Below are 57259 nucleotides of genomic sequence, written 5' to 3' on the forward strand. Positions count from 1 at the left end.
ATGGTACTGCAGGGGGGACCCTGTGGGAGAGTAGGACGCCGCCGAACTCCTTTTAATAGAAGCCCCGTTACGAACCTGGTTCGTGACGGGGCTTCTATGCGTTGTGGGGGGGGCTTGGTAGGGAGAATTCTCTGCCAAGCCCCCCTTTTTTGTGTTGCGTGCCTGCCAACGCCGGCCGATGGGGGCGCGGTCGTCGGGCTGGCAGCATGTCGCCGGGTGCCGCGATTTGTCGGTGTTGACTGGGCGGCGATGAAGGGTGGTCGCGTGTACCCCTGTGCACGAGGGCGCTCTGCATGCGGGTAAAGTCGGGACGCATCATTGGCACGTTCCACAGGAGGCCCCCGGGTGGAGGTCCAGGAGACGCGCGTTCAAACCGACCGCGTACTCACCATCCCGAACATCCTCAGCATGGCACGCCTCGCCGGCGTGCCCGTGTTCCTGTGGCTCATTCTGTTGCCCGAGTTCGGCGGCCCCAAAGCCGACGGATGGGCACTGCTGGTGCTGATGTTCAGCGGGATCAGCGACTACCTCGACGGGAAACTCGCTCGCCGGTGGAACCAGATCAGTAGCCTCGGTCGACTTCTCGACCCGGCCGCCGACCGGCTCTATATCCTCTCCACCATCGTCGGTCTGACCTGGCGGGAGATTCTGCCACTCTGGTTGACCATCGCGCTTCTCGCGCGCGATCTGCTGCTCCTCGTGATGGTCGGCGTCCTGCGCCGCCACGGCTATCCGCCGCCCCAGGTGAACTTCCTCGGCAAGGCGGCGACCTTCAACCTCATGTACGCATTCCCGCTCCTCCTTCTGAGCGATGGGAGTGGCTGGCTGCCGACGCTCGCTGCTATTTTCGGATGGGCGTTCGCAGGATGGGGTACAACGCTCTACTGGTGGGCAGGGATCCTCTACGTGGTTCAGGTCCGTCGGCTCGTCAAGGCGGACGCCACGGCCGGCTGAGCTCGCTGATGCGCCAGCCCTAGAGGGGCCGAAGCTGCCCCACCTGAACTCCAGTGCGTCATCTGGATGGGCGAAGTCGGCATGACCGTCGTCTCTTCAAGGAGGACGCTTCCGACATGAAGGCCGTCGTAATGGCCGGTGGCGAGGGAACTCGCCTCCGGCCGATGACTTCGAGCATGCCCAAGCCATTGCTGCCGGTAGCCAATCGGCCAATCATGGAGCATGTACTGCGCCTGCTCAAGCGGCACGGTCTTAATGAGACCGTGGTGACCGTGCAGTTCCTCGCCTCACTGGTACGGAACTACTTCGGAGATGGCGAAGAGCTCGGGATGGAGCTCACGTACGCCAACGAGGAGAAACCACTCGGTACCGCGGGAAGCGTCAAGAACGCCGAGGAAGCGCTGAAGGACGATGCGTTTCTCGTTATTTCCGGCGATGCGCTCACCGACTTCGATCTGACCGAGCTGATCAACTTCCACAAGGAAAAGGGCGCGCTCGTCACGGTCTGTCTGACCCGGGTGCCCAACCCGCTGGAATTCGGCATCACCATTGTCGACGAGGGCGGTCGGGTCGAGCGGTTCCTGGAAAAGCCCACCTGGGGACAGGTCTTCTCCGACACCGTGAACACCGGCATCTACGTCATGGAGCCCGAGGTCTTCGACTACGTCGAAGCCGACACCTCCGTCGACTGGTCGGGTGACGTCTTCCCGCAGCTCATGAAGGAAGGCAAGCCCATCTACGGCTATGTCGCCGAGGGCTACTGGGAGGACGTCGGCACCCACGAGAGCTATGTGAAGGCGCAGGCTGACGTCCTGGAGGGCAAGGTCGACGTCGAGATCGACGGCTTCGAGATCTCGCCGGGGGTCTGGGTCGCCGAAGGCGCGGACGTTCACCCTGATGCCGTACTGCGCGGCCCGCTCTACATCGGCGACTACGCCAAGGTGGAGGCGGGCACCGAGATCAGGGAACACACCGTCGTCGGCTCCAACGTGGTGGTCAAGAGCGGGGCCTTCCTGCACAAGACCGTCGTGCACGACAACGTGTACGTGGGGCAGCAGTGCAATCTGCGTGGTTGTGTCATTGGCAAGAACACCGACATCATGCGCGCCGCCCGGATCGAAGACGGCGCGGTCATCGGCGACGAATGCCTGATCGGTGAGGAATCGATCGTCCAGGGCAATGTCCGCGTCTATCCCTTCAAGACCATCGAGGCCGGCGCGTTCGTCAACACCTCGGTGATCTGGGAATCGCGAGGACAGGCCCACCTCTTCGGCGCACGCGGCGTCACCGGCATCCTCAACGTCGAGATCACGCCGGAACTCGCCGTCCGTCTGGCGGGGGCGTACGCGACGACCCTGAAGAAGGGTGCGACCGTCACCACGGCACGTGACCACTCCCGCGGTGCCCGGGCGCTCAAGCGCGCCGTCATCTCCGCGCTCCAGGCCAGTGCCATCGACGTACGTGACCTGGAGAACGTGCCGCTGCCCGTGGCGCGCCAGCAGACCGCCCGCGGTAGCGCCGGCGGGATCATGATCCGTACGACGCCCGGCGTACCCGACTCGGTCGACATCATGTTCATCGACGAGCGGGGCGCTGACCTCTCGCAGGGCGCCCAGCGCAAGCTGGACCGGGTGTACGCGCGTCAGGAGTACCGCCGCGCGTTCCCCGGCGAGATCGGTGACCTGCGGTTCCCCGCCAGCGTCTTCGACTCGTACACCGGTTCCCTGCTCCGTGCGGTGGACACCACCGGGGTGGCCGAGGCGGGGCTGAAGGTCGTGGTCGACGCCTCCAATGGGAGTGCGGGGCTGGTGCTGCCGAGCCTGCTCGGTCGGCTCGGCGTGGATGCGCTCACCATCAACCCCGGGTTGGACGAAGCGCGCCCGACCGAGACGGCCGAGGCCAGGCGGGCGGGGCTGGTGCGCCTCGGCGAGATCGTCGCCTCCGCGCGCGCGGCCTTCGGCGTCCGTTTCGACCCCGTGGGCGAGCGGCTCTCGCTCGTGGACGAGCAGGGGCGGATCGTCGAGGACGACCGTGCACTGCTGGTCATGCTCGACCTGGTGGCCGCCGAGCGGCGCAGCGGCCGGGTCGCCATGCCGGTCACGACGACCCGCATCGCGGAACAGGTCGCCGCCTACCACGGCACCCAGGTCGACTGGACGACCACCTCGCCCGACGACCTGACTCGGGTGGGCCGCGCGGACACCACGATCTTCGGCGGGGACGGGCGCGGCGGGTACATCATCCCCGAGTTCAGCAGCGTCTTCGACGGCACCGCCGCCTTCGTACGACTGATCGGCCTGGTGGCGCGTACCCAGTTGACGCTGAGCCAGATCGATGCGCGCATCCCGCGCGCCCATGTGCTCCGGCGTGATCTGGCCACTCCCTGGGCGGTCAAGGGCCTGGTGATGCGCAAGGTCGTGGAGGCGGCGGGGGAGCGGTCGGTTGACACCACCGACGGCGTACGGGTCGTGGAGGCCGACGGCCGCTGGGTGATGGTGCTGCCCGACCCCGCGGAGGCCGTGACCCACCTGTGGGCGGAGGGCCCGGACGACGCCTCCGCGGGGGCCCTGCTCGACGAGTGGGCGCACGTCGTGGACAGCGCGGGCAACTGATCCACCGCCGGGTCCGCGCCGGGCCCGCAGCGACTGAACGGCGCCGTACCGCCGGGGTGTACGACCCGCGGACGGCTTGATCGAGTCGAGGGCGTCGCCGCCCCCGGCCCCGCTCCGGCACGCCGGTGGGGCCATTCGGTGGCGGCGCCCCCGACGTGCGACGATGTGCGGCATGCCGCAGCCGCCCCCCATTCGGAGCACCGCGTCGCAGCGCCCGCGTCCCGACGCGTCCATGTCGCTGCTGACCAATGTGATGGACCACAGCCTCGATGACGGCTATGCCGAGGCGGCGGCCCGGCGGGAGGCCGAGGGCAAGCAGGGGCTGCCGCGTACGGTCAGTGCCAAGCTCTGGCTCGCGGTCGGTCTCGTCCTCACCACGGTGGTGGTGACCATCGGAGCGGCCGAGACGCGGATAGCGGCGCCCACCGTGGCCAAGGAGCGTCAGGAGCTCATCGACCGGATCGAGTCGGAGACCGCCGCCGCTGACGAACTGGAGGACAACGTCGACGCGCTGCGCGACGAGGTCGACGACCGGCAGCGCAAGGCACTGCCGAAGCAGAGCGGCGGCAAGGGGGAACTGGTAGCCCTGCTCGCCGGCGCAACCGAGGTGCAGGGCCCGGGAATCAAGCTGGTCGTGGACGACGCCGAGGACGCCGGTGGTGGTGGCGGTGGCGGGCCGCGCGAGAGCAACGGATTCTCGAACACCGGGCGGGTACGGGACCGCGACATGCAGCGCGTCATCAACGGCCTGTGGCAGTCGGGGGCGGAGGCCATAGCGATCAACGGCCAGCGGCTGACGGCCCTTTCGGCGATCAGGGCCGCGGGAGACGCCATACTGGTCGACAACAGGCCACTGGTGCCGCCGTATACGGTGCTCGCAGTGGGCGATGGACCACGTCTGCGCGCGACCTTCGAGTCCAGCGCGGACGGCCAGTACCTCAAGGTGCTGCAAGAGAATTACGACATTCGCGTGCGGACTTCCCTCCAGGACGAGATGCGGCTCCCGGTCGCGCCGAGCCTGATCGTACGCAGCGCGGAGCCATATGCCGGTGCCGCGGACAAGAACGACACCGACACAGGAAAGGGCACATCTTGATCGCCGTACTGGGCCTCGTCGTGGGAGTCGTGGTCGGACTCGTGGTCCGCCCCGTCGTACCGAACGCCGTCGAGCCCTACCTGCCGATCGCCGTCGTGGCCGCACTCGACGCGGTCTTCGGCGGCTTCCGCGCGATGCTCGACGGGATCTTCGACGACAAGGTCTTCGTCGTCTCCTTCCTGTCCAACGTCGTGGTGGCCGCCCTCATCGTCTTCCTCGGCGACAAGCTGGGCGTCGGCGCGCAGCTCTCCACCGGCGTCGTGGTGGTGCTCGGCATCCGCATCTTCTCCAACGCAGCCGCGATCCGACGGCACATCTTCAGGGCGTGAGGCCGATGTCCGACGACGAGACCCCCAAGCCGCCCGAGCAGCCGGCGGGCCAGGGCCCGGACGACGGGCCGCCGACCGAGGACGGCAGCGGACCGGGCACCGAGCCCGACCAGTCCGACCAGCCTGCCCAGGCTGACCAGTCCGAGCAGGCCGACCAGACCCGGCGGCCCGCTCAGCCCGGCAGGCCCCAGCGGCCCCAGCGGCCTGCGCAGCCTGGCCGTCCCTGGCCGCCCGCCCGGCCCACTCGACTCGAGCGGCCTGCCCAGCCCGCCCGATCCGGACAGCTCGCCCGGCCCGACCGACCTGTTCGGCCCGCCCGAGCTGAGCGGCCCGACCAGCCCGAGGCGTCCGAGCAGGCCGCCAGGCCGGAACAGCCGGCCAAGGCCCAGCCGCCGGCGCAGCCGGGCCAGCCAGCCCGCCCGGGGCACGCCAAGGAGCACGGGCACCGGTTCGCCGGGCTGCGCCGGGAGCTGCCGGCAGAGCGGCCCGCACCGCGCATCAGGCAGCCGCTGCCCGAACCGCCGGAGCCCGACCGGTCCATGACGGGACGTCAACGGCTGCTGGCGAGCGTCTGGCCGCCCCGGGTGACCCGGCCGCAGCTCACCGTGGCCCTGCTGCTGTGCGTGCTCGGGCTCGGGCTCGCGATCCAGGTGCGGTCGACCAACGAGAACAGCGTGCTGCGCGGGGCCCGGCAGGAAGACCTGGTGCGCATCCTGGACGAGCTGGACGACCGCACCCAGCGCCTCGAAGACGAGAAGCAGCGCCTGGTCGGCCAGCGCACCGAGTTGGAGAACAGCTCGGACCAGGCCGAAGAGGCCCGTAAACAGACCAAGGCCAAAGAGCAGCAACTGGGTGTGCTCGCGGGTACGGTTGCGGCGCAGGGGCCCGGCATCACGTTGCGCATAACGGACACGCACGGTGCGGTCGAGGCCGACATGCTGCTCGACGCGATCCAGGAGTTGCGGGCGGCGGGCGCCGAGGCCATCCAGATCAATGACGTACGGGTCGTAGCCGACACGTACTTCACCGATGCGGGCAGCGGCGTCGAGATCGACGGCCGTCGGGTGTCACAGCCGTACACGTTCACCGTGATCGGCAAGCCCGAGGATCTTGAGCCCGCGCTCAATATTCCTGGTGGAGTGGTGCAGACTCTGGAGAAGGAGCGCGCGAACGTGTCAGTGAAGCGGCACGAGAAGATCGTCGTGGACGCCTTGCGGTCGGCGAAGCGGCCTGACTACGCTCGGTCGTCATCGTGATGAGCGGGGGACGCATGAGGCGCCCGGGGCGCGGGTGCCGCGTAGCGGGGGGTCGGCGCACCAGATACCTGGTGCGTAAGGGAAACTGTCTGATGGTCACGGACGTTGTGAGGGTGACCGGGTCAGCCGGTGTGTGCATCGAGGGTTTGTCCTGCCCCACGGGCGGGTCTGTTTCAGTCAAGGGGAATCGCCCGTGAAGTTGTTTGCGAAGTTGTTCGGCAAGAGCGCACGCCAGGAGGGCGGCACCGCCCGCCATCGGGGGCGCGATGCCGAAGGAGGCGGGGCTCACGAGGAGCGCCCGCTGTTCCGGGACCAGGTCGGTGACCTGCCCGGTGGCCACGGCGCGTCGTCTGTTGACCCCGCCGGAGCCGGAACCATAGGTTTCGGTCAATCATCAGCCTCAAGTACGGGTGGAGGGTCTGGGTTGCCTGTGTGTCCCAGGTGTGGGCATCAGACCGGCGCTACGAGCAAGTTCTGCTCCAACTGCGGCACGCCGCTGCGCCCGGGTGCCACGCCCGAGCGGGCCTCGGAGACGACATCCACCATTTCGATCTCCGGCCTTGAGGCGTACGACTCCGAGACGACCGGGCAGACCCAGCTCCCGTCGCTGACGCCGGAGGCGCAGGCCGCGGTGGACGCGCTGCCGGTGGGCTCGGCGCTCCTGGTGGTCAGGCGCGGCCCCAACTCGGGCAGCCGGTTCCTGCTGGACAGCGAGCTGACGACGGCCGGCCGTCACCCGAACAGTGACATCTTCCTGGACGACGTCACCGTCTCGCGTCGGCACGTGGAATTCCGCCGCGGCCAGGACGGTAGGTTCTCCGTCGCCGACGTCGGCAGCCTCAACGGCACGTACGTCAACCGTGAGCGGATCGACTCCGTGCTGCTCAACAACGGCGACGAGGTGCAGATCGGCAAGTACCGACTGGTCTTCTACGCCAGCCAGCGAGGGTTCGGCATCTGAGTCACCTCGGCGCCAGGGAAGGTTCATGCGTCACTCACCGACGGGCGGTGCCGGGCACGGCGCCGCCCCTGCGGACGGCCGTCTGCTCAGCATCGGCGCCGTACTGAACCTCCTGCGCGACGAGTTCCCCGAGGTCACGATCTCAAAGATCCGTTTCCTTGAGGCAGAGGGACTGGTCGAGCCGCAGCGCACCCCCTCCGGGTACCGGAAGTTCTCCCGGGCGGACGTGGAGCGGCTCGGCCACGTGCTGCGCATGCAGCGCGATCACTACCTTCCGTTGAAGGTCATCAGGGAGCACCTCGACGCCCTGGAGCGGGGCGAGCAGGTGCCCCTGCCGGCCCCCGCCCAGCCGCGCGACCTGCTCGACGGGGAGCCGGCAGCGGCACCCGAGCCGACCGCGGCCAGGCTCGGCCGTGCGGAGCTGCTGGCCGCCGCTGAGGTGGACGAGGGCGAGCTGGCCGAGTGGGAGTCCTACGGGCTGCTCAGCGCCGCTCCTGACGGCGGCTACGACGCCGGGGCGGTCACGGTGGCCAAGCTGATCGCCGATCTGGGCCGGGCGGGTCTTGAGCCGCGTCATCTGCGGGCCATCAAGGCGGCGGCGGAGCGGGAGGCCGGGCTGGTCGAACAGCTCGTTGCACCCCTTCGGCGGCATCGCAATCCGCAGACCAGAGCCCACGCGGAGGCCACCGCGCGGGAGCTCGCCGGACTGTCCGTACGGCTGCACGCGGCCCTCGTGGAAGCTGCCCTGCGGGTCAGGTTGCACTGAGTACGGGGGTGCCCGACTACCCAAACCGGCCGGGCAGGTCCTAGGGTTGCTGTGTGAATGAGCTCGACGTCGTGGGTGTCCGGGTGGAAATGCCTTCCAACCAGCCGATCGTGCTTCTCCGTGAAGTGGGAGGCGACCGGTACCTGCCCATTTGGATTGGGCCGGGAGAGGCGACTGCCATCGCCTTCGCGCAGCAGGGCATGGCCCCTGCGCGACCGCTGACGCATGACCTTTTCAAGGACGTGCTGGAGGCGGTGGGCCAGGAGCTCACCGAAGTCCGGATCACGGACCTGCGGGAGGGCGTGTTCTACGCGGAGCTGGTCTTCGCCAGCGGCGTGGAGGTCAGCGCCCGGCCGTCGGACGCCATAGCGCTGGCGCTGCGCACCGGCACGCCCATCTACGGCAGCGACGGCGTGCTGGACGATGCGGGCATCGCCATTCCTGACGAGCAGGAGGACGAGGTCGAGAAGTTCCGCGAGTTCCTCGACCAGATCTCGCCGGAAGACTTCGACACCAACAGCCAGTGAGTCGCTGGCGGTAGCGGCGTCGGGACATTCGGGGAGCCGTTCCCCGGAACGCGTCACGGTAAACCACTCCCAGGGTGATTATCACTCGGCGTGCCGAGTGTGGCGATCGTTGACGCACCCCGGGTGACTGCCTACCGTCGACAGGGCAGGTCAAGGACGGAGGTCGGCGTGAGAAGCACCGGCGACGGCACGGCGGCGGGCGGTCCGTATCCGCTGTACGGGGGCGGGGCCGCAGCGGCGCCCGGGCAGCCGACCGCGGCGCGAGCCGCAACACCCGACGAGCCCGCGTCCGACGACGTCGGCTACCGCGGCCCCACCGCCTGCGCGGCGGCGGGCATCACCTACCGGCAGCTCGACTACTGGGCGCGCACCGGCCTCGTCGAGCCGAGCGTCCGGCCCGCGTACAGTTCCGGCAACCAGCGGCTGTACAGCTTCCGCGACGTGGTCGTCCTCAAGATCGTCAAGCGACTCCTGGACACCGGGGTGTCGCTCCAGAACATCCGCACCGCGGTGCAGCACCTGCGCCAGCGCGAGGTCGCCGACCTCGCGCAGATGACGCTGATGAGCGATGGCGCGATGGTGTACGAGTGCACGTCGCCGGACGAGGTCGTGAACCTCCTCCAGGGCGGTCAGGGCGTCTTCGGTATCGCCGTCGGGGTGGTGTGGCGGGACGTGGAGTCCGCGCTGGCCCAACTGCACGGCGAGCGCGTGGACACCGGCGAGACCCTCACCCGGCACCACCCGGCCGACGAGCTCGCCAGGCGGCGCAACCGCGCGGTCTAGGCCGATTGTCAGAGGCGTACGGCACCATCGTGGGTGTGAGGGGTGCGCCGACGATTCTGCATCTGGACATGGACGCCTTCTTCGCTGCGGCGGAGCAGGCGGCCAAGCCGAGCCTGCGCGGCAAGCCGGTGATCGTCGGCGGTCTCGGGCCGCGTGGTGTGGTGTCCACCGCCTCGTACGAGGCGCGCGTCTTCGGTGTGCACTCCGCCATGGCGATGGCGCAGGCCCGGCGGCTGTGCCCGAACGCCGCCTACCTCACCCCACGCTTCGCCTTGTACCGCCAGGTCAGCGAGGTCGTGATGAGCCTGCTCGCGGCGCTGTCGCCGCTGGTCGAACCGCTCAGCTTGGACGAGGCGTTCGTGGATCTGGAGGCCGGCGGGGTGGAGCCGCGGACGCAGGCAGCCCGGGCGGTGGGGGAGCGGCTGCGCAGGGACATCGCCGCGGCGACGGGGCTCTCCGGGTCGGTGGGCCTGGCCGGCTCGAAGATGCTCGCGAAGATCGCCTCCGAGCAGGCCAAGCCCGACGGCCTGGTGGTGATCGAACCGGGCACGGAGCTCGCGCTGCTGGGGCCGATGTCGGTGCGGGCCATTCCGGGGGTGGGGCCGGCGACGGCCGAGGCGCTGCGCAGGGCCGGTATCCACACCGTGGGCGAGACGGCCGAGGCGGGTGAGGCCGAGTTGGTGAGGTTGCTCGGCAGGGCGCACGGGACCTCGCTGTTCGCGTTGGCCAGCGGGCGGGACGAGCGCCCCGTGGTGGCCGAGCGGGACACCAAGTCGGTCTCCGTCGAGGACACCTTCGACGAGGACCTGACGGACCGCTCCCGGGTGCAGGTCGAGGTGGACCGGCTCGCCGTCCGGTGCGTCGAGCGGCTGCGGGCGGCCGGCAGGTCGGGTCGTACGGTCGTGTTGAAGGTGCGGCGCTACGACTTCTCGACGCTCACCCGCTCCGAGACGCTGCGCGGCCCGACGGACGACCCGGCGGTCGTGCGGGAGGCGGCCAGACGGCTGATCGACGCGGTGGAGACGGCCGAGGGCGTGCGGCTGCTCGGCGTCGGCGTCACAGGCCTGGCCGATTACACCCAGGAGGACCTGTTCGCCCAGGCGGCCACCGAGCGCGAGGCGCTGGCGGGCGAGCAGCAGGGGCGGGGCGGGCCGGCCGGGGCCGGGGGCCCCCGGGGGGCCGCAGCGGCCGAGAGCGGCGCCCCCGGCGCGCCTGCCGGCCCTGCCGAGCCCGAGCGGCCCGAGGCGCCACGGCGCTGGCTGCCGGGGCTGGACGTCGTGCACGCCGAGTACGGCGCCGGCTGGGTGCAGGGCAGCGGCGTCGGCCGGGTGACCGTGCGGTTCGAGGAGCCCTGGTCGGCCCCGGGCCGGGTGCGGACCTTCGCCGTCGACGACCCGGACCTCGCGCAGGGCGAGCCGCTGCCGCTGGTCCGTCCCGAGATACGCCCCGCCGCACCGGCTCCCGGTGCGCCGTGCGACGCGGGGGAGCCTGGGACGCCCGGGCCGGTGCCTCAGCCGCTCGAAGCCGCCCCCGGTCCCTCGTCCGAACCAGCGATATGCCCGAAGCCGGTGTCCGGCGGCGGGGTGGGGGCGCTGCGCCGCGAGGTGTCGAGCCCGTAGTGCCGGTAGAGCTGGACCTCCTGCTCGGGTGAGAGGTGCCGGCCGACACCGAGGTCGGGCGCGCCCTTGATGAGCGCGCGGTCGAAGGGCACGCGCAGGACCTCGTCGACCACCTCGCTCGGCTCCAGCGGTACGAAGACGTCCCGCCCGAACAGTCCGGTGCGCACCGCCGCCCACTCGGGTGCGCCGGTCGCGTCGTCGAGGTAGACCTCGTCCACGGTGCCGATCTTCGTGCCGTGGCGATCGAACGCCTTGCGGCCTATCAAGTGCCTCGGATCGGTGTCCGTCTGCACCGTCCATCACCTCCAGCAAGGTCGTGACTGCCCTATGACACCTACGTAAGGGCACATCATGCCCACCGGCCACTTGAGGAAGCAGGTGGAAACGTCGCTGGTAGGCTGGTCCGTGGCTGTCGACCCCGTGCGGGAGAGCCCTCCGACGCAGGTAGGCGGGGGCGCCGAAGGAGCAAATCCTCCCCGGAATCTCTCAGGCACACGTACCGTACGGACGAGGTCACTCTGGAAAGCAGGGCGGGTCACGGACTGGCATCAGCCCGGAACCCGTCCTCACCGACGGTGAAAGCCGGGTCGCGGGTGCGGGCCGGTGAAGCTCTCAGGTCGCGATGACAGAGGGGGAGGCCGTTCGGGCACCAGCGCCATGGTGCCCCCGAAGGTCGTATGACCAGGAGGCCTCCGCAGATGACCGCACACCGCACCTCCCTGACCGAGTTGGAGCGCGGCACGCCCTTCGACGAGCGTCACATCGGGCCCGACCGCGAGGCACAGGCCAAGATGCTGGCCCAGGTCGGCTTCGGCTCGCTGGACGAGCTGACCGCGGCTGCCGTGCCCGATGTGATCAAGAGCGCCGAGGCGCTGCGCCTGCCCGACGCCAGGACCGAGCCGGAGGTGCTCGCCGAACTGCGTGCGCTGGCCGACCGCAACCAGGTCGTCACGCCCATGATCGGCCTCGGCTACCACGGCACCTTCACGCCGCCGGTGATCCTGCGCAACGTGATGGAGAACCCGGCCTGGTACACCGCGTACACCCCGTACCAGCCGGAGATCTCGCAGGGGCGCCTGGAGGCGCTGCTCAACTTCCAGACCATGGTCGCGGACCTGACCGGGCTGCCCACCTCCGGCGCCTCGCTGCTCGACGAGGGCACCGCGGCGGCCGAGGCCATGGCGCTCTCGCGGCGTGTGGGCAAGGTCAAGAACGGCGTCTTCCTGATCGACGCGGACTGTCTGCCGCAGACCATCGCCGTGATCCAGACCCGCGCCGAGCCCACCGGTGTGGAGATCGTGGTCGCCGACCTGTCCGACGGCATCCCGGACGAGGTCGCCGAGCGCGGCGTCTTCGGCGTCCTCCTCCAGTACCCGGGCGCCTCCGGCGCGGTGCGCGACCCGCGGGCGGTCATCGAGCGGGCGCACGAGCTCGGCGCGGTCGTCACGGTCGCCGCCGACCTGCTCGCCCTCACCCTGCTCACCTCGCCCGGTGAGCTGGGCGCCGACATCGCCGTCGGCAGCACGCAGCGGTTCGGCGTGCCGATCGGCTTCGGCGGCCCGCACGCCGGCTTCATGGCCGTCGGCGAGAAGTTCGCCCGCAGCCTGCCCGGCCGACTCGTCGGCGTCTCCGTCGACGCGGACGGCGACAAGGCGTACCGGCTGGCGCTCCAGACCCGCGAGCAGCACATCCGCCGCGAGAAGGCCACCAGCAACATCTGCACCGCCCAGGTGCTGCTCGCCGTGATGGCGGGCATGTACGCGGTCTACCACGGCCCGGACGGCCTGGCCGCCATCGCCCGCCGTACCCACCGCTACGCCACGGTGCTCGCCGCCGGGCTGCGGGCCGGCGGCGTCGAGGTCGTGCACGGCGCCTACTTCGACACGCTCACCGCGCGGGTGCCGGGGCGGGCGGCCGAGGTCGTCGCCGCGGCCCGCGAGGCCGGCGTCAACCTGCGGCTGGTCGACGCCGACCAGGTCGGCATCGCCTGCGACGAGACCACCGGTCGTGCGGAGCTGGCCGCCGTGTGGGGCGCCTTCGGCGTGCAGGCCGACGTGGCGGAGCTGGACGCGGCCGTGGCCGACGCGCTGCCGCAGTCGCTGCTGCGTACCGATGCGTACCTCACTCACCCGGTCTTCCACCAGCACCGTTCCGAGACGGCGATGCTGCGCTACCTGCGCAAGCTGGCGGACCGTGACTACGCGCTGGACCGCGGCATGATCCCGCTCGGTTCCTGCACCATGAAGCTGAACGCGACCACCGAGATGGAGCCGGTTACCTGGCCGGAGTTCGGTGCGCTGCACCCGTTCGCGCCGATCGAGCAGGCGCAGGGTTACCTGACCCTGATCAAGGAGCTGGAGGACCGGCTCGCCGAGGTCACCGGCTACCACAAGGTCTCCATCCAGCCGAACGCCGGTTCGCAGGGCGAACTCGCCGGGCTGCTGGCGGTGCGCGCCTACCACCGGGCCAACGGCGACGAGCAGCGCACGGTCTGCCTGATCCCCTCGTCGGCGCACGGCACCAACGCCGCCAGCGCCGTGATGGCCGGCATGAAGGTCGTCGTCGTCAAGACCGGCGACGACGGCGAGGTGGACACCGCCGACCTGCACGCCAAGATCGAGAAGCACGCCGACGAACTGGCCGTGCTGATGGTCACCTACCCCTCCACCCACGGGGTGTTCGAGGAGCACATCAGTGACATCTGCGCCGCCGTGCACGACGCGGGCGGCCAGGTGTACGTGGACGGCGCCAACCTCAACGCGCTGGTCGGGCTGGCGAAGCCGGGCCGGTTCGGCGGCGACGTCTCGCACCTGAACCTGCACAAGACCTTCTGCATCCCGCACGGCGGTGGCGGCCCCGGCGTCGGCCCGGTGGGCGTGCGCGAGCACCTGGCGCCCTACCTGCCCAACCACCCGCTCCAGCCCGCGGCCGGCCCCGAGACCGGCGTTGGCCCGGTGTCAGCGGCGCCGTGGGGATCGGCCGGCATCCTGCCCATCTCCTGGGCGTACGTGCGGCTGATGGGCGCCGAGGGGCTGCGCCGGGCCACCCAGGTCGCGGTGCTCAGCGCCAACTACATCGCCAAGCGCCTTGAGCCGCACTACCCGGTGCTCTACACGGGGCCGGCGGGTCTGGTGGCGCACGAGTGCATCATCGACCTGCGGACGCTGACCAAGGAGACCGGCGTCAGCGTGGACGACGTGGCCAAGCGCCTGATCGACTACGGCTTCCACGCGCCGACGATGTCCTTCCCGGTTGCCGGGACGCTCATGATCGAGCCGACGGAGAGCGAGGACCTGGCCGAGCTCGACCGGTTCTGCGAGGCGATGATCGCCATTCGTGCGGAGATCGCCAAGGTGGGTGCGGGCGAGTGGGCGGCCGACGACAACCCGCTGCGGAACGCCCCGCACACGGCGGCGATGGTCGGCGGTGCCTGGGACCACGCGTACAGCCGTGAGGACGCCGTGTTCCCGGCCGGTGTGGTGGCCGCGGACAAGTACTGGCCCCCGGTCCGCCGCGTAGACGGCGCGTTCGGTGACCGTAACCTGGTCTGCTCCTGCCCGCCGGTGGACGAGTACGACGGCTGACTGAGGCCGTCTGGTGCGGGGTGACCCGCGCCTGAGCATGCGATGGGGCCGGTTCGGCGTTTGCCGGGCCGGCCCCTCATGGTGGTGCCGCGCGTGGTGCGCGCGTCGTAGCGAAAGGCGTCGTCGTACGGGCGGGAGCCTGCTGGCGGCCCGTCGCGGTGCGACGCCGTGGTGACCGGCGCCGGTGCGCCGATCCGAGTGGTGCCCTTTACGCGGCCGTCATCACGTGCTCGGTGCCCAGCGGCCGGTGCGGGGCGATGACCTGCCCGTCCGGCAGCAGTTCGCCGGTGTCCTCGAAGAGCAGGACCCCGTTGCACAACAGGCTCCAGCCCTGCTCGGGATGGTGGGCCACGAGATGGGCCGCCTCCCGGTCGGCGGACTCTGCTGTCGGGCACGGCGGTTGGTGCTGGCACATGGTGGAGGTCTTTCGCTGCGATGTGGTGGCTGTCCTGCGGCTCGGTGCGGTATCCATTGCCGCCCCCCGTAACTGTCGGTTGGTCTCAGTCTTGCCCTGCGAGCGTCATTTCGCAGGCATTTAGCGGCAGCGCTTCTTCTCGTAGGGAAGACGCGTCACCCATCGGGATGGTTGTCGCGGCGCGGGTCATCCCAGCGGGTGGTTCGTGGTAGTCGACTCGCACTAGTCCATTCGATGGAGCAGCGCGGATCGTGACGAAGCGAGTGCGCCCCGCGACTCAGGAGTCGCGGGGCGCACGAGGTGCGAGGTGCTGGCGGTGCCGTCCACGTGAAGCATCGCGGGAGCAGGCGGCGCGTGGGTGGAGGCACGCGCCGTGGGCCTGGCGCGGAGTGGTGCTGCTTGCGGGCGGGGCGGGGCGGGCTCCGCTCAGGCGGGCGTCCCCAGCAGCGGCTCCGGGGTGAGGCGGAGCGTCAGCATCGGAAGCAGGTCCGCCACCTGGTGCGGGCGGTTGGCGGCGATGCCCGGCGGCGCCGGCGCGAGCGGCACCAGCAGATCGGCCGGGGCCGGTGGGCCGCCGGCCGGTTCGTCCGCCGTCTCGCGGTGCAGCCACAGGGTCAGCATGTACAGCTCGGGCACCGAGAGCAGCCGGGGCTGGTACGCGGTGGGCAGGGCGTCCGCGCGGCGCAGGGCCTGCTCGGTTGAGGTCACGTACGGGCCCTCACAGAAGTGGGAAAATGCCCAGCCGCCCGGTGTGAGCAGGGCTTCGGCTGCGGCCACGGCGTGTTCCGCGCCGACGATCAGGAAGCGCCAGCCGATGAGTCGGGTGATCGGCGCCGCTGCTTGCCCGGCACGGGGTGTCACGTGGTCCAGGACGTGCAGGGGGAGCGGATGCGCGACGGCCAACGAACCCGGTTCGACGCGCAGGGCGGGGGTACGCGCCTCATGGACGGCGGCGGGGGAACCGAGGGCCGTGAGGACGCTGCGCAACGCGGGCGCTGGGGCTGGGGAGACATGCAGCGGCATAGTCGCCTCTCACTTCAAGACAGGTGCAACGGGGGATGCGGACGGCACTGTCTGTGCACGGGTCAGATGAGGGCCGGTCTGATTGCCGGGTCGTCCTCTCTCTGCCTCGATTGGCGAGCTTATACGACAGGTGTTCCCTTTACCTTTCGCGGTACCTGTGCGGTCAACTCGGCAAGGGCCTATCAGGCCCTTGCGTTGTGGTGATTGATCCGTTTCTGTGCCACTTATTTTGAAGGTGCACGCGGCTGACCGTGGCTTTTATCGTTCCGTTGGAAGGCTGAAACTTGCCTGTCTTTTCTGCCGCGAAAAGTGGGGCGAGCTGGTAGGTCGTCATATGCCCAAGAAGGCCCCGCCGCGTTCGGTAACTGGAGCTTAGTCGTCCCACTGCGTGGACGCGGCGTTATCGATCACACCGCCTGGGCATCATCGACCGTGACTTCCCCCGGCTCCCTTCCTGAGCCGGGTTCCAGACGGCTGGCGCGGCCGTGACGCGGTCTAGGAGGGACGCTTCTATGGGTGAGAAGATCGTGGCAGGTGGGTTTGCCCTGTCCGATCGGCAGCGGCACCGTGAAAAGCTGCGGCAATGCCTTGACGCTTTCGCCCGACTGTTGAAAGAGAAGCGATTCGAGCGTCCCAAGAACCTCATGGGCCTGGAGATCGAGCTGAATCTCGCGGGGCCCGACGGCATGCCACGGATGTTGAATGACCAGGTCCTCGAACGCATCGCGAGCGGGGATTTCCAGACGGAACTCGGTCAGTGCAACCTCGAAGTGAACATCGTGCCGCACCGCATGCACGGCCGGGTCCTCGACCAGCTATCCGAGGAGTTGCGTACCGGACTCGCATACGCCGACAGAAAGGCCGGAGAGGTTGCCGCCGGCATCGTGATGATCGGCATCCTGCCGACCCTGGCCGCCGATGACCTGGTGCCCGCCAATCTCTCCAGGGCCGACCGGTACCGGCTGCTCAACGACGAGCTGCTGGCCGCCAGGGGCGAGGACTTCACCATCGACATCGCCGGCGTCGAGCGGCTGACCTGCACGTCCGCCTCGATAGCGCCGGAGGCGGCGTGTACGTCGGTGCAGTTGCACCTCCAGGTGACGCCGCGCCGCTTCGCTGATGTGTGGAACGCCGCGCAGGCGGTGGCCGCGGTGCAGATCGCCGTCGGGGCGAACTCGCCCTTCCTCTTCGGGCGGGAGTTGTGGCGCGAGTCGCGCCCGCCGCTGTTCGTGCAGTCCACCGACACCAGGTCGCCGGAGCTCAGCGCGCAGGGCGTACGCCCGCGCACCTGGTTCGGAGAGCGCTGGATCGATTCTGCACAGGACTTGTTCGAGGAGAACCTCCGCTACTTCCCCCCGCTGCTGCCGATCAGCAGCGATGAGGACCCGATGAAGGTGCTCGATGACGGCGGTGCCCCGCACCTCTCGGAACTGGCGCTGCACAACGGCACCATCTACCGCTGGAACAGACCGGTGTACGCGGTCTCCGACGGGGTGCCGCACCTGCGCGTGGAGAACCGGGTGCTGCCAGCGGGGCCCACCGTCGCCGACGTCATCGCCAATACGGCCTTCTACTACGGCCTGGTCAGGGCGTTGTGCGAGCAGCCGCGCCCGGTGTGGACCCGGCTGCCGTTCGCGATGGCGGCGGAGAACTTCGACGTCGCCTGTCGGGACGGCATCGAGGCACGACTGCACTGGCCGCGCCCGGGCCGCGGACCGTCGGTGGCGCGCACCCCGGCCGTACGACTGGTCCTGGAGGAGCTGTTGCCGCTGGCCGCGGCGGGCCTCGACGCCTGGGGCGTGGAGCGAACCGACCGGGACCGCTACCTCGGGGTGATCGCCGAACGCTGTCGCCGGCGGATCAACGGCGCCTCCTGGCAGTCCGACACCTACCACCACACGCTCGCCACCGGCCTGGCCAGGGAAGACGCCCTCGCGGCCATGACGCGCCGCTACTGCACCCTGATGCGTACCGGAGAGCCGGTGCACACCTGGCCGGTGGGGGCGGCGGGCTGAGCGCACGCCGGAGCGCTGCCGGGCCGACCGTACGCCGGGGTGGCGCCGCCACAGGACTTGGCGCCACTGCCGGGCGCGGCTGACCACCGTCGAACCGGGTCGGGCGGCACGGAGTGCCATGGGCCCCTGTGTCGTCCGGGCCGGTGACGTCAGGCAAGCTAAGACCTCCCGAAGGGGACCAGGTGGGAAGGGGCGCCGCCGGCGCGCCCCCTCGTACCCGCTTCAGCAGGTGGAGATCTTGGAGGCTAGACGGTGGTGCGCTCGCAGGCCCGCGAGGTGGTCGACCCCGCGTCGGGGGGCGGCCTGTCGCGGCGCACCCTCGGCTTCGAAACGGTGCTGGTGCTCGCGCTGTCGCTGGGCGCCAGCGGGGTGTCCGCGCTGATCGACTTCATCGGCTCGGCCACCGAACCCGGCGGGCTCAGCAACCAGACCGCCAACCTCAACTCCTCCGCCGCGCCCGGCCGGCCCTGGCTCGACCTGGCCTGGCAGCTCTTCGGCATCTCCACCGCCCTGGTCCCGGTCGCCCTCGTCGCCCATCTGCTGCTGCGCGAGGGTTCTGGCCTGCGCGCCATCGGCTTCGACCTGCGGGCACCCCGCTCCGACCTGGGCTGGGGAGCCCTGGTCGCGGCGGGCATCGGCGGCTCCGGCCTCCTCCTCTACATCGGTGCCCGCGCCGCCGGGGCCAACCTGACCGTGGTGCCCGAGTCGCTGCCGGACGTGTGGTGGAAGTATCCGGTGCTCATCGCCTCCGCCGTGCAGAACGCGGTGGTCGAAGAGGTGATCGTGGTGGGCTATCTGCTGCGGCGGCTCGGCCAGTTGGAGTGGGGCCCGCTGGCTGCCCTCGCCGCCAGCGCCGTACTGCGCGGCTCGTACCACCTCTACCAGGGCATCGGCGGGTTCTTCGGCAACCTGGTGATGGGCGTGATCTTCGTGTGGCTCTATCGACGCTGGGGCCGGGTCGGGCCGCTGGTGGCCGCGCACGCCCTGATCGACATCGTGGCCTTCGGCGGTTACGGGCTCCTGGAGGGCGAGGTCAGTTGGCTGCCGGAGCAGTGACCGCGGTGGCGTGGAGTTCCCCGTCGATCACGGTGACGGCCGTGCCTTCGAGGAGCGTACGGGCCCCGCGCAGCAGGGTCCGTACCCGGCCGGTGCGGGCCGAGACCTGGAGCCCCGTCAGTTCGGTGCGGCCCAGCCGCGGTGACCACAGCGGGGCCAGGGCGGTGTGGGCGCTGCCCGTCACCGGATCCTCGTCGATGCCGGAGGCGGGACCGAAGAAGCGCGAGACGAAGTCGTAGTCGGCGTCGGCGCGTTCGGCCGCCGCGGTCACGATCACCCCGCGCACCGGGAGCCCCGCGATGGCGCGCAGGTCGGGGGCGAGTGTGCGCACGGCGGCTTCGGTGGCGAGTTCCACCAGCAGGTCACCGACGTTCGGCCCGGTGTCGTAGCAGGCCAGCACGGGTGCGCCGAGCGCGGCCGACAGGTTGGGCGGGGGAGTGGCGGCGGTCAGCGGGGCGGTCGGGAAGTCCAGCGTGATGGTGCCGGCGGGGGCGGCAGCGGCGGTCGCGGTGGCCGGGCCCGGGGCCTGTGCCGTGTCGACGGGCAGCGCTGCGGTGAGCACCCCGCTGCGGGTGGCGAACCTGACGGTGCCGCTGGCCGTCCCGGTGGTGTGCAGCACGTGTGCGGTGGCCAGCGTGGCGTGACCGCACATCGCCACCTCGGTAGTGGGTGTGAACCAGCGCAGTGCCCAGTCGGCTTCCGGGTCGTCGGGCAGCGGATGGGCGAAGGCGGTCTCCGACAGGTTGACCTCCGCGGCGACCTGCGCCAGCCAGGCGTCGTCGGGGAAGGGCCCGGCGGGCAGCAGGACCACCGCCGCGGGGTTGCCGGCGAAGGGGCGGTCGGTGAAGGCGTCGACGGTTCGTATGCGCATGGGCCGACTCTAAGCCGCCCCCGGACGGTCGCGTACGTCGTGCACCGCGGTCGGCGCGGTGCGGGTGGGCCGGGTGTGCCGCCCCGAAGGGTCCGTACCGCCGGCGCCTGGTACTGACCCGATCGGGGCGGCCGTCCGCCCGCCGGTCACCGCCGTCGACACCGGCCGGGCCACCGCTTGTCAGTGGTGACCCGGCCTCGCCCACGGCGGGTCACTGGCCTGCCGGCCCGCACCTCAGCGGCCTCACACCCCAGGTGCTGGCTCTCCACCGGAGGTGCCGGTCAGCCGCTTCAGGTGCCGACTGACACTTCAGGACATGCTGAGCGGCTCGGGCTGTGGGAGCAGGGGCCGGGGCCCTGACGATGGAGCTGGGACGGGCATGAGGAGGGGAGGCGATCCTCCTGGAGCGAGTCGTTCGTCCGTACGTACGTCGCTGACTTGCAAGGGTTGGAGCGGGTACGGGAGGCGGGCTTGCTTCGTCATCGGTGCGAGGTGGCGGTGGTTGGGTTGGCGGGAGCGGCTTAAGGATCTCCTCGGCACCGGCAATGACCGCCCAGGGTGTGCTGGCCCGGGTGAACCCGACGACGGACGACCGGGCAGCGCAGCACGGGGCCCAGTGACGTCTACCGACCGCCCACCTGCCTGGTCACCGCGTCGAGCGTCGGCCAGGGTGGTCCCCCTCGCAGCAGGCGAAGGAGTTCCTCCCCGAATCGCCTGCCGTTCGGAAAGCGGTCGTCACGGTCCCAACGCCACGCTGCGACCATTGCGAGGACGAGTTGTCGGCACTCGTCCAGCAGGTCCCGGTCGACGTCCGGGTAGTGCTCGCAGACCGCCTCCGCAACATGGGCGAGGTCGAACTCGACCGGCCCGCGGCAACACGTCTCAAGGTCGATGAACAACGGGCCGTCCGCCGTGCTGAGCACGTTGCCCGGATGCGGCTCGCCGTGAAGCAGTTGCTCCGCTGCGCCGCGGTCCTCGATCCGCCGGCGCACACCTTCCAGTGTGCTGCTGAGGAACACGCGGTCCGCTCCGGCGAGTTCGGGCGAGCGGTCGGGGTCGGCGATGACTTCTTGCGCCTCCGCGATCCGGTCGGTGAACCGTGGGCTCACCACGGCGACCTCGCGCATACCGGTGTGCAGTCGCCCCAGCGCCTTGGCGTAATCGGCTGGTGGGACGTGGGTCGTGACGGGTTCGTAGTAGGTCCACAACGTCACTGCGAAGCCGTCGCGGGGGTACGCACGTGGACCCACGCGGGGCGCAACGGTGCCCACCGGGCAGCCGGCCTCGGCCAGCCGTTGGGCGAGGTCTACTTCGAACTGCGCGGCCTGCCCTCCTGGGGCTACCCGGGCGAGGACGTCACACGGCGTCAACCGCAGTGTGAGCCTGTTTGAGTCGTGGAGTATGACTGCGTCGTCGGCTGGCAGGTCGAGCGAGGCGGCGACGGATGTCGCAGCCGCGATCGCACGTGTGAGGTCGGCTGTGTCCACCGGCGAAGTCTGGCACGGGTGGGTGAGGGCGGTGCCGGGCCGGCGTGGTCAGGCGCCGGCTACTGGGTCTCGGTACGAGCCGTGCTGCACCCTTTCGTTCTCGGCGAGCGAGGAAAGCCCTGGTGTCCCGTCTCACGAGATCTTGCCGGCGCGGGCGAACCCAGGTCGTCACGGGTTCACCGCGTCGAAGGGTTCGTCGTGCCAGCGTCCGCTGTGCTCGTTGCCTTGTGGCCGGCCGCCTCGCCCGGCCGAACGTGTTGTCGGCGGAGGGGAGCGTTCATGCGTCGGGAGTGGTCGCCTAGGAACCAAACCCCGCCCGGGGAGCCTCGCGCTCGGGTTTCGACTCCCCGATACCAGCGCCGGGGGCGCCTGCTGTCTCCCGGAGGGCCTTCCGCACCGGCGTTGCCCGCCAGGGAGAGGACTCCGGGGTAGACGAGATCGGTCCGCGCGGCGACGCAGCGCAGCAGTTGGCCGCAGCCAGGAACCGAGCTGCTGCACTGCACGTCTCCCGCACCATGATCTCAAGCGAGGGCCCCAAGCACGTCATTTCCACCAAGCTGGTCTCGCCGTCCGCCGTGAGTACGGATCCGTCGAAGACCAACGACTACAACAGCTTCGCCGAGGCGTACACGGCCGCAAACGAAACCAACCTGGTCAATGCCTACTACGAGCGGCCCGCGATGCTGGCCCTCGCCGGAGACGTGGCCAGCCGGCGGATCCTCGATGCCGGCTGCGGATCGGGGGCCCTGTTTGCCGCGCTGCGCGAACGTGGCGCCATGGTCAGTGGCTTCGACACGAGTGCCGAGATGCTGGAGCTGGCTCGGCAGCGGCTCGGAGACGATGCGGACCTACAGGTGGCGGACCTGGGCAGCCCGCTTCCTTACGCTGATGACACGTTCGACGACGTAGCGGCGTCCCTCGTGCTGCACTACCTGGAGGACTGGGGGCCGGCGCTGGCCGAGCTGCGACGCGTACTCAGGCCCGGCGGTCGGCTGATCGCGTCTGTCGACCATCCCTTTGCCGTCAACCTCATACACCGCGAGGCCGGTCGCGAGGCCGAGTGCAACTACTTCGACACCACCAAATGGACCGTGGAGTGGACCGTGGGCGGCCATACCGCCCTGGTGAGCAGATGGAACAGGCCGCTGCACGCGATGATCGAGGCTTTCACCGGGGCCGGTTTCCGGATATCAGTCATTAGCGAGCCAGATCCTGACCCCGCTGCTCGCGAGGTGTTCCCCGAGGCCATCGCGGCCAAGCCGCGCTTCCTGTGCTTCCTCTTCTTCGTCCTGCAAGCCGAGTAGCAACCAGAACGGACGCGCCCGGGGCGGCCAGCAGGGTGTGGTCCGTACGTCCTCGCCCGCATCCCGGACGGCCGATGGGCACATCTTGATCGGCCGCGCCCGCTACGCGGTCACCAGCTTGTCCAAGCAGCTCGCAAACACCCCGCCCGCCGGAGCGAGCGGGCGCCCCCGGCCCGCCCGGTGGGCCGATACCCAGATGACACACATCCGCGCGGTGTCGGCCGCACGGCCCTGATCGGCCGGCTGCGGTCGGCGTCCAGTCTTCGAGGTGTGCGCGGGACCTTCGTGCACGTCGAACTGGGAGAGGCGGTCGCCGGTGCGCGCTCGTTGGATACGCGTTGCTCGTACGGGAGCAGCGGGGTGGGGTCGGTGTCGGGCGGCGGGAACTTCGGCCGCGTTGATCGTGACGGTCGGTGTCGGCGTCGGTGGTTGGGTGGGGTTCGCCGGCGCCGGTGAGCAGGGCGGTGGCGATGTGCGGGCCGGCGGTCGAGCCTTGGTCGGCTCGGCGTCTCCGGCCCCGTCCGGCGCGCTCCGGCTGGACCTGCCGTGGCCCGCGGAAGGCCAGGCGAGCGTCGAGGTCGCGGGCCTCGGCAGCCTGGGCAGCAGCGGGCAACAGCAGCCGGTGCCCATCGCGAGCCTTGCCAAGGTGATGACGGCGTACGTGATCCTCAAGGAGCATCCGCTGCGGGCCGACGAGGCAGGGCCCCGGATCACCGTCGATGCGACAGCCGAGGCCGAGTCGCACTCGCTCAGCGAATCCACCGCCCCGGTCCGCGCCGGGCAGCGGCTCACCCAGCGCACACTGCTGGAGCTGTTGCTGATCCCCTCGGGCAACAACGTCGCCCGGCTGCTGGCACGGTGGGACGCCGGCAGCCAGCAGGCGTTCGTGGCGAAGATGAACCGCGCGGCGGCCGACCTCGGAATGCGCCGGACCACGTACACCGGGGCCAGCGGCATCGAGCCGACCACCCGCAGCACCGCCGATGACCAGCTCAAACTGGCCCGCCAGGCCATGCAGCACCCGGTACTGCGCACGGTGGTGGGCCTGCGCGAGACGACCGTCCCCGACACGCCCGGCGTCATCGCCAACACCAACCGGCTGCTGGCCAAGCCCGGCGTGGTCGGGCTGAAGACCGGATCGAGCACGCCCGCCGGGGGCAACCTGCTGTGGGCTGCCGAGGTGGGGTCGGGCCGGGCGCGGCACCTGGTGCTCGGGGCGGTGCTGGGGCAGCGTGCCCACACCACGCCGGCCGAGGGCATGGCGGCTGCGCTGACGCACAGCGGTGAGTTGATCGATGCCGTCCGCCAGGGCCTGCCCGCGGCCCTGATCGGCAGCGGTGCCCGGCAGCCGGTGCGCTCGTGAGCGCGCTGGTCGACCGCCTGGTGCGCCGCTCCCGGGCCACCGAGCCCGCCGACCGGCCGGCGGTGGCAGGAGCCGCCGCGGGGGACGGGGGGAGGTGGCGGCGCGGTCGGTGGGTGGCTGCCGCCGCGGGGCTGTGCGCACTGGTCATGGCGGCGCACGCGGCGGTGCCGAACGGGTTCGGCAACCTGGGCAGCCTGCTGGAGACGTTCCTGCCCTGGCTGGGTGTGAGCGTGCCCGTACTGCTGGTTCTGGCAGCGGTGCGGCGTTCCGCGGTTGCCGCGGTCGCCGTGCTGCTGCCGGCCCTCGTGTGGTGGTCCCTGTTCGGCGACGTACTGGTGGACAAGCGAGCCGCCGGTGGCGACCTGACCGTGGTGAGCCACAACGTGAACGACGCGAACCCGGACCCGGCCGGCACCGCCCGCCAACTCGCCGCCAGCGGTGCGCAGGTGCTGGCCCTGGAGGAACTGTCGCCCGACACGACGCCGACGTACGAGCGCGCGCTGGCCGACTCCTACCCCTACCACGCCGTACGGGGCACCGTCGGGCTGTGGAGCAGGTACCCCCTGCACGCCGTGGCACCGGTCGAGATCATGCCGTGGCCCCGCGCCCTGCGGGGCACCGTCGCCACGGCCAAGGGCCCCATCGTCGTGTACGTCGCCCACCTCGCGTCGGTGCGGGTGCGCCCGGACGCGGGCTTCGCCACGACGAGCCGGAACGCGGCGGCCGAACGGCTTGCCGCTGCCGTACGGGCCGAACCGGCGACCCGCGTCCTGGTGGTGGGTGACTTCAACGGCACGCCCAACGACCGTGCCCTGGCGCCGGTGTTCGCCCCGTTGCGGTCGGCGCAGGAGGAGGCCGGCGCCGGGTTCGGCTTCAGTTGGCCCGCTGCGCTGCCGGTGGCCCGGATCGACCAGATCCTGCTGCGGGGCATCGCCCCGGCCTCGTCGTGGACCCTGCCGAGAACGGGCAGCGACCACCTGCCGGTCGCGGCCACCCTGCGACTGTGACCGACTGCCACGGCCGCCCCGCCCGCAGGGACACCCACCGGGCCAGCCGCCCGGTCACCACCAGCGCGCCCGCCCCGGCAACCGCCCCGCCGACAGTCGTACTGGCAGGGTGTCCCCTGGACCCGGAGCGCCCCGCCCACGGGCCCGTACCCACGCAGCCGGACCCCCGGCTCGGCTCGACCTTCAGGTGATGTGATGCAACAAGAGCGTGATCCCAGTGCGCCAGCGGACGCGGCCGTGCCGAGCCGCCCCGCCGCCGACCTGCCGCCGGCCGTACACGTGCTCCTGGTCGAGGACGACGAGGCGATCCGCAGGTCCGTGGGGATGGCACTGGAGCGCTACGGCTACCGGGTGTCCCTGGCGCCCGACGGCCTGACCGGCCTGGAGATGTTCCGGGCAGCGCAGCACGACCTGCTGCTCCTCGACATCATGCTGCCGCACCTGGACGGCATCGGGCTGTGCCACCGGATTCGCGAAACCAGCCAGACGCCCATCCTGATGATGTCGGCCCGTAGCGACGCCCTGGACGTGGTGGCGGGGTTGGAGGCGGGAGCCGACGACTACGTCGTCAAGCCCGTCGACACCAACGTCCTGGTGGCACGCATCCGCACCCTGCTCCGCCGGGCCACCTTCACCGCCCCGCCCGCGACCGACGACCGGCCGGGCGACGCCGATGGCCTGCTCACCTTCCGCAACCTGAGCATCGACACCCGTGGCCTGGAGGTCCGCGTCGACGGCCAGCCGCTCGCCCTCGCCCCGACCGAACTGCGGCTGCTCCTGGAGTTCGCCGCCGCGCCGGGCATCGCCCTGCAACGGCAGACGCTGTTGCGCAAGGTGTGGGACTACGGGTGGGACGGCGACATCCGGGTGGTCGACCTGGCGGTGCAGCGGCTACGCAAGAAGATCGGCGCCGAGCACATCGAGACCATCCGTGGCTTCGGCTACAAGTTCCGGCGCTGAGATGCCACGCAGCAAGCCACCCACATCCCCTGCCCGCGCCACATCCGCCGCCCGCACCACACCCGACGAGGGCCCCGGACACACCCTGCGGCGCCTGGTCAACTGGCGGTCCCTGCGGTGGAAGGTCGCCGCCGGGGGAGCGGCAGCGGCCTGTGCCATGGCCCTCGGCATCGGGCTCCTGGTCCACCGGACCACCGAGGAGCGGGACATGAACATCGGCCGCGGCCGTGCGATCGAGGCACTGGCGAAGGCCGAAGCCGTATTCCGCGGCGAGCAACCCGTACCCTCCTCGCCCGCGGAGCGCCCCGTCTACCTGACCGGCGACGACGTGCCGGACCCGCTGCTGGAGCGCATCGGCTCGCGCCCCACGTCCCGCCCCGTGACCTGGTACGACATCCGAAAGCCGCTGCAAGGACCGCAGATGTGGGCGGCGGGCCGGGTGGACGGCACGGCCCTGGCCGTCCACGTGGACGTGTCCAGCGACTGGCGCAGCCGACAGGCGCTGGACCGGCACATGCGGTACGCGGCCCTGGCCACGCTCGCCGTCGTCGTCCCCCTCACGGTCCTCGCTGCCGAACTCGTACTGCGGCGGTTGCGCCGCGTCGCCGGGACGGCCCGGCGGATCAAGCACGGCGATCTCGACGCCAGGACCAAGAGCCGCGGCCACGACGAGATCAGCGACATCTCCGGTGCGGTCGACCTGATGGCCGACGCGCTCCAGGACAGGCTGCGCACCGAACAGCGCTTCACCGCGGACGTCGCCCACGAACTCCGCACCCCGCTCACCGGCCTCGTCACCGCCACCTCCCTGCTGCCCGAGAGCGAGGCCACCGACCTGGTACGCGACCGGGTGCGGGTGCTGCGATCCCTGGTGGACGACCTGCTGGAGATCTCCCGCCTGGACGCGGGAGCCGAAGAAGCCGACGCCCAACCGGTGCCGCTCGGCGAGTTGGTGGCGGAATCCGTACAGCGCACGGGCCTGGAGACGGACCTTTCGGTGATCGGTCACCCGGTCGTCGAAACCGACCCCCGCCGGCTCGACCGCATCGTCACCAACCTGATCCTCAACGCCCACCGCCACGGCACGGCGCCCGTTGCGGTCCTGGTCGAGGGCGCGACCATCGTCGTGCGCGACCACGGCCCCGGTTTCCCACACGAGGTCCTCGACCACGGCCCGCAACGCTTTCGCACCGGAGCCGCCGAACGCGGCCAAGGCCACGGCCTCGGCCTCACCATCGCCCTCGGGCAGGCCCACGTCATCGGCGCCCGCCTCACCCTGACGAACGCCGACGCGCCGCCCGGCGCCGTCGCCACGCTCGAACTGCCCCGCTGAGTTGCCCGACACCGCCACGGCCGGGTTGGCCGCCGGGTCTCGCTGCCGTGCGCGGACCGGTCGGGGCCGCCGCGCGTCCCCGGGCCCGGCTCACCCCCCTCCGCGCCGGCGCGGGTGGGCGGCCGGCCCGGACGGGGGAGGCACGGCCGCCGGGCGGAGCATCTGTCCGGCCGCCAGCTCGCGGTAGGTGGGGCTGCGGGTGAGCAGATCCTCGTGCCGCCCGCAGTCGGCAACGCGGCCGTCGTCCAGCACGACGATCTGGTCGGCGTGCTGGACGGTGGAGAGGCGGTGGGCGATCACCAGCACGGTGCATTCCCGGGCGATGTCGGTCATGACCGTCGTCAGGGCGGTTTCGTTGACCGCGTCGAGGTGGGAGGTGGGTTCGTCGAGCAGGAGGAGGCCGGGGCGGGCGAGCAGGGCGCGCGCCAGGGCCACCCGCTGGCGCTCGCCCGCCGACAGGGTGCCCCCGCGCTCGCCGAGCATCCCGTGCAGACCACCTGGTAGTCGTCGTACGACCCCTTCCAACTGGGCCAGTTCGATGACGCCGCGCACCTCGGACTCGGTGGCGCCGGGCGCGGCGTAGGCGAGGTTGTCCCACAGCGTGCCGTGGACCACGTAGGTGTTCTGGTCGACGACGGCGATGCGCTCCCGACAAGCGGCGCGGCTCAGTGCGGTGGCGGGCCTCCCGTCGAACACCAACTGCCCGGAGTCCGGCTCGTAGAACCTGGCGACCAGGGCGAAGACCGTGCTCTTGCCGGCTCCCGACCGGCCGACCAAGGCCGTCTGGCGCAGGCGGGGAACGCTGAAGGTCACACCCTTCAGCACCGGCCGGTCCGGGTCGTAACCGAAGCTGAGGTCCCGCAGCGCGAGGGCGGGTTGCTCGTACGAGGGGGCCGGCCGGGCCCGATCGCGGGCGTGGGCCGCTGGCGTGGGCCGGCGTGGCGGCGGCTCTGCCGGCAGCCCGAGCGCGTACTCGATGCGCTGGTAGGCGCCCATGCCGCGCTGGATGAGGCCGACCGCGCGGAAGACCGACGACAGGGGCAGCACCAGGTACGAGGCGTACAGCAGGAAGGCGACCAGGTCCCCGAGGGTGTGGGCGTCTCCATTCACCCGCAGGCCGCCGATGACCAGGACGATCAGGAAGGAACCCTGGACGGCGAGTTCGACCGCCGGGCTCATGAAGGACGCGAGCTTCGCCGTCCGTACGCCCGCGCCGTACGCCGCTTCGACGCGCTCCCCGATGCGCGCCGCCTCCCGTGCCTCCGCGCGGTGGACCCGCACCATGGGCAGCGCGCCGAGGGCGCGCTCCAGGTCGGCGGCGATCGCGCCGACGGAGGTTTGCATCCGCTCGGACGCGGCGCGAATGCCCCTGAGCAGCGAGGCGACGACGACGGCGGCGATCACCACGGTCAGGGCCACCAGGAGCAGCAGCAGCGGATCGATCCACAGCATCAGAGCGACCGCGCCGAGCGCCACGAGCGTCCCGGTCACGAGGTCGACCAGGGCCTGGGAGACGACCTCCCGCAGCAGGGTGGTGTCAGCGGTGACCCGGGAGATCAGGTCGCCGCTGCGATGCCGGTCGTACTCCGCCATCTCCAGCCGCAACAGCCGCGCCACCAGGCTGTGTCGCAGCGCCCGCACAACGCCTTCGCCCATCCGCTCCAGCACGAACCGGCCCACCGCGCCCGTCACCGCCTCGGCGACGAACAGCACGGCCAGCACGAGCAGCAGCGGCCACACGGGCTGGCCACGGCCGCTGGCATCCACGGTGTGCTTGGCGACGAGCGGCTGCGCCAGGCCGAGTGCGGAGCCGGCCAGCGCAAGGGCGCAGGCGACGACGACGGCGGCCCGGTGGCCGCTGGTCAGCCGGTATATCGTGGCCACCGCGGCCCGGGTGGAGCGGTCCCGCTCGGCAGCGGGCTGCGCCCGGTCCGCGGTGCCGGTCATCGTGCCGGTCGATCCACGGGGGCCACGGTCATCAGCCGGGTGAAGTAGTCATCGGGCACACCCTCGCCCACCGGGCTCCCCGCCACCTCGATCCAGGCGTGCGCCGTGAACGGTGGCACCACCCGCACCCCCGTGCACCAGGTCGGCCAGGTCCCCGAGAGGCGACACAGCAACGCGGCCCCCAAGGAGCGCGGCAGACAACCCTTCGGCCCGGCGCACCGCAGGCTCACCGCGCACATCGCGTCCCGGGCGCTCTGGGCCTGCGCGCCGGTGGCGGGCCGGGCCCCGCGTCGGACGAGGCCGAGCGCGCTGCGGAGCCGACGGGGCGGCAGCAGGGCCAGCAGGCGCGCGGGGACCAGGACCAGACGGGCGGCCAACCGCCGGCCGAAGGGCACGTCGGCGGGGCGCTCCAACGCGCTGGGCGTCGTCACGGGGCCAGCCCCGACGCGCGCAACTCCTGGACGAGGGCGGCGACGTCCTGTTCCGCCCGGTCGGGGTCGATGTCGAACTCGGCGGTGACCGCGGCAACCGCGTCCGCTTCGTCGCCGCCCGCCACCAACGACTTGACCACCAGGGCGCCGGTCGGGTTCAACTCCCAGTACGTGCCGGCCCGTTCGTCCAGGAGGACCGTGCCGTACTCGGTCTCCGCGAGGGAGACGTCGGGCCCGAACTTCCATGCCATGCCTGTGACCCTTTCTGCCGTGCACTGCTGTGCTTGCCGTGCTTGCCGTGCACCGATGTCAAGCGGAGGCGGGTGTCGTGGCCTTGGCGGCCCGGCCGAGGCCGCGCAGCCACACTTCGGCGGCGATGGTCGAATAGAGGACGGCGTCGTGCAGTTCGGGGGTGGCCGGGCGCTCGGCGAGCCGCCGCAGCACGGCACCGTCGACCAGCCCCAACTGCTCCAGCCGCGAGTCCTCCCACAGCGCCAGCAGGTCCGCGCGGTGCTCGCGCAGTCCGTTGACGGCGTCCATCGAGGCCGCGGCCTTGTTGGTGCGCCGCAGGCACGCGGCGGGCACGACGCCGTTCATGGCGGCGGTCAGGACGGGCTTGTACGCCCAGGGTGTGACGCGCTCGCTCGGGCGGACCGCCAGGCACGCCTCGATGACGCGGTCGTCGAGGAACGGCGAGGCCATCGGCACGCCAGCCCCCGCCGCCATCCGGTCCCACTGGCGGATGATCCGCGTGCAGGAGCGGATCTGCTCCAGGTCGGCGTGGAGGCCGCGGTCCCGGTGGTGCGGGACGGCGCTGGCGGCGGCCTCCCGCAGCGCCCGCCGCGCCGCCCGCTCGGCGTCGGGGGAGACCCAGTCGAAGAGGCGAGGGGGCATGCCCCAGCCGAGGCTGGTGCTGACGGTGGCGGGCAGCGGACCACGCAGCCGACCGCCGCAGTCGGCCAGCCACTTCCCGTACGACCGGGAGTCCGCCAGCGCGCGCACCGTGCCGCCCAGCGGCCACTGCCACAGGGCCCGGAAGCCGCGCACCTGGCGAACGGCGAACAGCGGCCGGGTGCGCAGCAGCCGGTGGTAGTACGCCTCGGAGCACCAAGCCACGTGGTCGCCGCCGATCCCCGTCAGGTGCAGCCGGCTGCCGCGCTCGGCCAGGCCAGGCAGGTGGTGCAGGACCCGGGAACGGTCCATGACCCCGATGGACGGCTCGTCCAACAGGTCGTCGATGCCCAGCAGATCGGTGTAGACCAGCGGGGAGGCATCGGCGTCCCAGACGACGTGCTCGACCTCAGGCAGCAGGTGGGCGGCCTGCTCGGCCCAGTGCAGATCGGTGTCCGCGGGATCGCGCCCGGGCCAGGTGCTGGCCACCACCCGGGCGGGGGAGCGCGCGGCCAAGAAGGTGATCGACGTGGAATCCAGCCCGCCGGACAGGTCACAACTGACCACGCCGCCCTGTCGGGTGCGGGCGTCGACCGCGGTGGTCAGCGCTTCGCGGACGAGCGGTGCGGAGTCGGCGAGCGTGCGCACCGGTTCGGGCGGGCTCCACCAGCGAGAGTGGCGGGCCGTACGGCCGTCCGGCGCGAGGACGAGCGCGTCCTGCGGCGACACGGAACTGACGCTGCGCCACATCGACGCCTCGGCGAGCGGATGGGGGACCGGCCACAGCAGCCGCACGGCGACCTGTTCCTCGTCCGGGTCGTGGCCCAGCGCGGTGGCGAGCATGTCGGCGCGGGTGGCGGCGACCGTGACGCCACCGATGTCGGCGTGGAAGACGAGCCGGAGCCCGGATGCCGTGCCCTGCACCCGGAGCCGCCCGTCGAGCGTGGCGACGAGGTGGAAGCTGCCGGGCAGGGTACGAGCCAGGGCGTCGAGTTCGGCGAGGTCACGTAGCCGCCCGGCACGGCGCTCCAGGTCCGCGGCGTCGATCGGGCAGCAGCCGATCACGGCGATGGCGACCCGCCCGGCGCGGGCCGCGACCAGGTCCCGGGCGTTCCACTGCCCCACGAGCCAGGGCCGGCCCGAGGCGTGCCGCAGGATGCGCGTCCAGGCACGCGAGAAGGGGCGGGCCACGGCGGCTGCATCCGCCCGGTCGGAGAAGACCGCGAAGTGTGCGTCGCCGGGGCCCGCCCCCGCACTCTCGTGCAATCCAGTCATGACGTCAGGTCAGTACTGGTGGTGATCAGTTCTTGCTCAGCAGGAAGCGGTCGTTACCGGACCTCTGGAGAAAGCCGGTCTTCTTCCGGAACGTTCCGAGCCGAACCAACGTCGGCGCCTCGTAAGCCTTCTTCATGGCTACTCCTCGGTGTGGGGGTCGTACGCCGCCTCGCTGTCCGGCCGGAAACCGGAAATCCGGCCCCCCGCCATCCCGCGCGAGTCCGTCGAGGACCCGCAACGACGAAGCGGTCGCACTGAAATACCTACCTGCACGTGGGAATAGGCGGCAAGGCCGAAAAGGAAAGTCGTATTTTATGCGAGTTAGGGAACGTGGAGATCGCCATGGAGGCTCGGCGGTTGATCGAGAGCGAAACGTCCGGTGTTTATCTCCGCGAATTCCGAAAAAGCACTGCTCCCTGCGCGGAAAGATATCCAAACCACGAATCGAAGGACGGCCATCCCATTGCCTCTACGGAGCCGCCGGGGCGCACGTGCGCAGGCCGTTCGTGCTTCTTCCGGCGGGAGCCCGTGCCTGTACCGGACCGCCTCGGGTGCGGCCTGTTCTGTTCCCCGGGCCACTCACCCACCGACCCGCCGAGCGGTGCCGAGGCGCCGGCTCCGCGGGAAACGGGGGGCGGGGGAAATCCATCAGCATCGCGTGATCACGCTCAAGCCGCGACTCACGACGGTGAACGCGGTCCGCATCAACCTACTCGACCTCGAAAACGCCGCGCCTTACACGGTGAACGCCTCGACAGTCATTCGGTCCCCTCGGCAGAGCGAACGCGCAAGCCCTCATTGCGAGAGAGCCAAACAGTCCGCCAGTAGCGAATCAGCGCCCGAACCGCCCCTGGGAGCGAAAACGAAGCCCGGGACGGCGGCGAGAAGGTGAGGGGCGGGATGGGTGGCAGCCGGGCAACATCCGCTGGCGCGTAGGTCAGGGCATGGCTGCCCGCCGGGCCTTGCCAGTCGATCGGTTCCGATATATCGTTGACGTATCGCGATCGATCAACGATGCGACGTTGCTGATCGTCGCGGCAAGGAAGTGATCGCTGCACACGACAGAAGGAGTACGACCATGAGGTACGGACACGGGCGTGGCCACTGTGGGCCCGGATGGAGTGGCGGGGGCGAGGGTGAGGAGCGTCGGGCTGCCTTCGGGGCGTTCGGGCCGCCTTTTGGGGGGCCGCCGTTCGGGGGGCGGGGGCGTGGTGGGCCGCGGGGAAGGGCTCGGCGTGGTGACGTACGGGCGTCGATCCTGGCGCTGCTGCGCGACCGGCCGATGCACGGGTACGAGATGATCCAGGAAATCGGCGAACGCAGTGGTGGGGCCTGGCGCCCCAGCCCGGGCTCCGTCTATCCGACCCTCCAACTGCTGGAGGACGAGGGGCTGATCAGTAGCGTCAGCGAAGGCGGCAAGAAGCTGTTCACGCTGACCGACGAGGGGCGTGCCGAAGCCGAGGCGGGGTCGCAGGCGCCGTGGGAGGAAGCGGGACGCGGCGTCGACTGGGAGACCGCCCAGGAGATCAGGCAGGCGGGCGTCGGCGTGATGGAGGCGCTGGCCCAGGTGTGGAAGACGGGCACCAAGGAGCAGCGGGCCAAGGCGCTGGCTGTCATCGGTGAGACCCGTAAGAAGCTGTACCTGATCCTCGCCGAGGAAGACTGACGCACCGCCACGGACGGCTGATGCGGACGGGCGGCGCCCGTCCGTACGGCGGTGGGTGTGTCGGATGGTGGCCCCGGCGCGTGCCGGCCCACGTCCGGAAGGCGTACCGGAAAGGGCCTCGGGCAGGGTGCCGGAAGGGGCCCCCGGCGGCGGTCCGGTAGCAGGCGCGCTGGGGGCGGGTAGGAAATCGGGGTGGATCTCCTCCGTAGGAAGGAGGCGGTGGCGTCGGGTGCCCAACCAGCGTTGGATGGTCAAATGCTTCCCTGCGGGGATGCTTCGGGCCACTGGGGCTGATGTGGTGAGAGGGTGCAAAGTCGTATCCCCCTTCCTGGCCAGGCAGGACCGGCCGTACCGAACGGCCCGGGTGGGCCCGGCGGTCGTTTTGGCACGGCCGGCCCGGGTGATGCCCATGCCACGGGCGCCGATCAGCCGCCGACCGTCCTGAGCGACGAGTTGGCCTCGGTGATCGCCGCCGCGCGCCGGCGCGCACACCGCGATGACGATCGACAAGTCGACACCGCGCACGTCTTACACGCCGTACTGGAGTCGGACCCCGACGTGGCGGCCCACTTCGACGGCGGCCGGACCCAAGTCGCGCGGGTGCTCAGCTATCTGGCGCAGCGCACCATCGGGTACGGCATGAGCTGGCACGGCACCGTGGAGGATTCCGGGGCCGTGCCAGTGGTGCGTCAGGGGCCGGCCCACTGGTCGCCCGCCGTCGAGGCAGCCGTGGTGCGGGCGAACGGCCGCGCCACGGTCCGCGGGGCCGCACTCGCGCAGGGCTTCGACCTCTTCGTCGCGCTGACCGACGACCGCGAGTGCCGGGCCGTCGAGGTCCTGCACGGCGCGGGCGTGGACCTGGAGAGCCTGGCCCTGCGGCTGGCCACGGAGACCGCGCGCCGCGCCAACAAGGCCGCCAGGAGTGACGTGGAGAACGGTCCTGACACAGTCTGAGCCGGCTGCCATGATGTGCCGATGCGCGCGTCGTCGACGAAGAACACCGGCCTCGGGCTCGCCCTGGCCTCGGCCCTGACCTTCGGCAGCTCCGGCGTGGGTGCCAAGCCGCTCATCGAAGCCGGACTCGACCCGCTCCACGTCACCTGGCTGCGTGCGGCGGGCGCGGCCGTACTGCTCCTGCCCATCGCCTGGCGTCACCGGCTGCTGCTGGTCCGACGGCCGGCCCTGCTCGCCGGGTTCGGGCTGCTGGCTGTCGCCGGCGTGCAAGCCTGCTACTTCGCCGCCATCTCCCGCATCCCCGTGGGTGTCGCGCTGCTCATCGAATACCTGGGGCCGGCGCTGCTGCTCGGCTGGGTGCGGTTCGTCCAGCGGCGCCCGGTGAGCCGTGCCGCCGCGATCGGCGTCGTGCTGGCCGTCGGCGGTCTGGCCTCCGTGGTCGAATTGTGGGCCGGGCTCACCTTCGATGCCGTTGGGCTGCTGCTCGGCCTCGGCGCCGCCTGCTGCCAGGTCGGCTACTTCCTCCTCGCCGACCAGGGCGCCGACGACGCGGAACCCGCCGACCCGCTGGGTGTGGTCGCCTTCGGGATGGTGGTCGGCACGCTCGTCCTCACCGTCATCGCCCGCCCTTGGGGCATGGACTGGGCCGTGCTCGCAGGCCGCGCCGAGATGGCGGGGGCGCACCTGCCGGCGGGGCTGCTGCTGGCATGGGTGGTCCTGGTGGCGACGGTGACCGCCTACGTCACCGGCGTACTCGCGGTACGGCACCTCTCCCCGCAGGTCGCCGGCGTCGTCGCGTTCCTCGAAGCCGTTGTCGCGACCGTACTCGCCTGGGTCCTGTTGGCCGAGGAGTTGGGCGCGCCACAGGTGATCGGCGGGTGTGTCGTCCTGGTCGGGGCGTTCATCGCGCAGACCGCCGCGCCGCGCCGTACCCCGCAGGTGACGGTAGCCGGCTCGCCGTCCGGCACCCACGACCGCGCCGGTCACTTTGACGCACCGGTCGCCGGCGGCCACCGCGGTACGGGCCCGGGGCGGCGGGGCGAGGAGACGGGGGCCGGAGCAGGGGCCGGGACGGAGTTGTCCGGCGATTCCCCCACCGCTTAGTGTGATGAACGTGCCGATGACTGTTCTCCCGCCTCCTGCCCGCTAGGGCGGGCGGCTCCCACCGGAAGATCCGCGTTCGAGGCAAGCCCTCGGACTGGTTGACGCTGCCCGCAGACGGATGACGCAACCGACCACAGCCGATCCGAGCTGTCTTCCGTGGGAGAACCCTTCGTGCTCACCCCCGTGCACTCCGCGCTGCCCGTAGGCCGCGGACTCGCCTATGTCACCTTCGCCGCCACCACCTGGGGCACCGCAGGAGCGGCGGCCTCGTTGCTCTTCGAGACCAGCGGGCTCGGCCCGCTCGCGCTGACCTTCTGGCGCACCCTGGGCGGCCTCGCCCTGATGCTTCCGATACTGCTGCTGCGCCGGCGCCGGCCGGTCACCCGCCCGGCGCGGCCCCGCTCCTCGCGTCGCGACCGTACGCTCCGCATCGTCGTCACCGGCCTGGGGCTGACCGTCTTCCAGGCCGCCTACTTCCAGGCCGTCGACGCCACCGGGCTCGCGGTGGCCACCGTCGTCACCCTGGGGGCGGCGCCCGTCATGGTCGCCCTGGCCGGGCGGGTCGCCGTCGGCGAACACCTGGGCCGGGGCGGCGCGTTCGCCGTCGTCGGGGCGTTGGCCGGACTGAGCGTGCTGGTCTTCGGCAGCGAGGGCACCGGCGAGGTCCGGCCGGCCGGTGTCGGGCTCGCCCTGCTCTCGGCCGCCGGCTACGCCACCATCACCGTCTACACCCGCTACCTCGGCCGGGGTGGCGACGTCGTGGACCCCTACCTCACGACGGTCACCTCGTTCGCGGTGTGCACCGGCTGCCTGTTGCCGTTCGCGCTCGCCGAGGGGATGCTGCCGCGGGCCGAGCAGTGGGGGCAGACGCTGGGGCTGCTCCTCTACATCGCCTCCGTACCGACGGCGCTCGCGTACGGCCTGTACTTCACCGGGCTCGCCGTCGTACGCGCCACCACGGTCTCGGTGCTCACGCTGATCGAACCGGTCACCGCCGCGGCCATCGCCGTGGCGCTCCTGGACGAACGCCTGACGGTGGCGACCCTGGTCGGTACGGCCATGCTGCTGTGCGCCGTGGCGGCGCTCGCCCTCGCGGAGACGCGCGCCAACCCCGGCGCCGGGGGGTGATGCGGCTCGGCTGACGGGCCGGTCTGCTGGTTCCGCGGGGCCAGCAGACCGGCCGGGCGCCCTCGCGCCGGTCGGCGGACCTGGTCGGCACACGCTTCAGCCGGCGGGCCCGGTCGGCACGCCCTTCGACCGGGCGGACCTGGTCGGCACGCCCTTCGGTCGCCGACCGGCCGCGCGGCAGGGGAGCTGCGGGGGTGCTGCGGCGGTGGCCCGGACGTCAGCGGTTGGTGACGTAGTCGGGGACCGGTACGTCGGCGGCGAGGTCGCCCGACGGTTCCGGTATGCCGAAACCGGACGTCACGGGGAGGACGCCGGCCCAGTGCGGCAGTCCCAGGTCCTCCGGCTCGTCGTTCGGGCCGCCCACCCGCCACTTCGCCGACGCCTCCGCGAGGTCGATGCGGAGCACGGCGGTGGCGGCCAACTCCTTGGCGTTCGCGGGGCGGCAGTCGGCGGCACGGCCGGGCACCACGTGGTTGACCAGGGCATCGAGGGCGGCGGTGCGCTCGGCCGGGTCGGTGACCTGCTGGGCCACGCCGTGCACCACGACCGAGCGGTAGTTGATGGAGTGGTGGAAGGCCGAACGGGCCAGTACCACGCCGTCCACGTGCGTCACCGTCACGCACACGGCGAGCCCCGGCTGTGCCGGCTCGGCTGCTTCGTCCGCCCCGGGGGACCCGTGCCCCGCGGAATCCGCCCCGCCCCCTGCGGCCATCCGCAGCGGGCGTGAACCGGTGGAACCATGGACGTAGAGGCGCTCGCCCACGCGCGCGTAGAGCGTGGGCAGGACGACCGGCGCCCCGTCGCGTACGAAGCCCAGGTGGCAGACGAAGGACTGGTCGAGCAGCGAGTGCACCAACGCGCGGTCGTAGCCGGCCCGGTCGCGGTCCCGGGAGGTCACGGTCCGGTCCGTCGGACCGTACGCAGCGGCGGGGGCGTCCGTGGTGGCAGCCTGGGCAGGGCGCGGCGTGGCAGCGTGGGCGCCAGCGGTGGCGGCGGATTCGGCGGCAGCCATTGCCTTCTCCTTTGTATTAGTGCATACTCGGCATTGTGCTAGGAGAGTATCGGATCGAAGGCCGGCGTGCCGTGGAAATTGCCGCCAGCGTGGAGAGGGCCGTCGGCTCGGGAGGGCTGGCGCCCGGTGAACTGCTGCCGCCCATGCGGGAGTTGGCGGTCGAGCTCGGCGTCAATCCGAATACGGTGGCGGCGGCCTATCGCTCGCTGCGCGACCGCGGCGTCATCGAGACGGCCGGGCGGCGGGGCAGCCGAGTGCGCCCCCGACCGGCGACCACCTCGCGTGAGGCGATCGGCGTCGACGTGCCCGAGGGCGTGCGCGACCTGGCGACGGGCAATCCGGACCCCGCCCTGCTGCCCTCGTTCCGCGCCGCGCTGGCGGCGGTGAGCGTGCAGTACGAGCACCAGTCGATGTTCTACGGCGCTCCGCTGGTGTCGGCACCACTGGCCCGGTTGGCGCAGGCGCAGCTCGCCGCCGACGGGGTGCCGAAGGGGCCGATCACCGTCGTCTCCGGAGCGCTCGACGGCGTCGAGCGGGTGCTCGCCGCACATCTGCGCCCGGGGGACGTGGTGGCGGTCGAAGACCCCGGTTGGGGTGGTCTGCTCGACCTGATCCCGGCGCTCGGCCTGCGGCCGGAGCCGGTGGCGCTGGACGACGAAGGTCCGCTGCCCGCGGAGGTGGAGCGGGCGGTGCGGCGCGGGGCCAGGGCCCTGGTGGTGACCAGCCGTGCGCAGAACCCGACGGGGGCGGCGGTGAGCGCCGACCGCTGCCGCGAACTGCGCACTCTGCTCGCCGAAAGCCCCGAGCTGCTGCTGATCGAGGACGACCACGGACACGGCATCGTCGACCTGCCGCTCCATGCGCTCGCGGGGGCGACCGACCGCTGGGTGCTGGTCCGCTCCACGGCCAAGGCGTACGGGCCTGACCTGCGGTTGGCCGTGCTCACCGGGGACCCGACCACGGTGGACCGGGTGGGCGGACGGCTGCGGCTCGGGCCCGGTTGGGTCAGCCACCTGTTGCAGGACACCGTGCGCCACCTCTGGGAGACGGAGGCGGTGCGCCCGGAGCGGGTCGCGGCTTCCTACGCCGAGCGGCGCGACGCACTCAGAGCCGCACTGGCCGAGCAGGGGATCGAGGCGTTCGGGCGCAGTGGCATGAACGTCTGGGTGCCGGTCCCCGACGAGACCGTTGCGGTCTCCCGGTTGCAGCGCGCCGGCTGGGCCGTCGCCCCCGGGGCCCGCTTCCGCATGGCCTCACCGCCCGGTATCCGACTGACCGTGTCGGGCATCGGGGTCGAAGAGGTCGATGCGGTCGCGGACGCCGTCGCTGCCTCCGTCCGTCCGGCGTCGCCGGGGCGTTACGGCTGACGGAGCGCCGGCGCGGGCTGTCGCGCGGCGGCCGGCTTGCGGGGGCCGCGCTGGGTGAGGGCGGCCCCCGCGAGGACGATGAGCGCGCCGACCGGGGTGTTCCACGTCAGGCCCTCGCCCAGGACCAGCACGCCGGCCGCCGTCGCGACGACCGGGATGAAGTAGGTGACGAGCGTCGCCGTCGTGGGCCCGATCTCCGCGACCAGCCCGTACTGCACGACGAAGGCGAGCCCGGTCCCCAGGGTGCCCAGGGCCAGGACGGACAGCAGGGGGAGTACGGGCAGCCCGTCGGGGGTGGCGGCGAAGAAGGGGGCGACCAGGCCGAGCTGCACCGTACCGAGCAGCAACTGGCCACCGGCCATGGAGATGTTCGAGTGCGGGGCGTCCGCCAGGGTGCGCCGTACGTAGATCCAGCCGACCGCGTAGCTGAACGAGGCGACCAGCGCCATCGCGGTGCCGGCCGGGTCCTGGCCGGAGAAGCCCTGCCAGGCGCCGAGCACGATGAGGACGCCGATGAACCCCAGCCCGAGCCCGGCCAGGCGGCGCCGGGTGGGGCGGTCCTCGGACAGCGCGACGAGGGAGAGCGTCATGCCCCAGAGCGGAGTGGTGGCGTTGCAGATGCCCGCCAGGGTGGACGAGATGTGCAGTTCCGAATAGGCGAAGAGGGTGAACGGGAAGGCGTTGAGCAGGAAGGACGCCACCACGAGATGGCCCCACAGGCGGGCCCCGCGCGGCAGCCGGTCGCGCTTGACGACCAGCACCGCCAGCAGGACGAGCGTGCCGAACAGCAGCCGACCGAAGGTGACGTAGAGCGGGGCGAAGCCGTCCGTGCCGACCTTGATGAACAGGAAGCTGAACCCCCAGATCAGGGACAGCGCGGCGAATCGCACGCGCCAGTCGAAGAGCCGGCGCCACCGGCGGCCGGTCGCCGTCGTCTCCTCGCCCTTGGCCGCGGAGGCGGAGCCGGTCTCGTTGCCGCTGGTGAGGCCAGCGCCGGTGGCCGGTGTCCCGCCGGCCGTCGCGGCAGCGGTCGCGGCCTCAGGCGGCGGTATGACCTGGGTGGGGCGGGGGTGCGGTGAAGTGGACGTGGCGAGCGGGGGGCCCGGGGTGGCTCGCGGGGCGGGGGGTGTGCGCATGGGTATCACCATGGCCGGCCCGATGGATTAGGACAATCGAGTTTTTGTGGTGGTCATCGCGTAGCATCGCTTACGTGTTGAACCTCGATCGTCTGCGGACGCTACATGCCGTCGCCCGCCACGGTTCGGTGAGTGCTGCCGCCGACGGGCTGCACGTGACCACGTCCGCGGTGTCCCAACAGTTGGCGAAGTTGGAACGGGAGACCGGACAGCAACTCCTGGCCAAGAACGGCAGGGGGGTGCGGCTAACGGATGCCGGCCGGCTGCTCGCCGAACACGCCTCGCGCATCCTGTCGCAGGTCGAACTGGCCCAGGCCGATCTGGAGGCCCAGCGCGGCCAGGCGGTGGGCGAGCTGGCGATGGGTGCGTTCCCGACCGCAGCCCGCGGCCTGCTCCCCGCGGCGCTCGTACGACTGCGCGCGGAACATCCCCAACTACGGGCGAGACTTGAGGAGTTGGAGCCGGATGAAGCGGTTCCTGCGGTGATGCGCGGCGACCTCGACCTGGCCGTGGTGCTCGACTGGTACAACAAGCCGCTGCCCATGCCCGACGGGTTGGTGAAGGCACCGCTGTTGGACGACCCCGCCGATGTGGCGATGCCGGCCGGTCATCCGTTGGCGGACCGCGAAGAGGTGGAGTTGGAGGAGTTCGCGGACGACGAGTGGGTCTCCTGGCCCAAGGGTGAGTTCTGCCACGACTGGCTGATGCTCACCCTGCGGGGTGCGGGCATCGAGCCCCGCATCTGCCACATGGCGGAGGAGCACCACACCCAACTCGCCCTGATCGCGGCGGGTCTCGGCGTGGCGGTGGCCCCGCGGCTGGGGCGGGGCCCGATTCCGGACGGGGTGCGGGTGGTGCCCGTGCGGCACACCATGCGCCGGCACATCTACGCCATCTGGCGGGCCGACGCCGACCGCCGGCCGTCGATCCGGGCGGCGCTGGACGCCTTGCGGGCGTCCGCGGCCGAGCACCTGGCGGCCGAGGGCACCGCGTAGTGGGCCCGGCGTGGGCAGCGCGTGTGGGTGGGGCGCTGGCCGGGGCAGCGGGGGAGAGGCGCGCGAGGGTGTGCGGGAGGCCCGGTGGAGATCGGCCTGGACGCGGCAGGTGGGGGAGGGGTGTCGCGGGTGGGTCGCTCAGCGGCGCGCGTGGCGGATCGTGAGGCGGCCGAACCCCAGGGCGCCGGAGAAGCGGATCGTGGGGCCGTCGGCGCGGGCGGGCGAGCGGGGCTCGTACCGGATGGTCTTCCACCCCGCGGTCAGCCCCTCGGTGTCCACGGTCGCGTCGCGCGGCACCGTGATCTTGGCGCCACCGGTGCCGAGCACCAACTCGATGTCGACGACCGGGTACGTGATGACCGCCCGGGAGAGGTCGAGGCGGACCTTGCCGAACGCCGACTCGATCTTGAGGTGCCGCGGCACCTGCCAGGGACCGCGGCGCTTGATCCGGCCGCTGGCCGCCGCGATCGTCGATGTGGTGCCCGGGCGCTCCGGTGGCAGGTCGCGCATGGCCGTCGCCAACCCGTCCGACGTCGTCGCCGTCAGCACCTGCTCCAGACGCTGGTCCATCTCCTCGTGCGAGATGAGCTCGTCGGCGTACGCCTCTTGCAGCCGCTGCACGGCGGCCTCGCGGTCCTCGTTGCGGAGCGGGGACGGGGCCGACGGCGGCTGATCGTGCGGCGGAGAGGTCACCGTTTCACTCTAATGCCGTAGCGGCGGGTCGGGCAGTGCCAACACCTTTGGCAGGCAAGGAAAGCGGCAGCAGCCGGGGCCGGGCGTGACGGGCGGGTGGAGGCGCGGCCCTTGGCGTCACCCGGCGGCGCCGGCACAGCCAGGGCCGGGCCGAGGCGGGTCAGCGCAGGGTGATGGTGCCCTTCGCGATGGTGACCTTGGCGGCCTTCAGCGGGCGGGTCGCCGGGCCCTTGCGTACGCTGCCGTCGGCGATGTCGAACTTGCTGCCGTGGCAGTCGCAGTTGATGGTGCCGCCGGACACGCTCGCGACGGGACAGCCGTTGTGCGTGCAGATGGCGGAGAACGCCTTGTAGTCGCCGGCGGCCGGCTGGGTGACCACGACCCGCTGCTTCTTGAAGATGACGCCGCCCCCTTCCGGGATGGCCGCCGTGCGGCCGAGGGTGCGCGGGCCCGATGAGGTGTCATCCCCCTTGTCGTCGCCGGAGTCGCCGCAGGCGGCGAGGGTGGCGGCCAGGCCCGCCACACCCACGGCCATGACCAGGGTGCGGCGGGACGGCTGCTGCGCGGTTGTCGTGGGTCGTGCCATGGCGCTGCTCCTGGCTGGGTGTCGTGGCCGGGGGTTGCCTGCGGACACCGACGTCCGGAGCCGGTCGCCGAGGGTCAGGCGCCGAGCGAGCGGCGGAGGAAGTCGACCTGGAACCGCAGTAGGTGTTCGGTGACCGCATTGTCCACCGGGAGGTGGGTGGCGCCCGGGAGCGGCAGCACCGTGTGTGGCCGTCCGGCGGACAACAGTTCCGCCGACAGGCGCAGTGTGTGGGCGGCCAGCACGTTGTCGTCGGCGAGCCCGTGGACCAGCAGCAGCGGGCGCCGCAACAGGTGCCCGTGGCCCACCAGGGAAGCGCGGTCGTACGCCGCCGGGTCCTCGTCCGGGTGACCCAGGAACCGTTCCTTCCAGTGCGTGTCGTAGAGCCGCTGGTCGGCCGGTGCGGCGCCGGCGATGGCGGCGTGGAAGACCTCGGGGCGGTGCAGTACGGCGGCGGCTGCCAGGTACCCGCCGTAGGACCAGCCCCGGATCGCCACCCGGTCCAGGTCCAACTGGGGGTGGCCGGCCGCCGCCGCGTGCAGGGCCTCGACCTGGTCGTCGAGCACGGGGGTGAGCAGGTCGCGGTGGATCGCCTTCTCCCAAGCGGGGCCGCGTCCCGGGGTGCCCCGGCCGTCGGTGACCAGGACGGCGAACCCCTGCTCGGCGAACCACTGCGACACGCATGTCCACCAGGCACGACAGTGGCGTACGACGCGCATGCCGGGACCGCCGTACGGGTCGAGCAGCACCGGCAGCCTGCCGTGCTCGGGGGTGTGCCACGAAGGCAGGTACAGCGCGCTGCGCAGCGCCCGTTGGCCGAGGCGCAGCAGGGTGGGCCGCGGGATGAGCACGGGACGCTCGACGTGTGAGGCGATCTCGCCCACCACGGCCGTGCCGCGCAGCACGGTGACGGTGTCGCCGTCGGGCGTGCGGCTGTCGAGCACGACGGTGCCGCCGCCGCAGACCGCGTCGTGCACGCCGGGCGTCCCACTCAGCCGTCGCAGGCCATCACCCGGTGCGTAGGACCACACGTGACGTTCGGTGGGCTCGCTGCTCGCGGCGAACAGCACCCGCTCGCCGTCGACGCCGAGCACCGCGTCGACCTGGAGCCCCGCGGGCGTCTGCACCGGGCGGCCGTCCGACGCTCCGGCCGCCCCGTCGGCGGGTACGAAGCGCAGTCCTCGGGTCTCGGGCGTCTCCCAGGGCCAGACCCGGGTGCCGGCTGCGGTACGGGCCGGCAGACCGGGCACGATCTGCACCCAGGCCGGATCCCGCCGCTCGTGCAGCGGGTGGGCCAGGCCGGTGGCCGGATCGGCCGTCAGCACCCGTATTGTGCGCTGGTCACGGCTCTGCACGGTGAGGACGACACGGGCCGCGGGCGCGGGCGGCGGAGTGGAATGCGGGTCGTCCGGCGGCGTGGCCCCGGCTCCGGGGGCGGCGTCTGCGCCCTCCCAACCAGCGGTGACCAGGTACTCGAAGGCCGAGCGGTCCCAGCACACCTCGGTGCGGTGCCCGTCTAGGGTGACGACGTGCAGCGAGACGTCGGCGTTGGGGGTGCCGGCCGACGGGTAGCGGATCGCGCGGGGCGGCCGTTGCGGGTGGGCGGCGTCGCCGATGAACAGACGGCGCACCGGGGCGACGTCCACGCGTGCGGCCAGCACGGCCCGGCCGTCCGGCGACCACCAGAAGCCGCGGTTGCGGTCCATCGACTCGGCGGCCACGTATTCGGCGAGCCCGTAGCTGACCTCCGGGCCCTCGGGCGCGAGCAGCAGCCGGTCACCGCCCATGCCCTGGCCCCGCTCGACGGCAGCGGCGGTGCCGTCCGGTGCGACGCCTTCGGGTGCGGTGCCGGCCGGGTCCTGCGGCGCCAACTCCACGACGTGCAGGGCGCCCCCGGTGACGTAGCAGACGTGGCGTCCGTCGGGGGACAGCCGGGGGTCGACGACCGGCCCGGCCGTCGCGACGGGGAACGGTGCCGGGCCCGCGACCCGCACCGCCCACAGCGCGCCGTCGAGTGCGAAGGCGGCGGTGCGTCCGAGGTGGTCGACGGTGTAGGAGACCAGACCGGCCGACGGCTCCCGGGCGCGTTCGCGGCGCAGCCGCTCCGCGGTGGGTACCTCGCCCGCCGCGCCGACGAGGCGGCCCGGGTCGGCGAGCACGCGTTCGCGGCCGTCCTCCCAGACCCACAGCGAACTGGTCGGATCGCTCCCGCTGGCCGTACGGACGAAGAAGACCCGGCTGCCGTCCCCGGCCACCGCCAACTGGCGTGGCGCGCCGAGCGCGAAGCGGCGGGTACGGGCGAACTGGGCGGGGAACGCGGTAACGTCGTCGTGAGGCATGGCGACACTGTGACAGGGGGGTGGCGCGGCGCGGCAAGTCGGTTTCGGCCGGCCGGCCGCGCGGGCTGGCCGGCCGCCGCTGCCGTACGTTCAGCTCGCGGGTTTCTCCCAGACCGAGACGTGCTGGCGGCTCTCGTGGGTGAAGGGGGACCTGGTCCAACCCTCCCAGCGGTGGCGCAGCCGCAGTCCGGCCAGTCGCGCCATCAGGTCGAGTTCGGACGGCCAGACATAGCGGAACGGGTAGGACCTGTACTGCGGCCGGCCGTCGACGAGGGTGACGTAGTGCGAGGTCAGGCCCTGGGTGGCGACGTCGTAGGTGTCGAAGGCCCAACGTGTCGCGTCGATCTGGAACGGTACGGCGGTCTGCCCCGGGGGCAGCAGGCGCAGTTCGGGCACGCCGACCTCGATGACGAAGCTGCCGCCGGGCGCCAGGTGCGCGGCGGCGTTGCGGAAGCATTCCACCTGGGCGTCCTGCGTCGTCAGGTTGTTGATCGTGTTGAACACCAGGTAGACGAGGGCGAAGGCACCCGGGACGCGGGTGGTGGCGAAGTCTCCGATGGTCACGTCGACGGCCTCGCCGCCCGGCTTGGCCCGGAGCCTGCTCGTCATGGCGTGTGACATGTCGATGCCGCACACCGGCACCCCGCGCCTGGCCAGCGGCAGGGCGATCCTCCCGGTGCCGACGCCGAGTTCGAGGGCGCGCCCGTCACCGGCGAGTTCCGCCAGCAGGTCGACGGTCGGGCCGACCACCTCGGGTTGGAACATCTCCGCCGATGATGTGTCGTAGTCGGCCGCGACTGCTTCGTTGAAGTACCCGTCAGCTTCAGACATTGCTGGACCGTACCGCCCGCGCGCCCGGCCTCGCGCGCGAGTTTTCCCGGGTGGCAGGTGCAACCTCCTGGTGGGGGAGGCCCGTGGTGCCGGCGGGTGGGGCCGGGAGATGCCGCTCGCCGGCACCACGGTGGTCGTCAGCGCCTGGCCGCCAGCCGCAGGTCGCCCGCGGTCACCTTGCGGGCGTGGTCGCTGTTGAGCAGGGCGTGCGGGTAGCCGAGGTCGATCGCGCTGACCGCGTCGAGCCGGGCCAGTTGGGCGGCGGTGAGGTCGACGTCGAGGGCGCCCAGGTTGTCCGTCAACTGGGCCATGGTGCGGGCGCCGAGGATCGGCGCGGTCACGTCCGGGTTCCGCAGCGTCCAGGCCAGACCGACCTGGGCGGGGGAGCGGCCGAGCTCCGTGGCGACCTCCCCCACCACGTCGGCGATGTGCAGGTTGCGGTCGGTGACCGTGCCCAGGGCCAGGTTGAAATTCCTGCGGGTGCCGTCGTCGGCCGCGACGTCCGCGGTGGCCAGGTCCTCGCGCCGGTACTTGCCGGTGAGCACCCCGCCCGCCAGCGGCGAGTACGGCACCACGCCGAGCCCCAGCTCGCGGGCCATGGGGACCAGGTCGCGCTCACCGCCCCGCTCGATCAGGTTGTACTCGATCTGGAGCGCGGCCAGCGGTGACCAGCCGCGTAGCTCGGCCATGGTCTGCATCCGGGACACCTGCCAGGCCGGGGCGTTGCAGACACCCACGTACAACACCTTGCCCTGGCGCACCAGGTCGTCCAGGCCGCGCAGGATCTCATCGACCGGCGTCGCCTCGTCCCACACGTGCAGGTAGAGCAGGTCGATGTAGTCCGTGTCGAGCTGGCGCAGGCTCGCCTCCACCGAGGCGAACAGGCTCTTGCGGCTGCTGCCGCGGGCGTTGGGGTCGCCGGGGCGGCGCAGCGAGGTGTACTTCGTGGCCAGCACCAGGCTTTCGCGCCGGCCGCGGGTGAAGGTGGCGAGCATGCGCTCGGAGTTGCCGTCGGTGTAGACGTTGGCGGTGTCGATGAAGTTGCCGCCCTGCTCGACGTAGTGGTCGAACAGCCTGCGCGCCTCGTCCTGGTCGGCGCCCCAGCCCCATGCGGTGCCGAAGGTCGCCGTGCCCAGCGCGAGCGGTGAGACGCGCAGCCCGGAGCGGCCCAGCAGCCGGTAGGTGTCGAGGGTGAGTGACATGGTCTTCTCCCGTGCCCGTGGTTCGTTGTCGCACACCAGGCTGCTGCGGTCGGGGCGGGGGGTTAAGGGAAGGCTGTTCCTGGGAACGCCAGTCCCACCCTCGCGGTTGGACCAGACATGACGACCCACACCGTGGACACCACACAGGAGCTGGCCGCGTTCCTGCGGGCCAGGCGCGAGCAGCTCGACCCGGCCGACCTGGGGTTGCCCGTGCGCCGGCAGACCCGGCGGACCCCGGGGCTGCGCCGCGAGGAGGTCGCCGAGTTGGCCGGAGTCAGCGTCGACTACGTGGTACGCCTTGAACAGGGGCGTGGGCTGCGGCCCTCGGCCGAGGTGGTGGAGGCGCTGGCGCGGGCGCTGCGGCTGGCTCCCGTGGAGCGCGCGTACCTCTTCAACCTGGCCCAGCAGCGGCCCCGCGGCGCGGAGCAGGCGGCCAGCGCCGCGCAGCCGTCACTGGCCCGCCTGGTCACCGACTTGTCGCCGCTGCCCGCCATGTTGCTGAACCATCGGTACGACGTGCTGGCCTGGAACCCCGAGATGGCCCGGCTGCTGGTGGACTTCGCCACCCTGCCGCCCACGCAGCGCAACGCGATGTGGCTGTGCCTGCGCCATCCGCGGGTGCGTGAGCTCTACGTCGACCGGGAGCGCGTCGTACGGGAGGGGGTCGCCCAGCTCCGCGCGGCGTGGGCCGCGCACCCGGACGATCAGGAGTTGACCGACCGCATCACCGAACTCCTCACCTGTGACGAGGAGTTCGCGCGGCTGTGGGGCCAACGCGAGGTGACCGTGGCCGGCCGGGGGGACAAGGTGCTGCGGCATCCGGAGGCGGGCACGATCGCCGTGCGGTTCGAGGTGCTGGCACCGCTGCAAGACCCCGACCAGCGACTGGTGATCTTCCGTGCGGCGGACGGGCCGAGCCAGGCCGCGCTGGATCGGCTGTGCGCGGGGTGAGACCCGATCGTGTGCGGGGGTGCCCCCAGGTCTGGGCCCGCCGCGCGCTCCCACCCGTCTGTGGGTACGCGCCGCCGCGCCGTTGCCGCTACGCCGTGCGGTAGGCCCGGAGGAAGGTCCGTACGCCTTCGATGATGAGTGGTTGGACGCGGGCGTCCTCGATCGCGTTCGCCGAGCCGAGCCGGTCAAGGGCGACGCCGAAGGTCAGCGCGATGAACTGGTCGGCCGCGAGCCGGGCGTCGGGCACGTGCAGCAGCCCGGCGCCGGCGAACGCGGCGAACCGCTCGGCCAGCGCCTCTTCCGGCGTGTCGGCCATGGCGCTGTAGCCGCGCCCCGGCTGCTGCCCGGACTCCACCCTGACCAGGCGCTGCAAGGTGGCGTACTCGGCCGAGCCCAGCAGGTCGGTGGCGATCCGCAGGGCGAACGTGACCAGGGCGTCTTCCAGTTCGCCGGCCTCGGGGACGCCGGTCAGGGTGTCGTCGAGGGTGTGTCCGACGGTGTCGACCAGGGACTGTCCGACGGCGTCGACGACGGCCCGCAACAGGGTCTGCTTGTCGCCGAAGTAGTCGTAGATCGTCCGCTTGGACACCTCGGCCCGGGCGGCGATCGCATCGACGCTCACCCGGTCGAAGCCGTCGGCGAGGAACAGTTCGCGGGCCGCCGTGAGGATGGCGGCCCGCTTGCGCGTGGACCCCTCACGCAGCGTCTTCGTGGTCGGCATGGCCTCATCCTAACCGGACTGCACTGCACGGTGTAGTGTAGTTCTGGGTCGGCGCGCAGCGCTGCTCACTCCGCCCCGTCCCGCCCTGCTGCGCCCGGCGGGGGCGCGCCCGTCCGCTCCTGCCCCCGGCGTCCAGCCGGAGATCTCGGCCTCGATTCCCGACGCGCCACCGCGCCCCGCCCGCAAGCCCACCCGGTCCACCCGTTCCACCGGGTCCGTACCGGGCCCCGCACGGCGACACCCACCGCCACCGCCCCGCACGGCCACGACCGAAGGACGCCCATGACCGCAACCCTGACCCCGCCCCTACGCAGCGGAAGGTCCGCCGTCGCCGCCATCGGCCTGCTGGCGGTCGCCACCGGAGCGCTGGAGTCGGTGGTGACGCCCACGCTGCCGCTCCTGCAACGCGAGTTACGCATGAGCCCGTCCGAAGGGGCACTGCTCAGCGTGATGCTGCTCATCACCGGCGCCCTCGTCACCCCGCTCGCCGGCCGGTTCGGCGACCGGTGCGGCGGGCGGCGGGTGCTGGTCCGGCTGATGGCGGTGGTCTCCGTCGGCGGGCTGGTGTCGGCCGCCGCGCCCAACCTGCCGGTCCTGCTGCTCGGGCAGGTGCTCCAGGGGGCGATGGTGGGCGCGCTGCCGCTCTCGTTCATCCTGGTCCGCGACCACCTCCCCGCGGCCGAGTCAAAGGTGGCCATCGGCACGGTCAGCGGACTGTTCGTGGCCGGCGGGATGGCGGGGACGCTGGCGGCGGGGCCGGTCGCGGAGGGGCTGTCCCGGCACTGGATGTTCGCGCTGCCCACCGGCGCGGTCATCGTGGCCACCGCATGGGTGCACCGCCTGCTGCCGCCCGACCCGCCACGCGACACGGCGGACACCGGGATCGACTGGGCCGGCCTGCTCCTGCTCAGTGGAGCGCTGGGCACCCTCATGGCCGTACTCGCCCGTCTTCCTCAACTCCGTTCGCAGCCGCTGCTGTTGGGCCTTCTCATCGCCGCTACGGTCGGCTGCGCGATCGGCTGGGTCGCCGTGGAGCGCCGGGCGGTCGCGCCCCTGGTCGACCTGCGACTGTTGGTCAGGCCCGCGGTGTGGAAGGCGTGCGCGCTGACCTTCGTGATGTGCGTCGGCACCTCGGCCGCCGTCTACCTCGTCCCACAACTGCTCGCGGCGCCCACCGACGCGTACGGCTTCGGCGCCAGCGCCACCGAGATCGGCTTCTACCTGCTGCCCGGGGTCGTGGCCGCCTCGCTGGCCGGGCCGTTGAGCGGGGCCTGGGCCCGGCGGCAGGGCCCACGGGCCCAGGTCACCACGGGCAGCGCCTTGATGGTCGCGGCCCTGCTCGCGCTGGCGGCCGTGCACACCGAGATCTGGCACCTGGTCGTCGGCAAGTTGCTGATCGCGCTCGCCAACGGCCTGTGCGTGACGGCCATGGTGACCAGCACCGCCACCGCCGTCGAGCACCGCGAAACCGGCATCGCCACCGGTCTGGTGCTGGTGACGCGGGTGGTCGGCTACGCCGTCGGGGTGCAGATCAGCGGCGCCCTGCTCACCGCGGGCACCCCCGCCGGTTCTGCCGTCCCGGCCGAATCGGCCTTCGTCACCGGCTTCGCCGTCGCCGCCGTCGTCACCGCACTGTCCCTGTTCGTCGCCCGCACCCTGACCAAAGGAGTCGCCGAATGAACCCCACCGACCCGCCGTCCCCCTCCCGCACCACCCGCACCCGCGCCACGCGCCCGCGCACCGTCCTGGTGTCCGGGGCCAGCATCGCCGGGCCCGCACTCGCCTACTGGCTCACCCGCCGCGGGTGCGCCGTCACCGTCGTCGAGAAGGCGGGCGCGCTGCGCAGCGGCGGCTACCCGATCGACGTACGCGGCACCGCGCTCGAAGTGGTCCGGCGGATGGGCATCCTGCCGCGGCTGCGCGAGGCGCACATCGCACTGCGCCGGCTGACCTTCCTCGACGCGCACGGCGACGAGGTCGCAGCGGTCGCCCCGCACGCCCTGAGCGGCGGCACCGCCGGCGACCTTGAGGTGCCGCGCGGGGATCTCACCCGGGCGCTGTACGAGGCGGTCCGCGACGACGTGGAGTTCCTGTTCCACAACTCCATCGCCACCATCGACCCGTCGGACCACGGGGTGGACGTCACCTTCCGCGGGGGCGCCACGCGCACGTTCGACCTGGTCATCGGCGCGGACGGGCTGCACTCGCGGACCCGCGGCCTCGTCTTCGGCCCGGAGGCGCAGTTCCACCGCTACCTCGGCTACTGCTTCGCCGGGTTCACGATGCGCAACACCCTCGGGCTCTCCCACGAGGTGGTGTTGTGGAACACCCCAGGCCGGTGCGCCGCGCTCTACGCGGCGGGGGACGGCGACGAGGTGCACGCCCTCCTGACCTTCGCCCGCCGCACGCCGCCGGGTGCGTTCCGGGACCCGCAGGCCAGCCGGGAGCTGGTCGCCGAGGTCTTCGCCGACGCGGGGTGGGAGGTGCCCGGCATGATCACCGCGCTGTACGGGGCGGACGACCTGTTCTCCGACACGGTCAGCCAGATCCGCATGCCCCGCTGGTCAAGCGGCAGGGTGGCACTGGTCGGCGACGCCGCGTACGCACCCTCCTTCCTCACCGGACAGGGGACGAGCCTGGCCCTGGTCGGCGCGTACATGCTGGCCGACTGCGTGGCGGGGCGCGACCACACCGCCGGCTTCGCCGCCTACGAGCAGGCCACCCGCACGTTCGTGACCCTCAACCAGGACCTGGTCGGAGAGGGGGACGCCGCCCTCTTCCCGACCACGGCGGGCGCCCTGGAACGGCGCAACGCGATGCTGCGCGGCCTCAGCTCGCTACCGCCGACCGAGGCAGAGCCGGCGCATTCGGCGCTCACCTTGCCTGCGGTCGGGCCGGTGAGTGGGTCTCCGGTCGGGCCTGTGGTTGAGCCTGTGGCCGGGCCCGGGGCGTGAGGTCGAGCGGGCCCCCTGGCGCCGCCACCTCATCGGCCGCCAACCCGGCCGTACACCAAGCTGGTTGACCCGGGAACAGCCGATGCGGGGCGCCGTGGGACCCCGCCGTTCAGCGGTGCTCAGCCGATGTCGCCCCGGGCGCCGGCCGTGGGTGGCTCGTCGCCGGGCCGCGGCGCGGGCGGGACGGTGGCGGGGATGCGGGCGTGCACGTCCTGGAGCAGTGTCCGCATCGCCGTCCGGAAGACCTCGGCCTGGTGGTCCCCGAGGAACGCGGTGTGCCCGAACACCTCAAGGACGACCAGGCCGTGCATGTGCCCCCAGGCGCCGAGCAGGAGCGCGGTCGCCGGTGGCGGGAGTTCGCCCAGCCCACCTGGCGGCAGCTCCGCCAGGTGGGCGCGGAGCGCGGGGGAGAGCTCGGGGGCGTCGGCCCCGGCCAGTTGCGCGGTGCTGAATCCGGCGAACAGTTCGCGCTGGAAGATCCCGCTCATCCGGCGTACCGCCAGGGTGGTGGGGCCGCCGGCGGGTGCCGCGTAGTGCCGCAGCGGCGTTCCGTACAGGAGTTGGAACCGCTCCGGATGGGCGATGGCCCACCGCCGGTAGCCCTCGGCCGCTGCCACCAGGCCGGGCGGTCCGGCCGGGTCGGCCGGCGCGCCGTCGACGGCCGCCTGCACCGCGTCCGCCAACTCGTCGTACGCCTTGGTGATCAGCGCGGTGATCAGCGCGTCCCGGTTCGGGAAGTAGTGGTAGAGCGCCTGGACGGTCATGCCGAGGCCGCGGGCGACCGCGCGCAGCGACAGGCCCGCGGGGCCGTGCTCGGTGATGTGGGACTCGGCGGCGCTCACGATCTCCTGCGAGGCGGCGGCCCGGCGCCGCTCACGCAGCGAGGGCAGCGCCGGGGCACCGGCCGCGGTGTGGGTGTCGGGGGACATGCGGCGACCGTACGGCCCCGGAGCGGGGAGTGACAGCAGTCGGCCGCAAACTGTGAAGAAAATCTAACACTGCCAAATTCCCCGACGCCTCACTAACGTCCCTTCACAGGAGAACGGCGGCCCGGCCCGTGCCACCGCGCCCGGGTGCGGCGGCCGGTGACGGCCCGTCGCACCGGCGCGTGCCACCGGACGCCGCTGATCCGGGGCCACCGGACCGCGGCCCCGCCGCACGGCGGGAAAGCCACCGCGCGGCCCCGAAGGCGTCATGCCGCTCCGCATGGGCACGGGGCGGCGACCGGCGCCACGTGCGGGCGCCACCGGCTCCCCGCCGACCCACCTCATCCACTCCGTACAGAGGGAGACCTGCGTGTTTGACCGCATAGCCGAGTTGGCCGTCCGCCGGGCGCGGCCGGTGCTGATCGTCGCCGCGCTGGTACTGGCCGTGCTGGGCGTCGTCGGCGCGGGCGCCTTCGGCAAGTTGCTGGGCGGCGGCACCGACGACCCGGCGGCCCAGTCCACCCGCGCCGGCAAGGTCATCGAGGAGAAGTTCGGCGGTGAGACCAATCTCGTCCTGCTGGTACGGGCCGACGAAGGCCGCATCGACGACCCCGCGGCCGAGCGCGGTGGCCGGGCCCTGGTCGCGGCCCTCAAGGCGGAACCCGAGCTCACCAACGTGGTCGCGTACTGGGACCGGGACGATCCCGCCCTGCGCTCCGCGGACGCCCGCGAGGCGCTGGTCCTCGCCCATGTCCGGGGCACCGGCAAGGACCAGGAGGAACACGCCAAGGAGATCGTCGACGCCCACGCCGGGACCCGCGACGGGCTGACCGTACGGGCCGGCGGCGGCAGCGCGGTGGGCGCCGACATGTCCGCCCAGGTCGCCGATGACCTGCTGCTGGCCGAGGCCATCGCGGTGCCGCTGACCCTGATCCTGTTGCTGGTCGTGTTCGGCAGCGTGATCGCGGCCCTGCTGCCGTTGCTCGTCGGCCTGATCGCGATCGCCGGTACGTTCGCCGAACTCGCCCTACTCGGCAGCGTCACGGACGTCTCCGTGTTCGCGACCAACCTGACCACGGCGCTCGGTCTCGGCCTCGGCATCGACTACGCGCTGCTGATGACCAGCCGGTTCAGGGAACAGCTCGCGACCGGGGCGAGCGTGCCGGACGCGGTGCGGCACACGGTGCGCACCGCCGGGCGCACCGTCGCCTTCTCGGCCGCCACGGTGGCCGCGGCCCTCGCCGCCCTGCTGGTCTTCCCGCAGTTCTTCCTGCGCTCGTTCGGCTACGCCGGCGTGGGCGTGGTCGTCATCGCGGCCGGCAGCACCCTGCTGGTGATGCCCGCCCTGTTCGTCGTCCTCGGCCACCGCGTCAACAGCGGCCGACTGCCCTGGGCCAAGCGAACGGGCTCCGACGCGCGGGCGCCGCGGTGGGGAAGGTTGGCCCGGCTGGTGATGCGCAGGCCCGCGCTCACCGCGCTGCCGGTGCTCGCCGTACTGCTGCTGGCCGCCGGCCCGCTGCTCGGTATCACCTTCGGCACACCCGACGAACGCGTCCTGCCCGAGGACGCGGAGAGCCGTCAGGTGGCGACGGCGCTGCGGGAGCACTTCGACGGCAACGACGAGGCCGCCCTGCACATCGTCATGGACGCGTCCGTGGGAGCGGCCCCGCTCGCCGCGTACGCCACCGAACTCGCCGCGCTGCCCGACGTCGTCCGCGTCGAGACCAGTGCCGGCAGCTACCGCGGCAGCCACCCCGACGGCACGGTCGGCCGGCCCGGTCCGGGGAATCCCGCGCTCGGTCGCCCGGACGCCCAGCGGGTGACCGTCGTCAGCACCCTGGCGCCGGCCTCGGACGCCGCGCAGCACCTGGTCGACGAGGTGCGCTCGATCGAGGCACCTGCCGGGACGAAGCCGCTGGTGGGCGGCGCCGCGGCCGAACTGGTCGACTCGAAGGACTCCATCGCCGACCGGCTGCCGCTCGCGGTGACCCTGGTCGCGCTCACCACCTTCGTGCTGCTCTTCCTGTTCACCGGCAGCGTCGTCCAACCCTTGCGCGCCCTGGTGCTCAACCTGATCAGCCTGGGAGCAACCCTGGGCATCACCACTTGGATCTTCCAGGACGGCCACCTCTCCGGGTTGCTCGGCTTCACCCCCCAGCCGATGGACACCTCCATGACGGTGCTGATGTTCTGCATCGCCTTCGGCCTCTCCATGGACTACGAGGTGTTCGTCACCAGCCGTATCAAGGAACTCCACGACCTGGGCCGGGACACCGAGACCTCGGTGGCCGACGGCCTGGGCCACACCGGCCGCATCGTCACCGCCGCGGCCTGTCTCCTCGCGGTGAGCTTCTTCGCCTTCGGGACGGCCGAGGTCAGCTTCATGCAGATGTTCGGGATCGGCAGCGGGCTGGCCATCCTCATCGACGCCGTCGCCGTACGCGGCGTGCTCGTGCCCGCAGCGATGCGGCTGCTCGGCCACTCCGCCTGGTACGCGCCCCGCCCACTGCGCGCCCTGCACCAAAGGATCGGCCTGCACGAGGGCGGCCCCACACCGACGCCCGCCCCGGTGGGAGGTTCGGCGGCTGCCGGGCCGTATGCCGAGGACCGGTCACGGGTGTGAGCGTACGGGTGTGATCGTAGGCGTGTGACCGTACGGGGGGTGCCCCGCGCAATCAGTCTCAACTCCCATGGCGGAGGAGGTGATTGAGCGGGGCTTGGTGCGGTTTTGGGGTGGAGGCTGGGGAGGGGTGCCAGCATGTCGGCAGGGAACAGGCCGTGGCCGCGCCTGGCCACCTCGCCGCCACACCAGATGTCACGCGCGATGGGCGGCGGGTGGTATGTGGTCGGGGGCGCCGTTGGTGAATGTGACGCCGAGCCGGCGCAGCCAAACCACCTCCCACACCGAGACCGCCACGGTCAGCAGCGCCGGCATCCAGGCGGTGAAGCCCTCGCCCGCGTTCTGGTAGGCGAGCACCGCGACGGGCCAAGGGCCGACGAGCGCGGGCAGCAAGGGGTGGCCGTCTGCCGCGTTGAAGTGGTTGAAGTAAGCGGAGACCACGGCGATGCCGCAGGCCAGTAGCAGCCATAGGGCCAGCGGCAGCAGCACGATCAGCCACAGGCCCAGGCTGATGTTCAGACGCGCGACGACCAGGGTTGTGGCACCCAGCAGTGCACCCGTGTACGCCATGATCCGCAGGGGGAAGAGCAGGCATCGTGCGGTCCAGCGCCGGCGGGCCGGGTTGGCCGCGGAGATCAAGAACAGGCAGGCCAGCGGAAGTGCGAGGGCGACGACGATGGCCGTGGTCCAGACGCGCTGGGAGAGCTGCGCGAGGTCGGGGATCACGATCCGCCCCGTGAACACCGTGATGACCAGCAAGATCGCACCGCGCAGGGTGTGCGCAGCGCGGATCGCACTCGGGTACTGCCCGAAGTGGTGCCGGGGTGGGAAGTACGGGAGCGGACCAGGGGCCACACCGGCCTCCTTCTGCGAAGACGCCCCGGTACGGAGACCTGGAGGCGCGGACAACGAGGGCTGGGGTGGGGGTATGCGCGGGCGCTCCCCAGAGCGCAGCGCAGTGTGACGGGTCGAGCACGGGTACCGGCGCCGGGGCGGACCGGCACGCAAGGCCTGCTGGCCCATCAAGTGCTCATTCTATGAAGGAAGTTCAGCATCTCTCTAGGGCTTGACGAGTCGTTGGTGGGTGGGTGGTGGCGGGTGCGCGCACCAGGCTGTGATCCACCCGTCCGTGTGTGCCGGGGAGCCGAGCCCGGCTGGTCCCCCCGGCAGACCACCTCTCGACGGCGAAGCCCACCACGGCTACGCCATTGACAGCAGGGTGGTCTGTACCAATCATGTGGCCCATGTGGAGACTCCGTGGAAAGCTGGCCGTACTCGCGGCGCTGCTGTTGCCCATCGGGCTTGCCGGTCCGGCCCAGGCCGTGACCGGTGCGTCAGCGGCAGCCCCGCCAGCGCCCGCCCCCGTCCACACCCGCATCGACACCGACGACCCGGTCCTGTTCATCACCATCGATGACGGCTGGGACACCGAGTCTGCCGCCGGCGCGCAGAAGTTGCTGATCGACCGGCAGGTTCCCGCCTCACTGTTCCTGTTGCCCGGCGCCTACCAGCGGGACAAGGACTACTTCCGTACGCTGCTCGCCCACAGCCCGGCCCGGGTGGAGAACCACACCGTCACCCACCGCGACATGACCACGCTGAGCGCGGCCGAGCAGCGGGCCGAGATCTGCGGCGCCCGCGATCAGCAACTCGCCGCCTTCGGGGACAGTCCGCAACTGTTCCGGCCGGCGGGCGGCCAGGACCACAACTGGCCGTACTACAACGACGACACCCGCACCGCCGCCACCGCGTGCGGCGCCAAGGCCGTGGTGACCTGGACGCACGACCTGACCACCTGGGGCCCGTGGACCCCGCCGATGCCGGAGCTACGTCGCGGGGACGTCGTCCTGCTGCACATGGGTGCCCAGTTGGAGGGCGACCTCCGGCGGGTACTGGCCGCGGCGGACGCGGCCGGCCTCAAGCCGGCGAAGCTGCGGGAGTACGTACCCGGCTCCTCCTGAGCCGGGCGCGGTCGGGTGCGGCCGGGCCCGCGTTGCGGGAGGCTTGACTTCAACCGCGCTGCAACTCCTAGCGTCTCCCACGTCGCCGCGCCGCCGGTCACAGGACCGGACGGCGTGCCCACCCGGCGACCCGACGACGGAGACACCCAGCCATGATCCTCGTGACCGCAGCCACCGGAAACATCGGCACCGACCTGCTGGCCCAGTTGGACGCCAGCGGGGTCGGGCCGGTTCGCGCCCTGACCCGCGAC

The 57259-nt window shown here is 71.9% G+C and carries 50 protein-coding genes and 1 riboswitch (1 of these 51 cut by a window edge); of the genes, 30 read left to right on the plus strand and 20 right to left on the minus strand.

Annotated elements, in window-relative coordinates; genetic code table 11:
- Positions 1 to 345: 345 nt before the first annotated feature.
- From ACMA1D_RS12890 to ACMA1D_RS12935, 10 genes are all read left to right on the plus strand, one after another.
- A complete protein-coding gene (locus ACMA1D_RS12890) occupies positions 346 to 954 on the plus strand; it encodes a CDP-alcohol phosphatidyltransferase family protein (protein ID WP_414724062.1) in 609 nt (202 codons plus the stop codon).
- Between the two features lie 116 nt (positions 955 to 1070).
- Positions 1071 to 3566, plus strand: a complete 2496-nt coding sequence (locus tag ACMA1D_RS12895) for a sugar phosphate nucleotidyltransferase (RefSeq protein ID WP_414724063.1) — start codon at positions 1071 to 1073, stop codon at positions 3564 to 3566.
- A 163-nt stretch (positions 3567 to 3729) separates the two neighbouring features.
- Positions 3730 to 4662 (plus strand): DUF881 domain-containing protein, encoded by a 933-nt coding sequence (locus tag ACMA1D_RS12900; protein ID WP_414724064.1) that lies wholly within the window; start codon positions 3730 to 3732, stop codon positions 4660 to 4662.
- Positions 4659 to 4991: a small basic family protein gene (locus tag ACMA1D_RS12905; RefSeq protein ID WP_176165418.1), complete on the plus strand. Its 333-nt coding sequence runs from the start codon at positions 4659 to 4661 to the stop codon at positions 4989 to 4991. The genes ACMA1D_RS12900 and ACMA1D_RS12905 overlap by 4 nt, the downstream gene beginning before the upstream one ends.
- A 497-nt stretch (positions 4992 to 5488) precedes the next feature.
- Positions 5489 to 6247 (plus strand): DUF881 domain-containing protein, encoded by a 759-nt coding sequence (locus tag ACMA1D_RS12910; RefSeq protein ID WP_414724152.1) that lies wholly within the window; start codon positions 5489 to 5491, stop codon positions 6245 to 6247.
- 133 nt (positions 6248 to 6380) lie between these two features.
- Positions 6381 to 7208, plus strand: coding sequence for an FHA domain-containing protein (locus ACMA1D_RS12915; RefSeq protein ID WP_414724065.1), 828 nt, complete (start codon positions 6381 to 6383; stop codon positions 7206 to 7208).
- Between the two features lie 25 nt (positions 7209 to 7233).
- A complete protein-coding gene (locus ACMA1D_RS12920) occupies positions 7234 to 7974 on the plus strand; it encodes a MerR family transcriptional regulator (RefSeq protein ID WP_414724066.1) in 741 nt (246 codons plus the stop codon).
- Between the two features lie 53 nt (positions 7975 to 8027).
- Complete coding sequence (locus ACMA1D_RS12925) at positions 8028 to 8501, plus strand: bifunctional nuclease family protein (RefSeq protein ID WP_014044725.1); 474 nt, start codon at positions 8028 to 8030, stop codon at positions 8499 to 8501.
- Positions 8502 to 8669: 168 nt separating this feature from the next.
- Positions 8670 to 9284 carry a MerR family transcriptional regulator gene (locus ACMA1D_RS12930; protein WP_414724067.1) on the plus strand — a complete coding sequence of 205 codons (615 nt, stop codon included), beginning with the start codon at positions 8670 to 8672 and terminating at the stop codon, positions 9282 to 9284.
- A 35-nt stretch (positions 9285 to 9319) separates the two neighbouring features.
- A complete protein-coding gene (locus ACMA1D_RS12935; RefSeq protein WP_414724068.1) occupies positions 9320 to 10903 on the plus strand; it encodes a DNA polymerase IV in 1584 nt (527 codons plus the stop codon).
- Here the strand turns inward: ACMA1D_RS12935 and ACMA1D_RS12940 are convergent.
- Entirely contained in the window at positions 10795 to 11196 is a 402-nt protein-coding gene (locus tag ACMA1D_RS12940; RefSeq protein WP_414724069.1) for a PRC-barrel domain-containing protein, read from the minus strand. The two genes, ACMA1D_RS12935 and ACMA1D_RS12940, sit on opposite strands and share 109 nt — an antisense overlap.
- A gap of 120 nt (positions 11197 to 11316) precedes the next feature.
- Positions 11317 to 11415: riboswitch (glycine riboswitch) on the plus strand.
- Positions 11416 to 11601: 186 nt separating this feature from the next.
- Here ACMA1D_RS12940 and gcvP point away from each other — a divergent pair.
- Positions 11602 to 14487 carry an aminomethyl-transferring glycine dehydrogenase gene (gene gcvP / locus ACMA1D_RS12945; protein WP_414724070.1) on the plus strand — a complete coding sequence of 962 codons (2886 nt, stop codon included), beginning with the start codon at positions 11602 to 11604 and terminating at the stop codon, positions 14485 to 14487.
- Positions 14488 to 14695: 208 nt separating this feature from the next.
- On the opposite strand, the gene ACMA1D_RS12950 is transcribed toward gcvP, so the two are convergent.
- Entirely contained in the window at positions 14696 to 14902 is a 207-nt protein-coding gene (locus ACMA1D_RS12950; RefSeq protein WP_414724153.1) for a DUF5999 family protein, read from the minus strand.
- A 426-nt stretch (positions 14903 to 15328) separates the two neighbouring features.
- Positions 15329 to 15925, minus strand: coding sequence for a hypothetical protein (locus ACMA1D_RS12955; protein ID WP_414724071.1), 597 nt, complete (start codon positions 15923 to 15925; stop codon positions 15329 to 15331).
- A gap of 512 nt (positions 15926 to 16437) precedes the next feature.
- Between ACMA1D_RS12955 and ACMA1D_RS12960 the strand changes: the two genes are divergently transcribed.
- Positions 16438 to 17940 (plus strand): glutamate--cysteine ligase, encoded by a 1503-nt coding sequence (locus ACMA1D_RS12960; RefSeq protein WP_414724072.1) that lies wholly within the window; start codon positions 16438 to 16440, stop codon positions 17938 to 17940.
- A gap of 255 nt (positions 17941 to 18195) precedes the next feature.
- Positions 18196 to 18996 carry a CPBP family intramembrane glutamic endopeptidase gene (locus ACMA1D_RS12965; protein WP_414724154.1) on the plus strand — a complete coding sequence of 267 codons (801 nt, stop codon included), beginning with the start codon at positions 18196 to 18198 and terminating at the stop codon, positions 18994 to 18996.
- Here the strand turns inward: ACMA1D_RS12965 and ACMA1D_RS12970 are convergent.
- Positions 18974 to 19867, minus strand: coding sequence for a PhzF family phenazine biosynthesis protein (locus tag ACMA1D_RS12970; RefSeq protein WP_414724073.1), 894 nt, complete (start codon positions 19865 to 19867; stop codon positions 18974 to 18976). The two genes, ACMA1D_RS12965 and ACMA1D_RS12970, sit on opposite strands and share 23 nt — an antisense overlap.
- Positions 19868 to 20490: 623 nt before the next feature.
- Positions 20491 to 21354: a phosphotransferase gene (locus ACMA1D_RS12975; protein ID WP_414724074.1), complete on the minus strand. Its 864-nt coding sequence runs from the start codon at positions 21352 to 21354 to the stop codon at positions 20491 to 20493.
- A 515-nt stretch (positions 21355 to 21869) separates the two neighbouring features.
- Between ACMA1D_RS12975 and ACMA1D_RS12980 the strand changes: the two genes are divergently transcribed.
- From ACMA1D_RS12980 to ACMA1D_RS13000, 5 genes are all read left to right on the plus strand, one after another.
- Positions 21870 to 22658, plus strand: coding sequence for a class I SAM-dependent methyltransferase (locus tag ACMA1D_RS12980; RefSeq protein WP_414724075.1), 789 nt, complete (start codon positions 21870 to 21872; stop codon positions 22656 to 22658).
- A gap of 403 nt (positions 22659 to 23061) precedes the next feature.
- Entirely contained in the window at positions 23062 to 24021 is a 960-nt protein-coding gene (locus ACMA1D_RS12985; protein WP_414724155.1) for a D-alanyl-D-alanine carboxypeptidase family protein, read from the plus strand.
- A gap of 62 nt (positions 24022 to 24083) precedes the next feature.
- Entirely contained in the window at positions 24084 to 25028 is a 945-nt protein-coding gene (locus ACMA1D_RS12990; RefSeq protein WP_414724156.1) for an endonuclease/exonuclease/phosphatase family protein, read from the plus strand.
- A 195-nt stretch (positions 25029 to 25223) separates the two neighbouring features.
- Positions 25224 to 25988, plus strand: a complete 765-nt coding sequence (cseB, locus tag ACMA1D_RS12995; protein ID WP_414724076.1) for a two-component system response regulator CseB — start codon at positions 25224 to 25226, stop codon at positions 25986 to 25988.
- 1 nt (position 25989) lies between these two features.
- Positions 25990 to 27321, plus strand: a complete 1332-nt coding sequence (locus ACMA1D_RS13000; RefSeq protein ID WP_414724077.1) for a histidine kinase dimerization/phospho-acceptor domain-containing protein — start codon at positions 25990 to 25992, stop codon at positions 27319 to 27321.
- Between the two features lie 90 nt (positions 27322 to 27411).
- On the opposite strand, the gene ACMA1D_RS13005 is transcribed toward ACMA1D_RS13000, so the two are convergent.
- The 5 genes from ACMA1D_RS13005 to ACMA1D_RS13025 are packed head-to-tail and all read right to left on the minus strand — an operon-like array spanning position 27412 to position 32001.
- Complete coding sequence (locus ACMA1D_RS13005; RefSeq protein ID WP_414724078.1) at positions 27412 to 29268, minus strand: ABC transporter ATP-binding protein; 1857 nt, start codon at positions 29266 to 29268, stop codon at positions 27412 to 27414.
- On the minus strand, positions 29265 to 29699 hold the full coding sequence (locus ACMA1D_RS13010) for a lasso peptide biosynthesis B2 protein (RefSeq protein ID WP_414724079.1): 435 nt from the start codon (positions 29697 to 29699) through the stop codon (positions 29265 to 29267). The genes ACMA1D_RS13005 and ACMA1D_RS13010 overlap by 4 nt, the downstream gene beginning before the upstream one ends.
- On the minus strand, positions 29696 to 29950 hold the full coding sequence (locus ACMA1D_RS13015; protein ID WP_414724080.1) for a lasso peptide biosynthesis PqqD family chaperone: 255 nt from the start codon (positions 29948 to 29950) through the stop codon (positions 29696 to 29698). Before ACMA1D_RS13015 ends, ACMA1D_RS13010 begins: the two co-directional genes overlap by 4 nt.
- Positions 29951 to 30008: 58 nt before the next feature.
- Complete coding sequence (locus tag ACMA1D_RS13020; protein WP_414724081.1) at positions 30009 to 31865, minus strand: lasso peptide isopeptide bond-forming cyclase; 1857 nt, start codon at positions 31863 to 31865, stop codon at positions 30009 to 30011.
- Positions 31866 to 31890: 25 nt separating this feature from the next.
- Positions 31891 to 32001, minus strand: coding sequence for a keywimysin-related RiPP (locus tag ACMA1D_RS13025; protein ID WP_414724082.1), 111 nt, complete (start codon positions 31999 to 32001; stop codon positions 31891 to 31893).
- 942 nt (positions 32002 to 32943) lie between these two features.
- Between ACMA1D_RS13025 and ACMA1D_RS13030 the strand changes: the two genes are divergently transcribed.
- The 4 genes from ACMA1D_RS13030 to ACMA1D_RS13045 all read left to right on the plus strand — a co-directional run bounded on the left by ACMA1D_RS13030 (position 32944) and on the right by ACMA1D_RS13045 (position 36717).
- Positions 32944 to 33531, plus strand: coding sequence for a PadR family transcriptional regulator (locus ACMA1D_RS13030; protein WP_414724083.1), 588 nt, complete (start codon positions 32944 to 32946; stop codon positions 33529 to 33531).
- 306 nt (positions 33532 to 33837) lie between these two features.
- Complete coding sequence (locus tag ACMA1D_RS13035; protein WP_414724084.1) at positions 33838 to 34485, plus strand: Clp protease N-terminal domain-containing protein; 648 nt, start codon at positions 33838 to 33840, stop codon at positions 34483 to 34485.
- A gap of 21 nt (positions 34486 to 34506) precedes the next feature.
- A complete protein-coding gene (locus tag ACMA1D_RS13040; RefSeq protein ID WP_414724085.1) occupies positions 34507 to 35589 on the plus strand; it encodes an EamA family transporter in 1083 nt (360 codons plus the stop codon).
- Positions 35590 to 35745: 156 nt separating this feature from the next.
- On the plus strand, positions 35746 to 36717 hold the full coding sequence (locus ACMA1D_RS13045; protein ID WP_414724086.1) for a DMT family transporter: 972 nt from the start codon (positions 35746 to 35748) through the stop codon (positions 36715 to 36717).
- A gap of 217 nt (positions 36718 to 36934) precedes the next feature.
- Here the strand turns inward: ACMA1D_RS13045 and ACMA1D_RS13050 are convergent, their stop codons facing one another.
- Complete coding sequence (locus tag ACMA1D_RS13050; protein WP_414724087.1) at positions 36935 to 37729, minus strand: pyridoxamine 5'-phosphate oxidase family protein; 795 nt, start codon at positions 37727 to 37729, stop codon at positions 36935 to 36937.
- Between the two features lie 35 nt (positions 37730 to 37764).
- Here ACMA1D_RS13050 and ACMA1D_RS13055 point away from each other — a divergent pair, with 35 nt between their 5' ends.
- Positions 37765 to 39096: an aminotransferase class I/II-fold pyridoxal phosphate-dependent enzyme gene (locus ACMA1D_RS13055; RefSeq protein WP_414724088.1), complete on the plus strand. Its 1332-nt coding sequence runs from the start codon at positions 37765 to 37767 to the stop codon at positions 39094 to 39096.
- On the opposite strand, the gene ACMA1D_RS13060 is transcribed toward ACMA1D_RS13055, so the two are convergent.
- Positions 39087 to 40232, minus strand: coding sequence for a DMT family transporter (locus ACMA1D_RS13060; RefSeq protein WP_414724089.1), 1146 nt, complete (start codon positions 40230 to 40232; stop codon positions 39087 to 39089). The genes ACMA1D_RS13055 and ACMA1D_RS13060 overlap by 10 nt on opposite strands.
- A 74-nt stretch (positions 40233 to 40306) precedes the next feature.
- On the opposite strand from ACMA1D_RS13060, the gene ACMA1D_RS13065 reads away from it, so the two are divergent.
- On the plus strand, positions 40307 to 41227 hold the full coding sequence (locus tag ACMA1D_RS13065) for a LysR family transcriptional regulator (RefSeq protein WP_414724090.1): 921 nt from the start codon (positions 40307 to 40309) through the stop codon (positions 41225 to 41227).
- 138 nt (positions 41228 to 41365) lie between these two features.
- Here the strand turns inward: ACMA1D_RS13065 and ACMA1D_RS13070 are convergent, their stop codons facing one another.
- From ACMA1D_RS13070 to ACMA1D_RS13090, 5 genes are all read right to left on the minus strand, one after another.
- Positions 41366 to 41920 (minus strand): DUF1707 SHOCT-like domain-containing protein, encoded by a 555-nt coding sequence (locus tag ACMA1D_RS13070; protein WP_414724091.1) that lies wholly within the window; start codon positions 41918 to 41920, stop codon positions 41366 to 41368.
- A 160-nt stretch (positions 41921 to 42080) separates the two neighbouring features.
- On the minus strand, positions 42081 to 42506 hold the full coding sequence (locus ACMA1D_RS13075; protein WP_414724092.1) for a Rieske (2Fe-2S) protein: 426 nt from the start codon (positions 42504 to 42506) through the stop codon (positions 42081 to 42083).
- 74 nt (positions 42507 to 42580) lie between these two features.
- A complete protein-coding gene (locus tag ACMA1D_RS13080) occupies positions 42581 to 44842 on the minus strand; it encodes a prolyl oligopeptidase family serine peptidase (RefSeq protein WP_414724093.1) in 2262 nt (753 codons plus the stop codon).
- 90 nt (positions 44843 to 44932) lie between these two features.
- Entirely contained in the window at positions 44933 to 45673 is a 741-nt protein-coding gene (locus ACMA1D_RS13085) for a class I SAM-dependent DNA methyltransferase (RefSeq protein ID WP_414724094.1), read from the minus strand.
- A 137-nt stretch (positions 45674 to 45810) separates the two neighbouring features.
- Positions 45811 to 46875, minus strand: coding sequence for an aldo/keto reductase (locus ACMA1D_RS13090; RefSeq protein ID WP_414724095.1), 1065 nt, complete (start codon positions 46873 to 46875; stop codon positions 45811 to 45813).
- 117 nt (positions 46876 to 46992) lie between these two features.
- On the opposite strand from ACMA1D_RS13090, the gene ACMA1D_RS13095 reads away from it, so the two are divergent.
- Positions 46993 to 47826 (plus strand): helix-turn-helix transcriptional regulator, encoded by an 834-nt coding sequence (locus ACMA1D_RS13095; RefSeq protein ID WP_414724096.1) that lies wholly within the window; start codon positions 46993 to 46995, stop codon positions 47824 to 47826.
- A gap of 88 nt (positions 47827 to 47914) precedes the next feature.
- Here ACMA1D_RS13095 and ACMA1D_RS13100 read toward each other — a convergent pair whose 3' ends face one another.
- Entirely contained in the window at positions 47915 to 48547 is a 633-nt protein-coding gene (locus tag ACMA1D_RS13100; RefSeq protein ID WP_414724097.1) for a TetR/AcrR family transcriptional regulator, read from the minus strand.
- A gap of 282 nt (positions 48548 to 48829) precedes the next feature.
- Here ACMA1D_RS13100 and ACMA1D_RS13105 point away from each other — a divergent pair, with 282 nt between their 5' ends.
- On the plus strand, positions 48830 to 50227 hold the full coding sequence (locus ACMA1D_RS13105; RefSeq protein WP_414724098.1) for an MFS transporter: 1398 nt from the start codon (positions 48830 to 48832) through the stop codon (positions 50225 to 50227).
- Positions 50224 to 51501, plus strand: coding sequence for an FAD-dependent monooxygenase (locus ACMA1D_RS13110; protein ID WP_414724099.1), 1278 nt, complete (start codon positions 50224 to 50226; stop codon positions 51499 to 51501). Before ACMA1D_RS13105 ends, ACMA1D_RS13110 begins: the two co-directional genes overlap by 4 nt.
- 119 nt (positions 51502 to 51620) lie before the next feature.
- Here the strand turns inward: ACMA1D_RS13110 and ACMA1D_RS13115 are convergent, their stop codons facing one another.
- On the minus strand, positions 51621 to 52430 hold the full coding sequence (locus ACMA1D_RS13115) for a TetR/AcrR family transcriptional regulator (RefSeq protein WP_414724100.1): 810 nt from the start codon (positions 52428 to 52430) through the stop codon (positions 51621 to 51623).
- Between the two features lie 367 nt (positions 52431 to 52797).
- Here ACMA1D_RS13115 and ACMA1D_RS13120 point away from each other — a divergent pair, with 367 nt between their 5' ends.
- Positions 52798 to 55050, plus strand: coding sequence for an MMPL family transporter (locus ACMA1D_RS13120; protein WP_414724101.1), 2253 nt, complete (start codon positions 52798 to 52800; stop codon positions 55048 to 55050).
- A gap of 192 nt (positions 55051 to 55242) precedes the next feature.
- On the opposite strand, the gene ACMA1D_RS13125 is transcribed toward ACMA1D_RS13120, so the two are convergent.
- Positions 55243 to 55902, minus strand: coding sequence for a hypothetical protein (locus tag ACMA1D_RS13125; protein WP_414724102.1), 660 nt, complete (start codon positions 55900 to 55902; stop codon positions 55243 to 55245).
- Between the two features lie 389 nt (positions 55903 to 56291).
- Here ACMA1D_RS13125 and ACMA1D_RS13130 point away from each other — a divergent pair, with 389 nt between their 5' ends.
- The gene (locus ACMA1D_RS13130; RefSeq protein ID WP_414724103.1) at positions 56292 to 57008 is read left to right on the plus strand and encodes a polysaccharide deacetylase family protein; all 717 of its coding nucleotides are present in this window, start codon (positions 56292 to 56294) and stop codon (positions 57006 to 57008) included.
- A 152-nt stretch (positions 57009 to 57160) separates the two neighbouring features.
- Positions 57161 to 57259: the start of an SDR family oxidoreductase gene (locus tag ACMA1D_RS13135; RefSeq protein ID WP_414724104.1), read on the plus strand. It continues 738 nt past the right edge of the window; the window shows 99 of its 837 coding nt (coding positions 1–99); its start codon is at positions 57161 to 57163; its stop codon lies beyond the right edge, outside the window.

Origin of the sequence: Streptomyces sp. 796.1 (assembly GCF_047525675.1) — a bacterium.
Taxonomy (GTDB): Bacteria; Actinomycetota; Actinomycetes; order Streptomycetales; family Streptomycetaceae; genus Streptomyces.

Bases quoted from the DNA above. Each gene is read 5' to 3' on its own strand.
- ACMA1D_RS13105 (WP_414724098.1), top strand. From the start codon at position 48,830: ATGACCGCAACCCTGACCCCGCCCCTACGCAGCGGAAGGTCCGCCGTC.
- ACMA1D_RS12895 (WP_414724063.1), top strand. From the start codon at position 1,071: ATGAAGGCCGTCGTAATGGCCGGTGGCGAGGGAACTCGCCTCCGGCCG.
- ACMA1D_RS13000 (WP_414724077.1), top strand. From the start codon at position 25,990: ATGCCACGCAGCAAGCCACCCACATCCCCTGCCCGCGCCACATCCGCC.
- ACMA1D_RS12955 (WP_414724071.1), bottom strand. From the start codon at position 15,925: ATGCCGCTGCATGTCTCCCCAGCCCCAGCGCCCGCGTTGCGCAGCGTC.
- ACMA1D_RS13095 (WP_414724096.1), top strand. From the start codon at position 46,993: ATGACGACCCACACCGTGGACACCACACAGGAGCTGGCCGCGTTCCTG.
- ACMA1D_RS13050 (WP_414724087.1), bottom strand. From the start codon at position 37,729: ATGGCTGCCGCCGAATCCGCCGCCACCGCTGGCGCCCACGCTGCCACG.
- ACMA1D_RS13115 (WP_414724100.1), bottom strand. From the start codon at position 52,430: ATGTCCCCCGACACCCACACCGCGGCCGGTGCCCCGGCGCTGCCCTCG.
- ACMA1D_RS13100 (WP_414724097.1), bottom strand. From the start codon at position 48,547: ATGCCGACCACGAAGACGCTGCGTGAGGGGTCCACGCGCAAGCGGGCC.
- ACMA1D_RS13025 (WP_414724082.1), bottom strand. From the start codon at position 32,001: ATGAAGAAGGCTTACGAGGCGCCGACGTTGGTTCGGCTCGGAACGTTC.
- ACMA1D_RS12980 (WP_414724075.1), top strand. From the start codon at position 21,870: ATGATCTCAAGCGAGGGCCCCAAGCACGTCATTTCCACCAAGCTGGTC.
- ACMA1D_RS13130 (WP_414724103.1), top strand. From the start codon at position 56,292: ATGTGGAGACTCCGTGGAAAGCTGGCCGTACTCGCGGCGCTGCTGTTG.
- ACMA1D_RS13080 (WP_414724093.1), bottom strand. From the start codon at position 44,842: ATGCCTCACGACGACGTTACCGCGTTCCCCGCCCAGTTCGCCCGTACC.
- ACMA1D_RS13040 (WP_414724085.1), top strand. From the start codon at position 34,507: ATGCGCGCGTCGTCGACGAAGAACACCGGCCTCGGGCTCGCCCTGGCC.
- gcvP (WP_414724070.1), top strand. From the start codon at position 11,602: ATGACCGCACACCGCACCTCCCTGACCGAGTTGGAGCGCGGCACGCCC.
- ACMA1D_RS13015 (WP_414724080.1), bottom strand. From the start codon at position 29,950: ATGGCATGGAAGTTCGGGCCCGACGTCTCCCTCGCGGAGACCGAGTAC.
- ACMA1D_RS13110 (WP_414724099.1), top strand. From the start codon at position 50,224: ATGAACCCCACCGACCCGCCGTCCCCCTCCCGCACCACCCGCACCCGC.
- ACMA1D_RS13085 (WP_414724094.1), bottom strand. From the start codon at position 45,673: ATGTCTGAAGCTGACGGGTACTTCAACGAAGCAGTCGCGGCCGACTAC.
- ACMA1D_RS13005 (WP_414724078.1), bottom strand. From the start codon at position 29,268: ATGACCGGCACCGCGGACCGGGCGCAGCCCGCTGCCGAGCGGGACCGC.
- ACMA1D_RS13030 (WP_414724083.1), top strand. From the start codon at position 32,944: ATGAGGTACGGACACGGGCGTGGCCACTGTGGGCCCGGATGGAGTGGC.
- ACMA1D_RS13090 (WP_414724095.1), bottom strand. From the start codon at position 46,875: ATGTCACTCACCCTCGACACCTACCGGCTGCTGGGCCGCTCCGGGCTG.
- ACMA1D_RS12950 (WP_414724153.1), bottom strand. From the start codon at position 14,902: ATGTGCCAGCACCAACCGCCGTGCCCGACAGCAGAGTCCGCCGACCGG.
- ACMA1D_RS12970 (WP_414724073.1), bottom strand. From the start codon at position 19,867: ATGCGCATACGAACCGTCGACGCCTTCACCGACCGCCCCTTCGCCGGC.
- ACMA1D_RS12920 (WP_414724066.1), top strand. From the start codon at position 7,234: ATGCGTCACTCACCGACGGGCGGTGCCGGGCACGGCGCCGCCCCTGCG.
- ACMA1D_RS13020 (WP_414724081.1), bottom strand. From the start codon at position 31,865: ATGACTGGATTGCACGAGAGTGCGGGGGCGGGCCCCGGCGACGCACAC.
- ACMA1D_RS13060 (WP_414724089.1), bottom strand. From the start codon at position 40,232: ATGCGCACACCCCCCGCCCCGCGAGCCACCCCGGGCCCCCCGCTCGCC.
- ACMA1D_RS12960 (WP_414724072.1), top strand. From the start codon at position 16,438: ATGGGTGAGAAGATCGTGGCAGGTGGGTTTGCCCTGTCCGATCGGCAG.
- cseB (WP_414724076.1), top strand. From the start codon at position 25,224: ATGCAACAAGAGCGTGATCCCAGTGCGCCAGCGGACGCGGCCGTGCCG.
- ACMA1D_RS12900 (WP_414724064.1), top strand. From the start codon at position 3,730: ATGTGCGGCATGCCGCAGCCGCCCCCCATTCGGAGCACCGCGTCGCAG.
- ACMA1D_RS13075 (WP_414724092.1), bottom strand. From the start codon at position 42,506: ATGGCACGACCCACGACAACCGCGCAGCAGCCGTCCCGCCGCACCCTG.